We start from the raw sequence: 56,192 nt of genomic DNA, 5'->3' as shown, positions 1-56,192 counted from the left end.
TTGCGGGCGAGAGGTCGGCCCGTCGGTCACGGCGTGCGGTCGACCGGCACCAGCTCCACGTCCTCGAGCCGACCGCCCCGCACCACCGCGCGCATGAGCGTGCACACCGGCTGCCGTCGCCGGTCCGTGCAGGAGCCGGGGTTCAGCAGCCGCAGGCCCGGGTTCGCGGTCTCCGGCCCGGCCACGGTGTCCCACGGGATATGGCTGTGCCCGAAGACCAGCACGTCCGCGTCCGGGAACGCCGCGGCCATGCGGCGCTCGCGGCCGGCCGCCGGGCCCGTCTCGTGGACCATCGCGATCCGCACCCCGCCGATCTCCACGCGCGCCACCTCGGGCAGCCGCGCCCGCAGCCCCGGCCCGTCGTTGTTGCCCCACACGCCCACCAGCCGGGCGGCCCGTGCGTCGAGGTCGTCGAGCACGTCCTCGGCCACCCAGTCGCCGGCGTGGAGCACGACGTCGGCCCGCGCCACCCCGGCCCACACCTGCGCGGGCAGGGCGCGGGCACGCCGCGGGATGTGGGTGTCGGCGATCAGGAGCAGGCGGACGGCGACGTCGTCGGACACGGTCCGCCTCACCGCGCGGCGAACGCGCCGAGCCAGAGCGCCAGCGGCAGGCCGATGATGAACACGGCCACGAATCCGCGCACCAGCCACCGGCCCACCGGGGTGGCGAGGTTGACCGTCACGCCCACGCCGTAGCCGGGGCGTTTGGCGGGGAAGACGGCCGGATCGTCGGGGTCGCGCTTGAGCCCCAGGGGCGTCCACACCTCGTCCTCGGCGCGTTCCGCGGCCGTGGGCCGGTACCCGAGCTCCGCCGCGACGCGGTCCGACCAGCGCGTCCACCGCTGCGTGCCGGCCCGCATCGCCGGGAAGACGCCCACCATGAGCACGGTCAGCGTGAGGGGCAGGATCCACCACGGCATCGTCCACGCCCCGGCGGCGAGCACCTCGGCCGTCATCGGGGCCAGCACCAGCACGATGAGCACGCACGACCACCCGAGGCTTTCCTGGACCCCGCGGTGCACCCCCGCCTGGCGCACGCGCCGCCACGGGGACAGCGCCGGATCCGTGGGGACGAGGGCGGTGACCATCGCGGAGACCAGGGCCAGGAACCCCGTCACGCCGAGGCCGATCAGCGGCCCCACCGCCACCGTGCCGAACGAGGTGTCCTCCCACGCATCCGGTCGCCCGTCGACGCCCCAGTGCGTGGGCACCCGCTCCGGCAGGCCCGGCAGGGCGACGAGGGCCCACCCCAGCAGCGCCAGGCACAGTGCGGCCGCGAGCAGGAACGGCAGCCACGGACGCAGCCGGCCACGGCGCAGGGCGGCGCGCTCGGCGGCGGGGACGTCGTCGGGAGTGGGACGGGGCGGGTGGGGCATCGACCCAGGCTAGCCGCGGCCCCCGCCCGCCACACCCGGTGACCGGCTCGTCCAGACGGCGGCCGCGCACGCCGCGATCACCAGCAGCATCCCCGCCAGGTCCAGCGGGGTGAGCTCCTGCCCGCGCACGGCCCACGCGGTCAGCGCCGCTGCGATCGGCGAGAGGCACGTCAGCAGGGAGAACAGTGCGGTCGGCATGCGGCGCAGCACCTGCAGGTCGATCCCGTACGGCACCGCCGTGGACAGCAGCGCCACGGCCAGCCCCACGCCCAGCACCACGGGAGAGAGCAGGGCCGCCCCCGCCGTCGCGACGCCGACCGGCAGCGCCACGAGGGACCCGGCCGCCGTCGCCAGGGCCAGCCCCTGCACCCCCGGCAGATGGGTCCCCGCACGCTGCGAGAGCAGGATGTATGCCGCCCAGCACGCCGCCGCGGCCAGCGCGAGCGCCACCCCCACCGGGTCCAGTCCCGCCCCGCCGATCCCGCCGTCCGCGCTGAACCCCTCCCGGCCGAGCACCCCGATCCCGGCGAGCGCGAGGGCCGCCCACGCCGCCGACCGCCACGACGGCCTCGCCGCCACGGACAGCGCCAGCGGCCCGAGCACCTCGAACGTCACGGCCACGCCCTGCGGGATCCGCGCGAACGCCTCGTAGATGGCCAGGTTCATGCCGGTCATGGCCGCGCCCAGCCCGACGACGGCGGCCCACCCCCGGGGGCCCAGGCCGGCGAGGGCGGCGCGGCTCGGCCGGGTGACGAGCAGCAGCACGGCCGCGGAGAACACCACGCGCAGGGCGACCATGGCGGACGCGCCGACGTCGTCGAACAGCAGGCCCGCCACGGACGCGCCGAGCTGCTGGCTCAGCAGCGAGAGCAGGACGAGCAGGACGAGACGCACGCCCACAGCCTAGGGGCGCGCCGCGCCACCCCGGCCCCGGCCGGCGCGGGACCGCTGCTGCCGGAGGACCACCGGGGGGCCCGGTTCCGCTGACCCCGAGGCCGCGGAAAACATCACGCTGACGTGCGCTAATCCGCCTCGTCGTGGGAGAGTGGGGGACGCGTGCCCGCGCAGACCCCGCCCCCGACCCCAGGAGGCCCGCATGGCCCGGCCCCAGACCGTCCTCACCGTGCTGGCCGCCCGCCGGCTCACCCCGCACCTCGTGCGCCTGACCCTCGGCGGCGAGCAGTTCGACGCCGTCCACGCCCGCTGGGCGGAGAAGGGCGCCACGGACCAGTACGTGAAGCTGCTCTTCGCCGGCCCCGCGCTCGGCCTCGAGCCCCCGTACGACCTGGACGCCCTCCGCGAGCGCCTCGCCCCGGAGCAGCTGCCGGTCCGCCGCACCTACACGGTGCGCCGCATGGACGCGGCCGCCCGCACCATGGACGTCGACTTCGTGGTCCACGGCGCGTCCGACGACGGCGCCGCCCCCGGACGCGACGGCGGCCTGGCCGGGGCGTGGGCGGCGTCCGAGCCGGTGGGGCAGCAGGTCGCGTTCCTGGGCCCCGGCGGCGCCTACCGACCCGACCCCACCGCTGACTGACACCTGCTCGCCGGCGATGAGTCCGCGCTGCCGGCGATCGCCGCCGCCCTCGAGGACCTCGCCGCCACGGACGCCGCGGCGGCCGGTCTCGCGCTGATCGAGGTGACCGACGCCCGGGACGAGGTGCCCCTGACCGCGCCGGCCGGCGTCGAGGTGCGCTGGCTGCACCGCGGCGGCCCCTTCACCCCGGAGACGACGCGGTTCGCCGCCGCCGTCGAGGATGCGGCGTGGCGGGAGGGGCGGGTGCACGCGTTCGTGCACGGCGAGCGGGAGCAGGTCAAGCGCGTCCGGGCGTACCTCACGGACGTGCGCGGCGTGGACCGGCGGCAGCTGTCGGTGAGCGCGTACTGGGCCTACGGCCGCGCCGAGGACGTGTTCCAGGCGGAGAAGCAGACCCCGGCGGGGCAGATCTTCGAGGACGGCACCACCGGCGGCTGACCCGCACAGGGACGGCACATCCGCGGCTGCGCCTCCGGCCCGCCGCGAACGCCACCTTCACCGAGTGGAACGCGGTCGAGGCGCACGAGGCCCCCGCCTCGGAGGACGTCTTCGACCTGACCGAGCTGCAGGAGCTGGCCGGCTGACCCGCTGCGCGATCCGGGTGGGCCGGCGGGGCGCCACGGCATGATGTCCTGATGGACCGCACCGCTCCCACCCCGCCCGCGAACGTCCTCGCCCCGGACCTGCCGGAGGACATCGCACGGGAGGCGATCGCCTTCCGCCGGCGCCTCCACGGGCATCCGGAGCTGGACCTGCACCTGCCCCGCACCCAGGCCGCCGTCCTCGAGCGGCTCGAGGCCCTGCGCGCCGAGGCGGGGGAGGATGCCGCCACCGGCCGCCCCGCGCTGGAGACGAGCGTGGGCCGGGCGCTGAGCTCCGTCGTCGTGGTGCTGCGCGGCGGGGCCCCGCTGCCGGAGGGGACCCGGCGGCCGGTCGTGCTGCTGCGGGGGGACATGGACGCCCTGCCCGTCACGGAGGAGACCGGGCTGGAGTACGCCCCCTCCGTGCCGGGCACCATGCACGCCTGCGGCCACGACCTGCACACCGCCGGCCTCTACGGCGCGCTGGCCTGGCTGGTGCGCCGTCGCGGGGAGCTCGCCGCCGACGTGGTGGCCATGTTCCAGCCCGGGGAGGAGACCGGCGGCGGCGCCCTGCACATGATCCAGGAGGGACTGCTGGAGGCGGCCGGGCGACCGGTGGACGCCGCCTACGCGATCCATGTCTCCTCGGGCACGTACCCGCGCGGCGTCCTGCTCAGCCGCCCGGGGGCGATCCAGGCCGGCTGCGACGACCTGGTGGTGACGGTGCACGGTCGAGGCGGGCACGGCTCGGTGCCGCACCTGGCCCAGGATCCGGTGCCCGTGGCCGCCGAGATGGTGCTGGCGCTGCAGTCCGTGGTCACCCGGCAGTTCGACGCCTTCGACCCGGTGGTCGCGACCGTCGGGCACCTGAGCGCGGGCACGGCAGCCAACATCATCCCGGACAGCGCCACCCTCGCCCTCACCCTGCGGACCTTCTCCGCGCCCGCCCGCGCCCGGCTGCTCTCGGCCGTGGAGCGCATGGTGCACGGGATCGCCGCGGCGCACGGCATGAGCGCACAGGTCCGGACGGACTGCGCGTTCCCGGTGACGGCCAACGACGCGGACGCGGTGGCCTTCGTCCGCCGGACCGTGGAGGACCTCTACGGGTCCGACGCCTACCGGGAGCTGCCCGAGCCCGAGCCCGGCAGCGAGGACTTCTCCGAGGTCCTCCAGCGGGTGCCCGGCGCCTACATCCTGCTCGGGGCGGTCCCGGAGGGCGTGGACCCGGATGAGGCGCCGGTCAACCACTCCCCGCAGGCCGTGTTCGACGACGCCGTGGTGCCGCGGGCCGCTCAGGTGCTGGCCGAGCTGGCGCTGCGGACGGCGCCGGTGCCGGCGTCCTGAGCGCGGCGGCCGGCCCGGAGCACCTCGGCGATCTGCCCGACGCACGGCTCGTTCTGCAGGCTCGTGGTGTCCCCGAGCGCGGTGCCCTGGTGCAGCTGCGTCAGCAGCCGCCGCATGATCTTGCCCGAGCGGGTCTTGGGCACGTCGGGGACGAAGACCACCTCGGCGGGCTTGGCCACCGGCCCGATCACCCGCCCCACGTGCCGCCGCAGCTCCTCGGCGCGGTCGGCGGCGGAGGCGCCGGGGCCGTCATCGCCGGCCAGCCAGCTCTCGTGCGCCACCACGAAGGCGACGGCGGCGTGCCCGGTGGTCTCGTGCGGCACGGGGCACACCCCCGCCTCGATCACCTCCGGGTGCGCCACGAGGGCGGACTCGATCTCGATGGTGCTCAGCCGGTGCCCGGAGATGTTGATGACGTCGTCCACGCGCCCGAGGATCCAGACGTCGCCGTCCTCGTCCCGCTTGGCGCCGTCGCCGGCGAGGAACCAGCCCGCCTCGCCCTGGTCCGCGTAGTCCTCCCAGTACGAGTGGAAGTAGCGGGCCGGGTTCCGCCACACGGTCCGCGCCATCGCCGGCGAAGTGCGGGTGACCACGATCCGGCCCTGCAGGCCCTCGGGCGTGGGGGCGCCGTCGTCGTCGACCACGGCCACGTCCACCCCCGGTAGGGGCCGGGAGCCGCAGCCCGGCTTGAAGGCCGTGTCCGTGGGGCGGGGGGAGAGCACGGTGGCGCCCGTCTCGGACTGCCACCACGTGTCCACCATCGGCAGGTCCGGGGTGTCCCGGCCGATCTGGGTGCGGGCCCACGTCCAGGCCTCCGGGTTCACGGACTCGCCCACGGTCCCGATCAGACGGATCGAGGACAGGTCCGGACCGCCGTCCGCGTGCGCCGGGATCCCGTCCGGATGCCAGCCCTTGAGCGAGCGGATCAGGGTGGGCGCCGTGTAGTAGCTCGTCACCCGGTAGCGCTCGATCACCTCGAAGTGCCGGCCCGGGTGCGGGGCGTTCGGCACGCCCTCGTAGATCACCTGCGTGACCCCGTTCGAGAGCGGACCGTAGATCTCGTAGGTGTGCGCGGTGACCCAGGCCAGGTCCGCGGTGCACCAGTGGACGTCGTCGTCGCGCCGTGCCGGGTCCGGGTGGGAGAACAGGAAGTCGTGTGTCCACGAGGCCGCGGCGAGGTACCCGCCGGAGGTGTGCACGAGCCCCTTGGGCTGTCCCGTGGTGCCGGAGGTGTACATGATGAACAGCGGGTGCTCCGCGTCGAAGGCGCGCGGGGTGTGGGTGTCCGGCTGGCGGTCCACGACGTCGTGCCACCACAGGTCCCGGCCCTCGGTCCACGGGATGTCCCGGTGGCCCGTGCGGTCCAGGACGAGGACGTGCTCGATCGCGTTGTCCCCGGACACGGCCTCGTCCGCGTTGGCCTTCACGGGGACGGCGGTGCCGCGGCGGAACTGGCCGTCGGTGGTGACGAGCAGCTTGGCGCCCGTGTCCTCCACGCGGAACCGCAGCGCCTCCGCCGAGAACCCGCCGAACACGAGCGAGTGCACGGCGCCGATCCGCGCGCACGCCAGCGTGATGACGATCGTCTCGACGAGCACGGGCAGGTACACGACGACGCGGTCGCCCGCCTCGATGCCCAGCTCCTCGAGGGCGTTCGCGGCCTGGGCGACCTCGCGCTGCAGCTGTGCGTAGGTGACGGCGCGGCGGTCGCCGGGCTCGCCCTCGAAGTACAGGGCGACCTTCTCCCCGCGCCCCGCCGCCACGTGGCGGTCCACGCAGTTCACGGCCACGTTCAGGGTGCCGTCCTCGTACCAGCGGATCTCCGGGCCGCGCTCGGCGGCCGGGTCCGGGGCGGTGAGGGAGCGCGTCCGGGTGAAGGGTCGCTCCCAGCTCAGACGTCGGCCGGCCGCCTCCCAGAACGCGAGCCGGTCCGCCTCGGCCACCGGGCGGCCGTCGCCGCGCCCGCCGTGCAGCCGGTCCGCCGGGCGGCCGGGGTGGACGTCCGGGTCGGCGGCGTCGACGAGCGCCTGCGGGAGGGGGCCGGGCAGCGTGGCGAGGGCCGCGGCGGGCACGCCGTCGTTCGGTCCGCGGACGGCCCCGGAGGCGCCCTCCTCGGCCGGGTCGGGGCGGGCGGGGTCCTCGGTGGGCGTCATGGGCGGCGGTCCTCCTGGTCGGCGGGTCCGACCAGGCTAGGGACGACGACGACGGCGCCCCGCCCGCCGTCGTCACCGGCGGTCATGCTCGGCCCGCCGGACCCCCGCGGGCGCCCGGCGCGGGCCAGGGCGACGGCGGCCGGTGTGGATCCCGTCCCACGGCCGGGTCGCCCCGGCCGCCGGCCCGCCCGCGCGTGTCAGAGTAGGGCCATGACCACCTACGCCACCCTCGCCGCCCGGTACGCCGACGCCTTCGACTCCGTCGCCCACGGCGAGCGGGCCCGCGAGGCGGGCCGGCACCTGCCGTTCGTCGCCCTCGGGGAGCTGCAGGCCGCCGGGTTCGGCAAGGTCGGTGTCCCCGAGGACGCGGGCGGCGAGGGCGGCGGCAGCGAGACCGTGCTGCGCCTGCTCATGGACCTGGCCGCCCGGGACGTGAACACCGCGCACGTCTGGCGCTCCCACCTCGTGTTCATCGCCACGGCCATGGACCAGGCGCCCGCCCGTCGGGAGCGGTGGCTGCGGCACATCGTCGACGGGGACTGGGCCGGCTCCGCCCTGGCCGAACGCGCCGGCGGGGCCGCGCCGGGCCGTGCCGCCACCCTGGCCAGCCGGGACGAGGGCGGCACCTGGGTCGTGCGGGGGCAGAAGTACTACGCGACCGGCTCGGCCTTCGCCACGTGGACCGCCGCGACCGTGGGCATCGAGGGGGCGGACCTCGTCTCCCGCCGGAACTCCAAGCGGGCCGGGGGCGCGGTCCGCGAGCCGGACCGGGCCGTCGCCGTCGTGCGCGTGCGTCAGCCGCGCGTGGGCATCAAGGACGACTGGGACGGCTTCGGCCAGCGCCTGACCGCCACCGGGTCCGTGGTGCTCGACGACGCCGCGGCCGAGGAGCTGCTCGAGGTGCCGCGGCAGGACGGGCCCGTGCCCGTGCTCATGGAGGCGACCCTGCTGGCGCTGCAGGCCGGGATCGGCCGGGCGGCGCTCACGGAGGGCACGCAGCTGCTGCGGCAGCGGCGCCGCACCTTCAACACCGGCACGGCCGCGCTGCCCAAGGACGACCCCCAGCTCCTCGAGATCATGGGGCAGCTGGCCGGGCGGCAGGCCGCGGCCGAGCTGATGGTGCGCGAGATCGGGCGGCTGCTCGACGAGGGGCAGGACGGCGCCGACGGGGCCGGCCCGGCGGAGGCCGACGTCGTGGCGGCGTCCGCCGAGGCGATGGCGGCCGCGTACCGGGCCCAGGCCGTGGTGCCGGAGGCCGTCCTCGAGGTGTGCACCCGCATCTTCGACACGCTCGGCGCGTCGGCGACGTCGGCCACGCTGCGGCTCGACCGGCACTGGCGCAACGCCCGCACCCTCGCCACCCACGACCCGGCGGCGTTCAAGGTGCGCATGGCCGGCGACTGGCTCGTGAACGGCACCCCGCCGACCGCCTACACGTCGGCCGGCGAGGTCCCCGAGGGGGACTGACCCGACGACCGGGCGGCCGGACGTGCCGGGCTCAGGCCCAGCGGCGCAGGGCCCGGCGCTCCAGCAGGCCGAGCAGCCAGTCGGTGAGCTTGCCGAGCACGGCGAGCAGGATGATCGCCAGGATCAGGCGGTCCGTGCGTCCGTTGTTCTGCGAGTCGGTGAGCAGGAAGCCCAGGCCCATCGAGGAGGCGATCAGCTCCGCGGCCACCAGGAACAGCCAGGCCTGGGCCAGGGCCAGCCGCAGGCCGGAGAACACGGCCGGCACCACGGCGGGCAGCTGCACCGTCCGCAGCAGGGACAGCCCGTGGTAGCCGAAGGCCCGACCGGCCTCCACCAGGTGCGGGTCCACATGGCGCAGGGCGGCGTAGACGGTGGTGAACACCGGGAAGAACGCGCCGATCGCGATGAGGGTGACCTTGGACTCCTCGCCGATCTGCATCCACAGGATCAGCAGCGGCACCCAGGCCAGCGAGGGCACCGCGCGCAGCGCCCCGATCAGCGGGGCGAACAGCGCGTCCGCCCACCGGGACAGCCCGAGCGCGGACCCCACGGCCAGCCCGAGTGCGGCGCCGAGCAGGAAGCCCAGCAGCACGCGCTGGGTGGAGATCCCCACGTGCAGCCACAGGTCGCCCCGCTCCAGCAGGTTGACGCCGGCGCTCAGCACCGCGCCGGGGGAGGGCAGCTGCACCGCGGAGAGCAGCCCGGCGGCCGTCACCGCCCACCACAGCACCAGGAGGACAGCGGGCACGGCCAGGCCCACCACCGCCCGGGCGCCGAGCCGGTCCAGCACCCGGGGCCGCGGCCGTCGGCGTGCCCCTGTGTCGCCGTCGTCGTGACCTGACCGCTCGCGCGCCTCGAGGCCCGTCGTCGCGGCGGGGGTGGTCAGGGCGGTGCTCATCGGGTGGCCTCCTCGGCGAAACGGGTGTCCAGGATGCTCGCCAGCGCGGCGTCCACCTGGTGCTGGTAGTCGACGGACCCGGTGTCGACCAGGATCCGTCCGACCCCCGTCAGGGCGTCGAGCAGCTCCTGGCCCGGCACGGGGCTGACGTCCGCGTTGGTGCGTTCGAGGATCACGGTGCGGGCGACGTCGGGAGAGATCTTCGCGGCCTCGGCCAGGATCCCGATGGTCTCGTCCGGGTGCTCGAGCGCCCAGGCGCGGGCGCGTTCGTACGTGTCCAGGACGGTCTGGGCGGTCTCCGGGTCCTCCTCGAGGAAGGACTCCGTGGCGTTGAGGACGGAGAACGTGTTCAGGGCGAGGTCGCGGTACAGGAAGCGGGCGCCCTCGGCCTCGGCCTTCGCCATGATGGGGTCGAGCCCGGACCACGCGGCCACCGAACCGCCGGCGAGGGCGGCGCGGCCGTCGGCGTGCTGCAGGTTCTGGATCTCGACGTCGGCCGGGTCCACCCCGGCGGCCTCGAGCGCCTGCACGGCGAAGAAGTAGGGATCCGTCCCGCGCGTGGCGGCCACCGTGCGGCCCGCGAGCTGGGCGACGTCCGTGATGTCCGAGCCGGGCGGGACCATGAGCGCGGACCACTCCGGTCGGGAGGCGATGCCCACGATGCGTGTGGGCGCTCCGTTGGCCCGGTTCAGCAGCGCGGCCGAGCCGGCCGTCGACCCGATGTCCACGGAGTTCGAGCGCAGGAGCTCGTTGGCTTTGTTGGAACCGGCGGAGAACACCCAGTTCACCCGGACGCCGCGGGGCGCGAGCGTCTCCTCCAGCCATCCCTGGTGGCGGATCACGAGGGAGAGCGGGTTGTAGGTGGCGTAGTCGATGCTCAGCGTGTCCCGGTCATTCACCGGGCCGGCCCCCGCCTCACCCTGCAGGACACATCCGCTCAGGCCCAGGGGCAGGGACGCGGCCAGCAGGCCGAGCGCCGTGCGACGGGTCAGGCGTGTGGAGCCGGCGCCGCTCATCGGGCGTGGCTCTCGACGCCGAGGCCCTCGAGGAGCTCGGAGCGCAGCCGGGCCAGGCGGGTGTCCGCGCGGTCGCGGGGGCGGGCCCCCGGCACGTCCACGATCCGCCCCACGGTCGCTCCGGGGCGGGCCACGCCGTCGGGTACCGGGACGTCACGGGCGAGCAGCAGCACGCGGTCGGCGAGCTGCAGGGCTTCCTCCACGTCGTGGGTGATGAGCAGGACGGTGGTGCCGGTGGCGGCGTGCACGTCCAGCAGCAGGTCCTGCATCTTCAGACGGGTCAGGGCGTCGAGGGCGCCGAAGGGCTCATCGAGCAGCAGCACGCCGGGGCGGCGCGCCAGGGCGCGGGCGAGCGAGGCCCGCTGGGCCATGCCGCCGGAGACCTCCCGGGGGCGGTGCTCCGCGAAGGGCGCGAGGCCCACGAGCTCGAGCAGCTCCTGCACGCGGTCCCGGCCCGCGGCGCGGTCCAGCCCCCGCCCCCGGGGCAGGCCGAGTTCCACGTTGCGGCGCAGGGTGCGCCAGGGCAGCAGGCGCGGCTCCTGGAAGCCGACGGCGGTGCGTTCGTCATAGGGGCGCACGGGCGAGCCGTCGATCAGCAGCTCTCCGTCGAAGTCCGGGTCCAGGCCGGCCACGGCGCGCAGCAGCGTGGACTTGCCGCAGCCGGAGGCACCGATCACGGCGAGCACCTCGCCGGGCGCCACGGTCAGGTCCACGTCGCGCAGGACGACGCGTGGTCCGTCCGCGGTGGGGAACGTGCGCCCGACGCCGCGGAAGACGACGTCGAGGCTGTGACGGTCCTCGTCCCGGGCCGGGGTGGAGGCGGTGGCACGGGAAGGCGCGTGCACGCTCATGGAGGGCTCCCATCGTCGCTTCGTCGTCGGTGCCGGCGCCGGGCGGATGCGGATGCCAGCAAACCACCGCGGGCCCGGTCGGCTGCGAGTCTGCCCCGCTGTCGACGCCGGAGGGCCGCACGGGCGTCACACCGGCGGCGCCGAGGCCAGCGCCGAGCCAGACGTTTCGGTCGTCGCCGCAGGGTGGAGGCAGCAGATTTCTCTGGCTCAGCGCTGGGGTGCCGCTGGGCCGCAACGGGGCCGCCACCCGCGGGCGTGTCCTCCGTCACGGTCAGGGCATGTCACGAACCGGGCGCCGGACGCGTGGCCGAGCCCGGCGGGGCCGTCATGAACCCCTGGGCCGGACCGACTTCCACCGCCGGCCGCGTCGGCGTTGCATGGTGCGGAACCGTCGCCCGCCCGGTCGCGCCCCTGCGACCGGGCGGCCCTGGAAAGGAGACCCATGAGCACCGCCGAGAACGCCGGGGCCGGAGCACCCACCCGCCCGGACGAGCACCGCGAGATCCTCTTCAACGCATTCGACATGAACTGCGTCGCCCACCAGTCCCCGGGGCTCTGGCGTCACCCCGACGACCACGCCCGCGACTACAACACCCTGGGCTACTGGACGCACCTGGCGCAGACGCTGGAGAAGGGCCTGTTCGACGGCCTGTTCATCGCCGACGTCCTCGGCCCGTACTCCGTGTACGGCGGCACCTCCGAGGCCGCCATCAGGACCGGCGCGCAGACCCCCGTGAACGACCCGTTCCTGCTCGTCTCCGCGATGGCCGCGGTCACCGAGCACCTCGGCTTCGGCGTCACCGCCGGCACCGCCTACGAGCACCCCTACCCGTTCGCCCGCCGCCTCGCCACGCTCGACCACCTCACGGGCGGCCGCGTGGGCTGGAACGTGGTCACCGGCTACCTGCCCTCCGCCGCCCAGAACATGGGCCAGGACGACCAGATGGAGCACGACGAGCGCTACGAGCACGCCGACGAGTACCTCGACGTCGTCTACAAGCTCCTCGAGGGCTCGTGGGAGGACGACGCCGTCGTCTACGACAAGGAGTCCGGCGTGTTCGCGGACCCGGCCAAGGTCCACGACATCGCCCACGAGGGCAAGTGGTTCAAGGTCCCCGGCCACGCCGTCACCGAGCCGTCCGTGCAGCGCACCCCCGTGATCTACCAGGCCGGCGCCTCGACGCGCGGCCGCGCCTTCGCCGGCAAGCACGCCGAGGCCGTGTTCATCAACTCCCCCACGAAGGAGCTGGCGGCCGCCACCGTGAAGAAGATCCGCCAGGCCCTGGTGGACGCCGGCCGTGACCCGTACGACGTGAAGATCTTCGCGATGCAGACGATCGTCACCGGGGCCACCGACGAGGACGCGCGGGCCACGTACGACGACCTGGCGCAGTACGTGGACCCGCTGGGCGGCCTCGTGCTCATGTCCGGCTGGATGGGCATCGACCTGTCCCAGTACGACCTGGACGAGCCGATCGGGGACGTGAAGTCGAACGCCATCCAGTCCACCGTGGAGACCTTCCAGAAGGCCTCCGGCACGGACGAGGAGTGGACCGTGCGCAAGCTCGCCGAGTGGGTGGGCATCGGCGGCTTCGGCCCCGTGATCGTTGGCGGCGGCGAGTCCGCGGCCCGCCAGCTCGTCGAGTGGGCCGACGAGACCGACGTGGACGGCTTCAACCTCGCCTACCACATCACCCCGGGCACCTTCGAGGACGTCGTGGAGTTCGTGGTGCCGGAGCTGCAGAAGCTCGGTCGCTACAAGACCGCGTACACGGACGGCACGCTGCGCCACAAGCTCTTCGGCCGCGGCGACCACCTGCCGCAGAACCACCACGGCGCATCCTTCGCCCTGCGCCGCCGGTAGGGTGACGCCAGTGGCCGCGGCGCCCTGCCTCGGCCGGCAGCAGCCCCAGGAGGAGAACATGCAGCGCAGACGTGCCGTCCGCGCGGCCGGGCTCGGCGTCGTGGGCGCCCTGGCCTTGGCCGGGTGCGCATCCGAGCCGCAGTCGGCGGGGGAGGCCTGGCATCAGGCCCGCACCCAGTTGGACGAGGCCGAGACCGTCCGACTCGAGACCGCCTACACCACCGGCCGTCAGGGCCCGCACTCGGTCCGCTGGGACATCGCCGGCCGGCTCGACGGCGGCGACGCCGAGTCGAAGGGCGTCATGCAGGTCGGCCGGGACTCGCACATCACCATGGAGTCCCGCCAGGTCGGCGAGGACGTGTTCGTCCGGGTCGACGTGGACGGGTCCGACGTCCCGGACGACGTCCAGATGATGTACTCCGACCCGCAGTGGCGCCGTGTCCCGGCCGGTGAGGGGCAGGAGCCGCCCCTGAAGTCCCTCCTCGACCAGGTGGGCTTCCCCGCGGCGGACGCCCTCGACGGCGCCGAGGTGCGCGCCGAGGAGGTCGACTGGGACGGCGGCACGGCCTACCGCTACGCCGTGCCCGAGGAGGTCGCCGACGCGGCGATGGCCGACGGCGACGCCACCCGGGTGCACTCCTTCACGGTGGACGACGACGGCGAGCTGGTCGCGCTCACCGTCGACGACGGCCGGGCCACCCAGCAGTACGCCCTGAGCGACTGGAACCAGATCGAGCCGGCCGAGGCGCCGGAGGAGGTGGCCGAGTGAGGCAGCGCCAGACCCAGACCCGCCGCACCCGCCGCGGCCTGTCCCTCGCCGCCCTCGGGGCGGCCGCCCTGCTGCTGACCGGCTGCGCCTCGGGCGACGACGCCCCCGGCGCCTGGGACCGCGCCCGCACCCAGCTCGAGGAGGCCGACTCCGTCCGCATGGTCACCGAGCTGCGGTCCGAGGCCCCGAGCAACGGGCGCGCGGTCCCGGACTCGGTGGACATCTCCGGTCCCGTGGACGGCTCGTCCATGCGGTACGTGTCCGTGTACCAGGACGACGGCCTGATCACCCGGGACGAGTCCCGGATCGTGGACGGCACCGCGTACTCCCGGTTCACGGTGGAGCGCGCCGGCACGAGCGGTGAGGACCGCCCCGCCTATGTGGAGCGCTGGACCGCCACCCCGTACGAGAGCGATCCCAGCGCCACCGGCATGGGCGCGATGGTGAGCTCGCTGCTGGGCTCCCTGCCGGAGTCGGGCGGCCTGGACGACGTCGAGGCGGACGCGGACGGCATCCGCCGCAGCGGTCAGGATGCGATCCGCTACGTGCTGGACGAGCCCGTCTCGGGCCCGCAGGAGGGCGTGGAGCTGACCGCGTTCACGGTGTCCAAGGAGGACGGCCGCCTGCTCACCGTGGAGACCGAGTCCGCCGGCACGAAGGCCGTGGTGACCCTCTCCGAGATGGGCGGGGTGGATCCGGTGCAGGCCCCGCCGGCCGACGAGGTCCTGAAGCAGGACGGCTGACCCGGCCCACGGCGGCGGCCCGCCTCCCCTCGGGGAGGCGGGCCGCCGTGTCTGCGCGGGTCAGCGCGTCAGCGGACCCTCGTCACCCAGCGGGGTGGACGGGTCCGAGATGGTGTCCGGCTCGGCACCGTGGCGGGCCGCCGAGGTGATGTTGTCGTTGTTGGACTCGGTCACGCGGTCGTCGCGGACGTCGTTCTTCTTGTCGTTGCCCTGCATGGCATCCTCCACCTTCGTCGTGGCCTTCTGCACCGGATCGGACTTCTTCACCTCAGCGAACTTCTGCTGGGCGGTCTCCTGGACCTGGCCGACCTTCTCCTGGGTCTTGGGGTCGTTCCAGAGCTTCTGGGCGTTCTGGGTCATCTTCTCGAGGTTCTTGCGGCCCTCGGCGGAGCCGAGCAGGTAGCCGAGTGCGGCGCCGAGGCCCAGGGTGATGAGGCGCATGGGTGGTCTCCTTCATGTGTCGGGACCGCGCCGACCCTCTTGGACGGGCCGGGCGGCGCGCTGGCGCGCTGTCCTGGGATCACTCTGGTCATCGGAGCCCGCCGCGTCAACGACTGAGGCGCACGGCCACGACGATGGCGAGCACCACTCCCGTGCCCGCGACGACGGCCGAGCCCGAGAGCACGGCGTCTCCCGCGTGCGTCGGGACGGGGTCGTTCTCGCCGGTGAGGAGGGCCTCTTCCCGGTCGAGCCCCTCGACGGCGCCCAGGCCGCGGGGCGAGGAGGCTCGCGGGAGGGGTGTGTACACGATGAATCCACGGGGCGGGCCTGGGAGGCACATCCGCCCCAGGGGCGGACCTTCTTCAATTCTGACGAGCCCCCGAAACACGACGAGCCCCACTGCGCAGGGCGCGTGATCGGAGGGGGAGGAAAATCCTCTGCAACGGATCGGTCGCGGCGTCGGTAGTCCTGGTGTGAGCGCAGTCGGCGCCTCGCCCCGCAGGACCCTCGACGAACAGGAACGACACCATGCGCAAGTCCCTCCCGGCCGCCGTCACCACCGCCCTCGGCATCGCCGTCCTCGCCCCCCTGTCCGCCGCCGCCATGGACGCCCCGTCCGGCGCCGAGCTCTCCGTGCTGCACGCCGTGCCCGCGACCCCCGTGGACGTCTACGTCAACGGTGCCCTCACCCTGGACGACTTCGAGCCCGGCGACCTCGCCGGTCCCCTGGAGCTCGCCGCCGGCGACTACGAGGTCGCCATCACCGCCGCGGACGCCATGGATGACTCCGCCCCGATCCTCGGTCCCGTCACCCTCACCCTCGCCGACGGCGGCGACTACACCGCCGCCGCCCACCTCGACGCCGCCGGCACGCCCACGGTGACCGCGTTCGAGAACGACACGAGCGCCGTCGCCGCCGGCGAGGGCCGCCTCACCGTGCGTCACATCGCCGCCGCCCCGGCCGTGGACGTCTGGGCCGGCGAGGACGTCGTCGTGCCCGGCCTGGAGAACCCGGACGAGGCCTCCCTCGAGGTGCCCGCCGGCACCGTCTCCGCCGCCGTGTCCGTGGCCGGCACCACCGACCCCGTGATCGGCCCCGCCGACGTCGAGGTCAAGGACGGCGTCACCACGATCGCCTACGCCTGGGGCTCCGCCGCCGACGGCACCCTCGCGCTGGCCACCCAGGAGGTCGCCGCCGACCACAGCGCGCCGGGCTCCGTCCCCGCGGGCATCGACGTCGCCCCCGCCCAGGACTCCACCGGGATGCTGGCCGCCGTCGGCGCCGGTGCGGCCGCCCTGGTCGCCGGCGCCGTCCTCATGGCCCGCCGCCGGGCGGCCCGTGCGTGATGAGTCCTGCGGGCGGGGTCCGTCCCGCCCGGAGATGGGGACCGTCGGCCGTGTGCCGGCGGTCCTCGCCCTCGCCGCCGTCGTCCTCACCGGCTGCGCGCCGTCGGCGGCGGTCTCCTCCCTCCCGTCCGAGCAGGGGCGGGGCTCCGTCGTCGCGATGACGCCGGGCCCCGCGGCGGGGACGGGAACCCCACCGGCCGCAACCCCCTCCGCGGCTCCGGCCGCCCCCGGGCGGACGCCGCCGTCGGGGATCGCCGTCCGGCGCGCCACCCAGAGCCCATCGGACGACGCCAGGATCCCCGTGCGCGTGGACTATCCGGCCATCGGGGCCACGCTGAGCGTGGTCTCGGTCGGGGTCACGGAAGACGGGGCGATGGAGCTGCCCGACGACAGCTCCGTCGGCGGCTGGTACCGCCACGGCTCGGCCCCCGGGGATCCTGAGGGGACGGCGGTGATCGCCTCCCATTCGGGTTCACCGCGCAATCCCGTGGGGGCCCTCTACGGGCTGCGGCAGGCCGCGGTCGGCGACGAGGTCACCGTCACGGATGCGGCGGGGACCGCCCGGCGCTATCGGGTGGCCTCCACCCAGAGTCTGGGGAAGGGCGAGCTGGACCTGTCCCCGTACTTCCGCCGGGACGGCGCCGCCGAGCTCGTCCTCATCACCTGCGGCGGCGAATGGCTGCCGGACGAGCGGGACTACACGGAGAACATCGTGACCATCGCCACTCCCGTCGAGGGCTGACCGGTAGCCTGTCGGAAGGTCTGGCCTGAATCGGGCCGCGCCGCGCCGACGCAGCACACCGCGGGAGAGGAGTCCCATGTTTGAGGACGACGGGCTCGACCGCCGCTTCGCCGCGGGGGAGGCCGTCGCCGTGCGCGAGGCGTACGAGCGCCACGGTCGCCTGGTCTTCTCCCTGTGTCTCGCCGCGCTGCGCAGCCGGGAGGACGCCGAGGACGCCGCCCAGCAGGTGTTCACGCGGGCGTGGCGCTCGCGGGACACCTACGATCCCGCCCGGCCGCTCGGCGGGTGGCTGACGGGCATCACCCGTCGCGTCATCGCCGACATGTTCGCCGGCCGTGCTCGTGAGGCGCGGAAGATGGAGGCGGAGGTCGTCCACCTCCCCCGCGCCGAGGGCGCGGAGGACGCGGTCAGCGACACCGTGGTGGCCGCCGTCGTCGTGCATGACGCCCTCGCTCTGTTGGGTCCGCCCCAGGACGAGGTGCTGCGCCTCGCCTTCCTGGAGGACCTGGCGCACCAGCAGATCGCCGAGCGCCTCGACATGCCGCTCGGCACTGTCCGTTCCCACATCCACCGCGGCCTGGCCGCACTGAGAAGCCGTCTGGAGGCCGCCGATGCCCGAGCGTGAGCATCCCCGCGGCCGACAGCCCGCGGAGGAGATCTCCGACCTCGCCGTCCGGCTGCACGAGCGCGTGCGCGGCGACGGCGGCCCGCTCGCCGCGCCCGCCGACGTCGCGGCGTCGCTCCATCCGGAGGACGCGGCCGAGCTGGAGGCCATCCTGCGTGTGCTGGCCGCCCTCGACGGCCCCGCCCCGGACCTGGCCGACCCGCCGCCGCACCTGTGGGGGCGGATCGCCGCTGAGCTGGGACCCGAGACGGAGGCCGTGGCTCACGACGGGCCACTGCAGGGGGAGGCCACGGGCGAGGATGTCGCGCCCGACGGCGTCGCGCCCGTCCGTCCGATCGGCTCGGGTCCGTCCGCTGCCCGCGGCCGCTGGTGGCCGGTCGCCGCGGCGGCGGCCGCCGGGCTCGTCATCGGCGGCGGGGCCGTGGGTGCCGCCCTGGGCGGCGGCCCCTGGCAGGGCGGGGCCCCGGAGGCCGGGAAGCCCGCGACGACGTCGCCCGCGCCGCCGACGCGCGGGACGGACGCTCCCGGCCAGGGGGGTGAGCCGGGCGGCGGCGACGACCTCATCGGCACCGCCGTCATGGCGTCCGTGACCACCGACGGATCGCCGGCCCGCGCCGAGATGACGCGTGCCGCCGACGGGGAGATGCAACTGGCCGTGCATGTGCCCCAGGTGCCCGCCCCCGAGGACGGCTACCTGGAGGTCTGGATCCGCGACGATGCCGCCAGCCGCATGATCTCGCTGGGCACGGTGACCCGCCAGGACACGACGCTGACCGTCCCGGAGGGCGTCGACCTGGCGTCCTACCCCGTGCTGGACGTCTCGCATGAGCACTTCGACGGCGACCCGTCCCACTCGACGCTCTCCCTGTGGGTCGGTGAGATGCACCGGACCACCTGACGAGCCCTGAGATACGACGAGCCCTGCGCAGTGGGGCCTATCGGTACTGGATAGGCACCACTGCGCAGGGCTCGTCGCTTCTGTCCCAGGCTCAGCCGAAGTGCTTCGGCAGGGTGGCCTCCCAGGCCTCGCGCAGCTCCGCGATCGGCAGGGTGAAGGCGTCCTGGACCTCGAGGGCCGCGGAGTCGGCGTCCACCACGCCGATGCGCACGGCCGCGTAGCCGCGGGCCGTGGTCATGTCCGTGAACCGGACCTCCTCGGTGCGGGGCACGGCCACGACGGCGCGCGCCTGCGTCTCCGAGAACAGCGCGGTGAACAGGTCCACGCCGTCGCGGCGCAGCACCTCGTCCAGCACCACGCGGGCGCCCACGCCGAAGCGCAGCACCATCTCGGACAGGGTGGCCGCGAGGCCGCCGCCGGAGACGTCGTGGGCGGCGTCGATCATGCCGTCCCGGGACATGTTGACCAGCAGCTCGCCGAGCAGGCGCTCCTTCTTCAGGTCGACCTTCGGGGGCAGGCCGCCGAGGTGGCCGCGCAGGCGCGCGAACTCGGAGCCGTCCAGCTCGTCCCCGGTCTCGCCCAGCAGGTAGATCGCCTGGCCGTCCGCGTCCGGGGCGAAGCCGGACGGGGTGCGGCGCAGGACGTCGTCGAGCTGGCCGAGCACCGCCACCGTGGGGGTGGGGTGGATCGGGGTGCTGCCCGTCTGGTTGTACAGGGACACGTTGCCGCCGGTCACCGGGATGCCGAGGGTCTGGCAGCCGTCCGCCAGGCCGCGCACGGCCTCCGCGAACTGCCACATCACGTCCGGGTCCTCGGGGGAGCCGAAGTTCAGGCAGTCGGAGACGGCCAGGGGCACGGCCCCGGCGGTGGTGACGTTGCGGTACGCCTCCGCCAGGGAGGCCTGCGCGCCCGTGTACGGGTCCAGGTAGGTGAACCGGTCGTTGCAGTCCGTGGCCAGGGCCACGCCCATGCCGGTCTCCTCGTCCACGCGCACCACGCCCGCGTCGTCCGGGGCCGCCAGGGCGGTGTTGCCGCGGACGTAGCGGTCGTACTGGCGGGTGATCCAGGAGGTGTCCGCCAGGTTCGGGGAGCTCATCAGCTCCACGACGGCGGCGCGCAGCTCCTCGCCCGTGGCGGGCAGGTGCTGACCGGCCTCGGAGGAGCGGAACGTGTCCGCCTGGAGCTCGTCCTGCCAGGCCGGACGCGCGTACGGGCGCTCGTAGACCGGGCCGTCGTGGGCCACGGTGCGCGGGTCCACGTCGACGATGACCTCGCCGTCCCAGGTGATGATCAGGCGGCCGTCACCGGTGACCTCGCCCAGCCACGAGTACTCGACGTCCCACGTGGCCATGACGGCCTCGAACGCGGCGACGTTCTCCGGCGTCACCACGGCCATCATGCGCTCCTGCGACTCGGACATGAGGATCTCGCCCGGGGTCAGCGTGGAGTCGCGCAGCAGCACGTCCGTCAGCTCCACGCGCATGCCGCCCTCGCCGTTGGACGCGAGCTCGGAGGTGGCGCAGGAGATGCCGGCGGCGCCGAGGTCCTGGATGCCCTCGACGAGGGAGTCGCGGAACAGCTCGAGGCAGCACTCGATGAGCACCTTCTCGGAGAAGGGGTCACCGACCTGCACCGAGGGGCGCTTGGCGGGCTTGCCGTCGCCGTCGAAGGACTCGGAGGCCAGCACGGAGGCGCCGCCGATGCCGTCACCGCCGGTGCGGGCACCGAACAGGACCACCTTGTTGCCCACGCCGGAGGCGTTGGCCAGGCGCAGGTCCTCGTGCTTGAGCACGCCCACGGCGAGGGCGTTGACGAGCGGGTTGCCCTGGTAGATCGGGTCGAAGCGGGTCTCGCCGCCGATGTTCGGCAGGCCCAGGGAGTTGCCGTAGCCGCCGATGCCGGCCACCACGCCGTGGAACACGCGGGCGGTGTCCGGGTGGTCAATCGCGCCGAAGCGCAGCGGGTCCATCACGGCCACCGGGCGGGCGCCCATGGAGATGATGTCGCGCACGATGCCGCCGATGCCCGTGGCCGCGCCCTGATAGGGCTCCACGTAGGAGGGCGAGTTGTGGGACTCGACCTTGAACGTCACGGCCCAGCCGTCACCGAGGTCGGTCACACCGGCGTTCTCGCCGATGCCCACCATCATGTGCTGCTTCATCTCATCGGTGAGCTTCTCGCCGAACTGGCGCAGGTGCACCTTCGAGGACTTGTACGAGCAGTGCTCGGACCACATGACCGAGTACATGGCCAGCTCGGCCGCGGTGGGGCGGCGGCCGAGGATCTTCTTGATCTCGGCGTACTCGTTCTCCTTCAGGCCCAGCTCGGCCCAGGGCTGCTCGACGTCCGGCGTCGCCTGGGCGTCCGCGACCGTCTCGATGTTGAACTGCTGGCTCATGCATGGCCTCCACGGCTGGCGAGGGTGGTCAGGACGGAGGTGAAGAAGCCGAGGCCGTCCACGCCGGAGCGGGGGCCGGCGGCGGTGTCCGGGCCGAAGCCCGGCTCCACGGCGTGCTCCGGGTGCGGCATCAGGCCGACGACGTTGCCGGCCGGGTTCGCGATGCCCGCGATGTCCCGGCGCGAGCCGTTCGGGTTCCAGCCCTGATAGCGGAACACCACGCGGCCCTCGGCCTCGAGGGCGTCGAGGGTCGTCTCGTCCGCCACGTACTGGCCGTCCTGGTTCTTCAGGGGCACGGTGATGGTCTGGCCCTGCTCGAAGTCGCGGGTCCACACGGTGTCCGCGCTCTCCACGACCAGCTCCTGGTCGCGGCAGATGAAGTGCAGGTGGTCGTTCTTGATCATCGAGCCCGGCAGCAGGTGTGACTCGGTGAGGATCTGGAAGCCGTTGCAGATGCCGAGCACCGGCAGGCCGTCCGCCTCGCCCTCGGGGCCGCCGGCCGCCGTCGCCACCGCGTCCATCATGGGGGCGAAGCGCGCGATCGCGCCGGCGCGCAGGTAGTCGCCGTAGGAGAAGCCGCCCGGGATCACGACGGCGTCCACGCCGGCGAGCGTCCGCTGCGGGTCCGCGTCGGCGTGCCACAGGGAGACGGGCTCGGCGCCGGCGAGGCGGACGGCGCGCAGCGCGTCCACGTCGTCCAGGGTGCCGGGGAAGGTGATGACGCCGATGCGCGCGCCGCTGAGCGGCGTCGCCGGCGTCGAGTAGTCGCCGATGAGGGGGAGCTCGGTCATCGGGCGCCCTCGGCCTCGTCCAGGACGGCCACGTTCACGACGTCCTCGATGACGGGGTTGGACAGCATCTCCTCGGCGGCCGTGCGCGCCTGGGCGAGGATCTCGTCGGTGACCTCGCCCTCCACGGTGAGCTCGAAGCGCTTGCCCTGGCGGACCTGGCTGAACTCGGTGAAGCCGAGGCGGGGCAGGGCCCCGTTGATCGCCTTGCCCTGCGGATCGAGGATCTCGGGCTTGGGCATGACGTCGACGACGATGATGGGCATGAACACGCTCCTGGGTGCGGGACGATGCCGCGGAGCAGGACGGTGTAGATGCCGTCTCACGCCCGGCCCGGGGCGCTCCGCGTGCTTGCCCGTCCAGTCTACTCGGCCGCCTGGACGCGGGATCGTGGGTGTGATGGGGGCGGCACGCGGCAGCCGGCCCGGCGTAGCCTGGCGGCATGAGACCTCAGCAGACCCGTGTGTCCCCGCTCGGTCGACGTCGGCCGATCAGCCCGCTCGGCCCCGCGCTGCTCGCCGCGGCGGCCGGCGTCGTGCTGACGGGAGTGCGCCGCATCAAGGCCCGGTCCGCCCGGCGTCGCGCGACCGGACGCCCGCGCCGGTGACCCGCCCCGAGCCCTGCCCCTGCGGGTCCGGAGCCGGGCTCGCGGCGTGCTGCGGTCGCCTGCACGCGCGTTTCGCCCAGGACGGCGCCCTGACCGCGCCCACCGCCGAGGCGCTCATGCGCTCCCGGTACACGGCGTTCGCGCGGCTGGGCGAGGCCGGGCCGGCAGAGGCGCAGGCGATGGCCGACTACCTCGCCGCGACCTGGGCTCCCGAGCACCGGCCCACCGCGGCCGAGCTGCTGCCGGCCGCGGGGGAACAGGCGCCGCGGTTCACCCGCCTGGCGGTGCTGGACGTGCGGGACGGCGGGCCGTTCCAGGACGCCGGGACCGTGGAGTTCGTGGCCGTCGGCACGGGGGCCGAGGGGCGGTTCCGACTCCATGAGGTCAGCCGGTTCCGCCGTGAGGACGGGATCTGGCGCTACGTGGACGGCGACGTGCGCTGAGGCCGGGGCCGCGCGTCGGACGGCGGCCGGCGGTGCCGCGTCAGAAGGCGGAGAAGATCCCGGCGCCCACGCTGAGGACCAGGCCCAGGATGGCGATCCACGCCACCAGGGTGACGATCGGGCGGGGTCGACGCGGGGCGTCGTCGTGCCATTCCACGCCCTCCAGCTCCGGAGGGGTGTGCAGCTCTCGATCCATGACCCCAGCCTCTCACGCCCCACGCCGCCCCGGGCCCAACGCGGGTTGACTTGTCACGGGTGCTGGGCGCCTGGACCCGCGACAACTCAACCCGCGTTGCCGTCCGGGGTGAACAGGTCCTCGATCCGCCGCCCGAACACGGCCGCGAGGCGGAAGGCGAGCGGGAGCGAGGGGTCGTAGCGGCCCTTCTCGAGAGAGATGACGGTCTGCCGGGAGACGCCGAGCTCGTCGGCGAGCCGCTGCTGCGACCAGCCGAGGCGGGCACGCTCGTCGGGGATGGTGTTCTCCACGGCTCAGCCCCGGCGCTTCTGGAGCGCGTAGCGGACGGCCACCGAGGCGCCCGCGAAGAGGAGCAGCCCGGCGCCCACGAGGGGGAGGCTGGGCTGCCACCCCGCCAGGGCGACGACGAACGTGCCCAGGCCCAGCACCACGAGCAGGTCGCCGAACGCGCCGGACTGCGCCTTCTCGAGCCACCGGCCTTCGATGGTCTCCTCGGTGTCCCGGACGGCGCCGCGCAGGGTGGTGCGGTCCACGAGGAACAGCCAGGCGAGGGCTGCGCCGACCGGGAGCGCCGACGCCGCCATGACCGCGCCCGTGACCGCCGGGAAGCGGGGACCGGCGTCGCCCTGGCTCGAGGCCAGACCGTAGGACGCGGCCCCGATCAGCAGGGCGATGACGACGCCGGCCACGAGGCTGACGAGGATCAGTCGCCCGGACCCGCCGCCCAGACGGGCGGAGCGGCCCCAGCGGGGGCGGCGGTCGCGGGCGAGGTCGGTGGTGGTGTGCGGCGTGGTGGCCATGGCGGTCCCTCCGGGGCGGGGCCGGGGTTTGTCCCCGTCGTGTGAAGCAAGCTTGACAGTAAAGAGAGTTTGACGTCAAGTCTGCTTGACGGTGGCCCGACAGGGCGGCGGCGGAGCTGGGCCTCGCCGTGGACGCCTCCACCGCCGCCCACGATGCTGGCCGCATGGCCTTCGAGGTGCACCCGCTCACCGCCGACCGCTTCGACGACTTCGCGCACGTCGTCAACCCGAACCGCCGCGCCACGCACTGCTGGTGCCTGTCCCCCCGGCTCTCAGCGCCGCAGAGGCACGCGCCCGGCGACCCCCGCGAGGACACCATGCGGGCGCTCGCTGCGGGGGAGCCTGCGCCCGGCGTCGTCGGTACTCGGACGGCGAGCCCGTCGCGTGGTGCAGCATCAGCCCGCGCAGCGCGATCCCGCGGCTCGTGATGCGACACATCCGCGGGTGACCCGGCCCTCCGCCGTCCGTCCGCCCGTCCGGCCAACGCGGGTTGACTTGTCGCGGGTCTGGGCGGTGAATACCCGTGACAAGTCAACCCGCCTTGCCCGGGGTGCCGCGCCCTTGGCTCGCGTGGAGTCGTCCCCGCCCGCCCCGGCCCGTTCCTGAGGAGCCGCCATGTCCCTCCGTCTCTCTCACACCACGTGGGACGCGCTGGACCCCCACGCCATCGCCGAGTTCTGGCGCGCGCTGCTCGGCTGGGAGGTCGACGAGCCTCACCTCTACCGCCCGGGGTCGGACGAGTGCTCACTCGTCGGCCCTGACGGGCAGGTCGTCCTCTTCTTCCGCGTCCCGGACGCCAAGCGCGTGAAGAACCGCGCCCACATGGACCTGCGCGCGGCCGCCGGCTCGACGCGCGACGCCGAGATCGAGCGGGCGCTCGCCCTCGGCGCCGCGATGGTCGACGACCGCCGCGTCGACCTCGGCTGGGCCGTCCTCGCCGACCCCGAGGGCAACGAGTTCTGCATCCTCGACGGCTGAGCCGACCCCACGACGGCCCGGCGTCTCCGCGGGGGAGTCGCCGGGCCGTCGGGGCGGACCGGGTACCGGGTGCCCGGGCCGTCCGCGGCGGCGGTGGTGTGGCGGGAGTGGTTAGTGGTCATGGGGCCCTCCTGTGGTCGATGCCCTGGGCCGGTGGCCCGGCCCGCCTCGGAGGCTCTGTGGGGGCCGTCCGACCGGACGTTGTGAAGCAAGCTTGACAGTCAAGTGACCTTGTCGTCAAGGGAGCTTGACGCCGGGGCCCGCGCGAACTCCTCCCACGTCGTGGGCGGGGTCAGCCCGAGCCAGGCAGGCTCGAGACGGAACCCGAGGGCCGCGTTCATCCGCAGGGACGCCGCGTTGGACTCGGCGCCGCCGGTTCCCCACTCGCGCCCACCGCGGGCATGGGTCGCCAGGACGGTCGCCGCCTTGACGGCCTTCGCCACGCCACGGTTCTCGTGCTCGGCCGCGACCGCGGTGCGGTCGACCTCCCACCGGGCAGGGGAGCGGAACGTCAGGGTGAATCCGATGAGCACGCCTCCCTCGAAGGCCCCCACGGCGAGCCCCTCTGGGGTGGACAGTCGGGCCTCGAGGTCGTCCGGCAGCGGCTCGTGACGGGAGCCGTCGGTGTGCGGGAATCGGGGAGCCGCTTCCTCGTCGAGGGCGCGCAGGGCAGGCAGGTCGACGGCGGTCAGTCTCCGCACCTCGATTCCCCGCGCTTCGGCCGCCGCGATGTGGCCACGGTAGGGCGCCAGGTCGGCGTCGTCGTCGAGGTGGAGGCGCGCGCCCCAGGAGCGGGATCGCACGCTCCACCCGGCGTCGAGCAGCGCAGCGGCCTCGGCCGAGTCTTCGCGGTGCACGCGGGCGTCCGCCCGTGGGTCGGTCACGGGGGTGAGCATCGAGCACGGGATGTGCCCGGAGGCGGCCCCGCCCGGATAGACGTGCGGGAACTCGGCCGAGTGGGGATCGGAGGGGTCTCCCGGCTCGCGCCGCACCCGCAGGCCGGCCCCCGCCAGTTCGTCCTCGTCCAGGCCGACGACGAACGCGTCGGGCCGGTCCGGGTAGATCGCCGCGCCGACGACTCCTACCTGGGCGGCGTCGTCGGAGGCGTGGAGGAAGCCGACGTCGTCGATCGAGGCGCCGCGCGTCGACGCCGTGTAGCGGCCGGTGCGACGCGCGGCGGCCCAGTCCTCCGGGAGGGTGATGTGCAGGATCATGGCGCGAGGCTATCGGCCTCGGCGTCGACGCCACCCCTCCGGCTGCCCATCGCGGGTTGAGTTATCGGGGGTGTGGGGCGGCGGCACCCGCGACAACCCAACCAGCGTTGCAGGGCCTCCCCGGGCATGACGACGGCCCGGCGTCTCCGCGGGGGAGTCGCCGGGCCGTGGGGGCGGACCGGGTACCGGGTGACCGGGTCGTCAGTCCTCCAGGAAGGCCTCGACGTCCGGGGTCACCGCGCGGGAGTCGATCAGCTGACGCTCGATCGCGTCGTGGGTGATCCGGTTGGCCTCGCGCACGGCGTCGGTGCGCATCGAGATCTTGATGTCGCCCTTGTGCGTCGGGGTCCCGGCCACCTGGACCGGCTGGGTCTCGAGCGGCAGCGGGACGGCGTCGCACAGCGACTTCTCGGCCGGCTGGGCGCCGGTCAGGAAGTAGTCACGGATGGGCGCGTCCACGCACTCGGTGCGGTACGGGAACAGGCCGTGGGTGCCCTCGTTGTCCACGGAGATCAGGGACGTGTTGCGCAGCACGCCGGCGGCGCGGTGGCCGCCCTCGTACGGGGTCGCCGCGTCCAGCTCGGACTGCACGATCACGGTGTTCGGGGCGCCCTTGCCACCGGGCTGGGCGGGCATGGAGGTCTGGGCGGGCCAGTACATGCACTCCGACGGGCCCATCAGCACACCGATCCACGGGGCCTTGCGGCCGAGGTCGTCCACCCACGAGGTCCAGTATCCCTGCGAGGTGTTCCACTGGCCGTCCTGGCAGCGGATCGCCGAGAACGCGCCCTCGAAGGTGACGGCGTCACCGGCCTGGGTGGCGGCGACGAGCTGCTCGCGCTCGCCCACGGTCTCCAGGCCGCGGGCGGCGAAGCGGTCGAAGGAGTCGCGCTCCTCGGCCGGCAGCGACGCACGGGCCTCGGCCAGGATGCGCTCGATCTGGGTGCGCTGCCCCGCGGGGTCCGTGGCCGCGGCCTCGGACTCCATGATGCGGATGTAGGCGGCGATGACGGACCCGGCGTCGAGGTACTGGGACGTGTCGTACATGGCCGGCAGCAGGAACGAGCCGGCGACGATCATGCCGAGCTGGGTGCGGGTGCCGCCCACGTCCTCCCAGCGCTGCCGGATCTGCATCGGGTTGTCCCCGAGGCCGAAGATCTCGTCGTGCCGGGCCACGTAGGGGAGCATCGCGTCCTGGAACTGGCGGTCGCGGGAGCGCGGCTGCAGGTCCCAGGTGGTCTGGAGCCCGTCGCGGGAGATGTCGACGGCGGAGTCCAGCAGGAACCGGTGCGTGTGCTGGGGGAAGACGCGCTGGTACCAGCTGCCCAGCCAGGTGCCGTACGAGTAGCCGATGTAGGAGGTCTTCTCCTCGCCCAGGACGGCGCGGATGAAGTCCATGTCGTACACGGTCTGCTCGGTGGTGATGTAGGGGGTGAGCTCGTTCTCGAGGCACGCGTCGACCTGGGCCTTCGTGTCCTGCCACACGTCGTGCTCGGGGTTCGGCGTGTAGGTGCACTCCAGGGCGGTGGACTGGCCCACGCCGCGGGGGTCGAAGCCGATGAAGTCGTACTGCTCGGCGAGCTCCGGGGCGCGCTCGGCCATGGCGGGGCCCCAGGGCAGGCCGGAGCCGCCCGGGCCGCCGGGGTTCACCAGTGCGATGCCCTGGCGCTCCGGGTTGCCCTTCGAGGTCTCGGTCTTGGCCACGCGCAGGGTGATGGTGTGGCCGTCCTCGGGGTTCTTCCAGTCCCGCGGCACCGTGACGTCGGCGCACGCGGTGCCGGGGATCGCGTTGAACCGGGCGTTGAGGCGCTCGCTGCCGAAGTCGCAGGCCTCCCAGTCCAGCGTCTGGCCCACGAGGTGCGGCGCGAGCGCGGCGGCGTCGTTGACCTTGTTGCCGCGCGTGGCGGAGAGGTCGTTGGAGCGGGCCTGACCCTGCGATGCGGACCCGTTGCCGTTGCCGTTGCCGTTGCCGTTGCCGGGCGCGGAGAGCGCGGGGGCGGCGGCCGTGACGGCGAGCGAGACGGCCGCGACGGCGGCGGCGAGCGTGGTGCGGCGGCGAGCTGGAACGGTTCTGGTCACGTCAGGTCCTCGAGTCGTTCGGTGCGGAGAGGGCCGGGGCGGTCACCGGATGACGCGAGTGATGCGCCTCACAGCCTGTGTGGAAGCCATCGTAATCATGGACGCGCGCTGGACGTCCACTCCGTGTCCGGCCGGGCCCCGGGGGCCGCCCCCGCGGCCGCGTCCAGCACCGCCAGCAGCCGCACCCGCAGCGACTGGCCCCGCGCGGCGAACTCGCGCTGTCGCCGCGCGTACTCGGCACGCCCGGCCGGCTCCTCGATCCGCACGGCCGCGTAGCCGCCGCGCCCGTCGGAGAGGTCGTCCACTCCGGTCAGGTCGTACGGCGAGGCCTCCATGTCCAGCCGGCGGATGTCCCACGCGAGGTCGAAGCAGTCCGCGAGCAGGTCCGAGTCGACCACCGGCACCAGCTTGTACGACCACTTGTACAGGTCCATCCCCGCGTGCAGGCAGCCGGGCTGCTCCATCTCCCGCATCCCGGCGCGCGTGGGCAGGACGCCGTCGTCGCCCTCGTTGCGGTCGCGGGCCTCGGGCGCGAAGAACCGGAACGCGTCGAAGTGCGTGCACCGGATCCGCGAGCCCTCCACCACCGCGTCCGTCCCCTCGGCCCCGAGCCGCAGCGGCAGCTGGGAGTGCCGCACCCCGTGCACGTCCGAGCGGTACGCCATCGCCCACTCGTGCAGCCCGAAGCAGCCCAGGCGCGGCGCCCGCTCCGCCGTGCGCGCGAGCAGTTCCCGCGTGAACGCCACCCCTGACGCGCGGTCGGCGAGCACCGCCGCCACGTCCACCAGCCAGCCGCCCACCGGGCGGCCGTCGACGACGGCGCCCGCCACCTCAGCGGCCTCGACGCGCCGGTAGTGCTTCCACTCGCCCCGTGGGGTCGCGCCCAGCTCGGCCGCCTCGGCGCGGGCCGCGGCGCCGTCGTCGTCCGCGAGGAGGACCCCGGGCCCGGGGTGCCAGCGCTGCAGTGCGGCGGGGGAGTGCGTGTAGTAGCCGAAGAGGAAGTCCTGCACCGGGTGCTTCTCGCCCCGCATCCGCAGGGCCACCAGCGGGTCCGTGCGTCGGGCGATGCGCTCGCGGTGCGCCCGCGCGTGGGCCCGCCACACGTCGGCGGGCAGGGCGACGACGGCGGTCGGCGGGGTCTCGGCGGGCGTGGGGGCGGTGCGTGGCTCGGGCATGGCCCCACCATCCTCCCCCGTGGCGCTCCTCGGGAGCGAACGGGTCCGCGACGCCGACGCGGGGAGTGTGCTCCGGCGGTCCTTATTCGACGGTCCTGGACGTTGCCTGGCAAAGATCTGGTCAAACGCCCTACCGGACGGTAGATTGCACATGTCTCGCTGTGGTGCCCATCACATGGGCGCCGATCTCCCCGTCCCCCGGCGTCATCCCCGCCGGCGTGCCACGGGTGAGAGCTGGGCGGACCTTGATGAGAAAGGCGGAGGCAATGCCTCAGAACCCCACCCCTGCCCGACGCCGTCGGGCCCTGGCCGCGGCCGTCGCCGGCGCGAGCCTCGTGGCCGCTCCCGCGTTCGCGGTGTCGGCCACCGCCGTCGAACTGCCCGACGGCAGCACCGTCTCCAGCCCGCAGGGCGAGGTGCAGGTCCAGCAGCAGTTCGAGGACGGCCGCTACTTCGTGGTCCTGAAGGACCAGCCGTCGGTGACCGCCCCCGAGGCCGGCGCCGTTCCGGGCGCCGCCCCGAAGGCGAAGTTCGACCCCTCGCACCCGCGCGTGAAGAACTACGAGGCCAAGCTCCAGCGCCAGCAGGCGAAGGTCGCGAAGGCCCACGGCGCCAAGGCCGAGATCTCCTTCCAGCGCGCCGTGAACGCGTTCGTCGCCGAGCTGACCGCCGAGGAGGCCCAGGCGATCGCGAAGGACCCGGCCGTGCTCGGCGTCGCACCGGACGAGCAGGTGGCCCCGGACTACAGCTCCACCGAGTTCCTCGGCCTGCCCGGCAAGAAGGGCACCTGGAAGTCCGTGTACGGCAAGGCCGAGAACGCGGGCAAGGGCGTGGTGGTCGGCGTCATCGACTCCGGCATCCACCCGGACAACCCGTTCATCGACGGTCAGCCCGTCCAGCCGCTCAAGGGCAAGGCCAAGGTCGGCGTGCCGTACCGCACCGCGGACGGCCAGATCGCCGTGCTCAAGGCGGACGGCACCACCGCCACGGCCGAGTGCGAGACCGGCCCGGACTTCCCGGCGTCGTCGTGCGACTCCAAGCTGATCGGCGCCTACGCCTTCTCGGAGGACTTCGAGCGCTTCGTCCCGGTGGACGAGCGGGCCCCGGAGGAGCGCATCTCCCCGCTGGGCGTGTTCTCCCACGGCACCCACGTGGCCACCACCATCCTCGGCAACACCGGGGTGGAGCAGACCATCGACGACGACTCCTTCGGCGAGGGCGCGGGCGTGGCCCCGGCCGCCCACCTGATCTCCTACAAGATCTGCTGGGAGGACACCGACCCGGACACCGGCGGCTGCTACACCTCCGCCTCCGTGGCCGCCGTCGAGCAGGCCATCGAGAACAACGTGGACGTGCTGAACTACTCGATCTCCGGCTCCAACACCTCGATCGTGGACCCGGTGGCCATGGCCTTCAAGTCCGCCGCCGAGGCCGGCATCTTCGTGGCCGCCTCCGGCGGCAACTCCGGCCCCGGCCCGAACACCGTGAACCACGGCTCCCCGTGGCTGACCACCGTGGCCGCGGAGACGTTCTCCAACGAGCTCACCGCCACCGTGCAGTTCTCCGACGGCACGCAGCTCCGGGGCGCCTCCTCGGCCCGCACCGGCGTGGGCCCGGCCGAGGTCATCCACGCGTCCGAGGTCGCCGCCGGCGACGCCGAGGCCGCGCGTCTCTGCCTGCCCGGCGGACTCACCGAGGAGGCCGCCGACAAGATCGTGCTCTGCGAGCGCGGCGGGAACGCCCGCACCGAGAAGTCGCAGGTGGTGGAGGAGGCCGGCGGCGTCGGCATGATCCTCGTGAACACCCCGTCCGGCTCGCTGGACGCGGACATCCACGCGGTGCCGACCGTGCACATGAACGACAACGGCGTGATCGAGAAGGTGAAGTCCTCCGACCTCACCGCCACGGTCGTCCCGGGCGACACCACCGGCCTGCCGGAGGACCCGCTGCCCCAGATCGCCGGCTTCTCCTCCCGCGGCCCGGCCAACGCCGTGAACCAGGAGCTCCTGAAGCCCGACCTCGCCGCCCCCGGTGTGAACGTGATCGCCGGCGTCTCCCCGCTGGACCCCGACTACCACGGCAACACGTTCGGCCTGATGTCCGGCACGTCCATGGCCTCGCCGAACCTGGCCGGCATGGCCACGCTGCTGATCGGCAAGTACCCGGCCTGGTCCCCGATGGCCGTGAAGTCCGCCCTCATGACCACCGCCGGCGACGTGTACAACGCCGACGGCACCGTGAACACGGACAACTTCGCCACGGGTGCCGGCTCCGCCGATCCGGCCGCCGCCGCCCGTCCGGGCCTGGTCTACGACTCCGGCAAGGAGCAGTGGGACGCGCTGCTGCGCGGCGACATCGCCGGCCGTGACGTGAACGTCCCGTCCCTGGCGATCCCCGACGTCGTCGGCTCGGCCACCGTGACCCGCACCGTGACCGCCCTGGAGAACGGCCGCTGGCGGTTCTCTGCGAACGTGCCCGGCTTCGAGGTGACCGCCTCCCCGGCCGTGCTGGACCTGAAGGCCGGCCAGTCCGCCGACGTCGAGCTGACCGTCACCCGCACCGACGCCGCGGTGAACACCTGGACCCACGGCTCCATGTCCTGGACCACCGCCAAGGGCAAGGCCGTCCCGGAGGTGACCTCCCCGGTCACCGTCAAGGCGAAGTCCGCGACCGTCACCTCCGCCGTCGAGGGCTCCGGCGCCACCGGCTCCGCCGACGTGGAGATCACCCCCGGCGTGACCGGTGAGCTGACCCCGCAGGTCCTGGGCCTGGGCAAGGTGGACTCCACCGTGGCCGCCGCCATCGCGAGCAACTCGCTCGAGTCCAGCGCACTGGCCGTGTCCACGGTGACCGTGGAGGAGGGCACCAAGTCCCTGGTGGCCTCGATCAACGCGGGCGCCGCCGGCGCCGACTGGGACCTGTACGTGATCACCCCCGAGGGCAAGCAGCTCTCCCGGGCGACCGCGGACGAGTCCGAGACGCTGACGATCGCGAACCCCGTCCCGGGCGCCTACACCGTGGTCGGCCACCTGTACGCGGCCAACGGCGGCAAGGACACCGGCACCCTCGAGACGCTGAAGCTGCGCGAGGACGCCGGCAACCTCACCGTCTCCCCGAACCCGGTCCCCGTGACCTCGGGCAAGGCCACCGAGGCGACCCTCTCCTGGTCCGGCCTGACCTCGGGCACTTGGAAGGGACTCGTCACCTGGGACGCGGGCATCACGACCGACGTGACCGTCCAGGTCCCGTGACCGCCCACCCCCTCCGTCCTCGCTGACGGAACGGGAGGGACCCCCGCACGACGCCGGCCCCGCACCTTCACGCTGAAGGTGCGGGGCCGGCGTCGTGGTGGGCGGGGGAGGGTGGAAGCGCCCCGCCCCCTCGCTTTCGAACGTGGGATAGGCCCTATCTCACGTTCGAAAGCGTCCATTCGCCCCATTTCACGTTCAAAAGTCGCCCGGGCGGTGGGGCAGCGGCGGGTGCGGCGTCAGCGGCCGGTGCCGCCGTAGACCGTGGCCTCCTCCTCGGCGTCGAGGCCGAAGGCGGCGTGCACGGCGCGGACGGCGTCGTCGAGCTTGCTCTCGGCGGTGACCACGGAGATGCGGATCTCCGAGGTGGAGATGAGGTCCACGTTCACGCCGGCGTCGGCGAGGGCCTTGAAGAAGGTGGCGGAGACGCCCGGGTTGGAGCGCATGCCCGCGCCGATCAGCGAGAGCTTGCCGATCTCCGGGTCCGAGACGATGTCCTGGAAGCCGATCCGGTCCTGGGCGGCGCGCAGGGCGGCCATGGCGTCCTTGCCCTCCACGATCGGCAGGGTGAAGGAGATGTCCGTGCGACCCGAGCCCTCGCGGGAGATGTTCTGCACGATCATGTCGATGTTCACGTTGGACACGGCGATCACGCGGAAGATCTCGGCGGCCTTGCCGGGCACGTCGGGGACGCCGACGATCGTGACCTTGCCCTCGGAGCGGTCGTGGGCGACGCCGGAGACGATGGGCTGTTCCATGGGAGCGCCTTCCTGAAGGGTGATGGTGTCGTTCGGGTCGGGCATGATCCAGGTGCCCTCATGGTCGGAGAAGGAGGAGCGCACGTGCAGCGGCACGCCGAAGCGGCGCGCGTACTCCACGGAGCGCAGGTGCAGCACCTTGGATCCGGAGGCCGCCATCTCGAGGGTCTCCTCGGAGGAGAGCTCGGTGAGCTTGCGGGCGGTCGGTACGACGCGCGGGTCCGCCGAGTAGACGCCGTCCACGTCCGTGTAGATCTCGCACACGTCCGCGCCGAGCGCGGCGGCGAGGGCGACGGCGGTGGTGTCCGAGCCGCCGCGGCCCATGGTGGTGATGTCCTTGGACTCGGGGCTCATGCCCTGGAACCCGGCCACGATGGCCACGCGGCCGGCGTCGAGGGCCTCCTGCACGCGGTGGGGGTTGACCTTGACGATCCGGGCCCGGCCGTACGAGGTGTCCGTCAGCATGCCGGCCTGGGAGCCGGTGTAGGAGCGGGCCTCGACGCCCTCGGCGTGGATCGCCATCGCCAGCAGGGACATGGAGATGCGCTCGCCGGCCGAGAGCAGGATGTCCATCTCGCGCGCGGGCGCGTCCTGCGTGAGCTCGGCGGCGAGGTCGAGCAGCTCGTCCGTGGTGTCGCCCATGGCCGAGACCACGACGCACACGCGGTTCCCGGCCCGTACCGTGTCCGCGATGCGGCGGGCCACGCGCTGGATGCCGGCGGCGTCGGCCACGGAGGAGCCGCCGAACTTCTGGACGATGAGACTCATGGGTCGCTCCGGACAGGGTCGAGGGTCGGTTCGGGCCAAGTCTAGGGGCGCGCACCCGCGCGGGTCCGCCAGGTGAACCCCTGTTCCGGATGCTGGACCCGGCGCCCGCCGCAGGCCGGGACGACGGCGCCCGCGGCCTCGCCTGCGACCCCGGTCGGGCCGGGATCGGCGCCGGGATCATCCCCCGGGTGGATCCGCGTCCGTGCACGGCGCGGCAAGGATGGGGCCATGACCGCTCCAGCACCCCCGCCCGCCTCACCCGTCCTGGGGGTGGCCGCCCACGACGGGATCGTGGCCCACGGCCTCGCCCGCTCGTTCGGCGCCGTCCATGCGGTGCGGGACGTCTCCCTCACCGTGCCTGCCGGCTCCGTGACGGCCCTCGTCGGCCCGAACGGCTCGGGCAAGACCACGCTCCTGCTGATCCTGGCCACCCTGCTGCGCCCGGACGCCGGCGCCGTGTCCGTGGCCGGGGTGGACGCGGTGCGCGAGCCCGTCGAGGCCCGGCGGCGGCTCGGCTGGATGCCCGACACCCTGGGCGTGTGGGAAGAGCTGACCTGCCACGACATCCTCGCCAGCCTGGGACGGCTCTACGGCATGGGGAAGGCGGAGGCGTCGGCGCGCGCGGACGAGCAGCTCGCGTGGGTCGAGCTCACGGAGTTCGCCCACCGGCCCGCCCGCGTGCTCTCCCGCGGCCAGCAGCAGCGCCTGTCCCTGGCTCGGGCCACCGTGCACCGGCCCTCCGTCCTGCTCCTGGACGAACCCGCCAACGGCCTCGACCCGGCCGCCCGCATCCGGCTGCGGGATGACCTGCGCGCCATGGCCGCAGCCGGCACCGCCGTGCTCGTCTCCTCCCACGTGCTCGCCGAGCTCGAGGAGATGTCCGACCGCGCCGTGTTCCTCCGTGAGGGCGCCACGGTGGCCACCCAGGAGTTCCGCGCCGCCGACGACCTCGCCCGCCCCTACCGGATCGCCGGACCCGACCCGACGGCCCGGGACACCCTCATCCGCGCCCTCGAGACCCGCGGCCTGACCGTCACCGCGGCCACCGGCGCCGGCGCGGGCCAGCGCCGGGACGGCGTCGTGGTGCAGCTGCGGGGTGAGGCCGCCGCGGCCGCGCTGCTCGCGGACCTCGTGCGCGAGGGTGTGCTCGTCAGCCACTTCGCCCCGGAGGGCTCCCGCCTCGAGAACGCCTACCTGGGCCTCCATCTGGAGGGCCCCCGCACCGAAGGAGACCGGCCGTGAGCACCGCCGTCGCGACCTCGATCCACGACCGCCGCCCGCCGCAGCCGCAGCCGGGGGGACGCCTCGGCGCGGCCCAGGCCGTGGCCACCGTGGTGGGCATGGAACTGCGTCAGCGGCTGCGCTCGCGTGGCTGGTACGTGCTGTTGGGCGTCTTCTTCGTGGTGGTGGGGGCGGTGACCCTCGGCGCCCTCGGGCTGCGCGGCCTGGGCGTGGCGGAGATGGAGGCGTCCGGCCTGGAGCCGGAGCTGGCGGAGCAGCAGATGCGCGCCCTGGGGCGGACGCTCTTCGACGGCGTCCTGCTCTTCGTCCTCACCCTCTCGCTGCTGGTCTCGCCCGCCCTGGCGGCCAACGCGATCTCGGGCGACCGTGCCGGCGGCACCCTGGCCATCACCCAGGTCACCCTGCTGCGGACCGGGCACCTGATGGCGGGCAAGTGGCTGGCCGCGTGGATCGCCTCCGCCGCGTTCCCCGCGGCGGCGCTGCCGTGGCTGGCGGTCGCAGCCGTGGTGGGGCGCGTGTCCCCGTGGGCCGTGCTGGTGGGGCTCGTGATGATCCTCGTGGAGTTCGGCATGATCGCGGGGATCGGCGTGGCCGTCTCGGCGATCGCCGGGCGCACGCTGTTCGCCGTCGTGGTGACGTACCTGATCGTGGCGGCGCTGACGATCGGCACCCTGGTGGCCTTCGGGCTGTCCCTGCAGTTCCTGCAGACCGAGGTGCGGGCCAACGAGGCCGACTACGGCTCCACGACGGCGGAGCCGTTCACCGAGGCGGAGCTCGAGAAGATGACCCCGGAGGAGGCCGAGCAGGCCTGGGCCGAGTGGGAGGCGGCACACCCGGAGCTGTACGACGGGATCGCCGACCGGTGCGTCGGCCCGGTGACCACCCGGACGATCCCCGACCCGCGGCGCAGCGGATGGCTGCTCGCGGCGAACCCGTACGCCGTGCTCGCGGATGCCTCCCCCTGGGAGGGCGGGCTCCTCGAGGACGGGACCCGGGCGGAACCCGGGCCGCTCAACCTGCTGTCCGTGGGCCTGCGCTGGACCCAGCGCGACCCCGTCCGGGACGTCGAGTGCCTCGACGGCGAGCTGCGCGGTCTCGACCAGAGCGGCGTGCCGGACCGGCAGGGCACCTGGCCGGTGTGGCCGCTCGGTCTGGCGATGCAGGGTGTGCTGGTGGCCGGGCTGGGCTGGTGGGGCCACCGTCGCCTGGACACCCCGGCCGGGCGGCTGCCCGCCGGCACGCGCGTGGCCTGAGCCGGGCCGGCGTCGGGCGGGACCTGTTCGACGCCGGCCGGTGTCAGCCGCTGATCAGGCGGCGTCCCTCGAAGGCACGGCCGAGGGTGACCTCGTCCGCGTACTCGAGGTCCCCGCCGACGGGCAGACCGGAGGCCAGGCGCGTGACGCGGATGCCCGTGGCGCCGAGGAGTCGGCCGAGGTAGGTGGCCGTGGCCTCGCCCTCGAGGTTGGGATCCGTGGCGAGGATGACCTCCTGCACGGCCTCGTCCTGCAGCCGGGTGAGCAGCTCGCGGACGTGCAGCTGCTCGGGGCCGATGCCGGCGATCGGATTGATGGCCCCGCCGAGCACGTGGTAGCGGCCCTGGAAGGCGCGGGTGCGTTCCATGGCCATGACGTCCTGCGACTCCTCGACCACGCAGATCTGGGAGCGGTCCCGGCGCTCATCCCGGCAGAGCGAGCACACCTCGTCCTCGGAGACGTTGAAGCAGACCGAGCACAGCCGCACCCTGTCCTTGACCGTGCGGATGGCGTCCGCGAGCCGCAGCATGTCCTCCCGGTCCGCCTCCAGCATGTGGAAGGCGATGCGCTGGGCGGACTTCGGCCCGATGCCCGGCAGGCGGCCGAGCTCGTCGATCAGGTCCTGCACCGCGCCCTGGTACATCCGTCTCCCTCGTCCGATGGTGCGTCTCGTGGGGCGTGCGCCCCGACGCGGCGCCGTGGTCCGGCGCCGCGTCCATCATGCCCGCGGCCCCGGACCGCGTACGGGCGCGTTCGCCTCAGGCGTCGTTGGGGCGTTCCTCGAGCAGACGGCCGCCGAGCACCCGTTCGACGACGGCCCGGCCCACGAGGCCCGAGTCCTCGAGCGGGACGTCGTCGTCGCTGGCGACCTCGTCCTCCCACCCCACCCCGGACGTCGCCGGGGCGGCGGGGCCGGTGTCGGCGGGCCGGGTCGGGCCGCGGCCCTGGGCGGCCTCGCGGGCGGCGTGGATGGCCGCGGCCCGCGCGTCGAACGACGGCGGCGCCGAGGCTCCCCCGGCGGGCTCGACGTCGGCGGGGCGCGCCCCGAGCGAGGCCGCGCTCGGCCGGCCCCCGGCGGGGGAGCCCGGCGAGGCGTCCGGGTCGGGGCCACCGGGAGCGCCGGGGCCGCCGCCCGTCCCGCCGCCGCCGCTCGAGCCCGCGTTCACCGGAGGCTCGAGGGGCCCTCCGGCCCGCAGCCGCTCCATGAGCCGCGGGTACATGCTCGCCGGATGGCCCGAGCCCGGGAAGTCCGAACCAGTCGGGCCGGCAGCCGTGCGCGGCGTGGCGTCCGCGTCGTCGGCGGGCACGCCCGGATCGGGGGTCGCGTCGGCCGTGGGCGCGCCCGTGGGGCGCCGCTGCTCGTCCGAGGACGGGCCGGCGCCCGAGGCGGCCGGGTGGGGATCGCGTCGCTCCGTGGCCGCTGCGTCGTCGTCCGGGGCGGGCGACGGCGTGGCAGGCCGGGCGGAGTCACCGTCCGCGGCCGCGCCCGCGCCGTCGTCGAAGCCGGCGGGACGGGTCGCGCCGAAGCGCTTCGCGAACTCCGCGCGCAGCTCCGCCTCCGGACGGGCGAACACGGGGATCGAGTGCTCCTCCTCGCGGACCAGCGGCCCCGGGTCGTAGGCCCGACGGACCTCCTCGGCGCTCGGCTCGCTCTCGCCGGGGGTCGGGGCGTCGGGCTGGACCGGGGAGTCCTGGCCGGCGTCCGGCGCGGCGCCGCCGGGGGCCGGTGCGGCCTGCGGCGGCGCGCCCCAGTCCTCGACCGACGGCACGGGGCCGTCCCAGCCCGCGGCGCCGACGGGCCGCTCCTCGGCGTCGCGGGCCGGCGGGGTCCAGCCCTCGGGGCCGTCCGAGTCGTCCTGCTCCGCGTCCGGGTCGAACGCGGGCAGCGAGTCCCACGGGTCCTCCTCGGGCGGGGGAGCGTCGTCCCAGGCGGGCGGCTCCTCATCCGGGCCGCCCCAGCCGTCCGCCGGCGGGGCGGGGGCGGGCGTCGTCGACGACGTCGGCGTCGGCCCCCAGGAGGTGGCGGGAGCCGCGGGCGTCCAGGCGGGGGACGGCTCCGGCGTCTGACGCTGCTGTGTGGCCCGGGGCGGAGCCGCCGGCGGCGCCGGGTCGTCCTCCGCGGTGGAGGGTGCGGCGGAGCGCGGCGGGGTGGGGCGGGAGGACTCCGGCTCGCGCGGGGCCTGCCCCGGTGCCGGAGCGGGCCGGTTCGGCTGCGCCGTCGGTCGGTCGGGCCGGCCCTGCTGCGGGGCCGGACGCTCAGGCCGGTCCGTCCGCGCCGGGCCGGCCGGGCGAGCGCCGGACTGTGCGCGGGCGTCCCCGGTCGGCGCGTCCCCACCGAGGATCAGGTCGAGCCGCGGGCGGATGCCGAGCACCTGGTGGACGGCCTCGCCGAGCACGCGGTCGCCGCCCCGGCCGAGCAGCGACTGGCGGGGCCCGTCCTGCTGGAAGCCGATCGTCAGCAACGAGCCGTCGTAGCCCGCGACGCTCGCGTTGTCCTTCACCAGCATCCACACCAGGCGTGAGGCGTCCTCGAGGGCCGTGAGGATGTCCGGCCAGGCCCGGCGGATCATCTCCACCTGGCTCGCCGCCGGGGCGGGAGCGGGGCTCGACGGCGCGGCACCGGTGCGGTCCTGAGCCTGGGGCCGGCCCTCAGGCTCGGGCCGGCCCTCAGGCTCGGGGCGGCTCCCGGCCTCCGGGCGGCGCGTGTCCCCGGAAGGGGCCCCGACCTCAGCCGGTTCGGGCCGCTTGGGCTGCGGCGCCTGCTGCGGACGCTCGGACCCCGTGGCCCCGGCGGCGGCGTCCCCCTCCGGCGCCTCTGCCACGGACTGCGGGGCAGGCGGCGTCCAGCGCTCCGGCGGGGCGGTGGACGCGGTCGGCGCGGGCTCCTCCGGCCGCCGCATGGCGGCCCGGGCGAGCGCGGCACCGGTCAGAGTGCCGGAGCCCTCCGCGTTCTCGGCCGATCCGCCGCCGTCCGCGGCGGGCGTGCCGGACCGGGCCGGCGTCGTCGTGCCCTCGGAGGCGCCGTCCTCGATGGGCGCGGCGCCACCGAGCTCGAGGCGCCGTTCGAGGGCCTCGAGGCGGGCGGCCAGGCCGCGGTGCGTCTCGTCCGAGGCAGGCAGCAGCAGGCGCGCCATGAGCAGCTCGAGGTGCAGGCGGGGACTGGTGGCCCCCACCATGTCCGTCAGCGCGAGGTTGGTGATGTCCGCGAGGCGGGAGAGCTCCGCGCGGGAGAGCTGCGCGGCCTGCGCCGACAGACGCCGCACCTGGTCCTCCGGCATGCCGTGCAGGATCGCCCCGGCCTCCTCCGGCAGGGCACGGGCGATCACGAGGTCGCGGAAGCGGTCCAGCAGGTCCTCGACGAAGCGGCGCGGGTCCTGGCCGGACTGCACCACGCGGTCCACCACGCGGAACACGGTGGGGGTGTCGTCCGCGGCGACGGCGTCGATCACGTCGTCCAGCAGGGCTTCCGGGGTGAAGCCGAGCAGGCTCACCGCGAGCTCGTACGAGACCTGGCCCTCCTGGGCGCCCGCGATCAGCTGGTCCAGCACGGAGAGCGTGTCACGCACCGAGCCCGTGCCGGCGCGCACCACGAGCGGCAGCACGCCCTTCTCCACGGACACGCCCTCCTCCGCGCACAGCTGCTCGAGGTAGGCGATGAGCGGCTCCGGCGGCACGAGCCGGAACGGGTAGTGGTGGGTGCGGGAGCGGATGGTCCCGATGACCTTCTCCGGCTCCGTGGTGGCGAAGATGAACTTCAGGTGCTCCGGCGGCTCCTCCACGATCTTGAGCAGCGCGTTGAACCCCGCCGCGGTGACCATGTGCGCCTCGTCGATGATGAGGATCTTGTAGCGGTCCCGGACCGGGGCGAACGTGGCCCGCTCGCGCAGGCCGCGGGCGTCCTCCACACCGCCGTGCGAGGCCGCGTCGATCTCCAGCACGTCCAGCGAGCCCGGCCCGCCGGTGGCCAGGTCCCGGCACGAGTCGCACTCGCCGCACGGCGTGGGCGTGGGGCCCTGGGCGCAGTTCAGGCAGCGCGCGAGGATGCGGGCGGACGTGGTCTTGCCGCAGCCTCGCGGGCCGGAGAAGAGGTAGGCGTGGTTCACGCGGTCCTTCGCCAGTGCGGTGCGCAGCGGGACCGTGACATGGTCCTGCCCGATCACGTCCTCGAAACGGTCCGGGCGGTAGCGGCGATACAGGGCGGTGCTCACCCTCGAAAGCCTATCCGGCGGGCGGACGGGCTAAGGGAGCCGGGGAATGCGCACGCCCGCCGGCCCGTTCCCTGGCCCATGACCACCACGCACATGCACACCGACGCCGAGGACACGATCCACCCCACGCAGCCGGCCCCGGACGCGGGACCGCTGAGTCAGGCCGAGATCGACCGCCTCTTCGCGGACCGCCACACGACGCAGCTCTTCTCGGACGAGCCCGTCGACCTCGCGCTGATCGAGCGGGCCTACGCGGACCTCCGCTGGGCGCCGACCGCCATGAACAACCAGCCGCTGCGGCTCGACGTCGTGGACAGCCCCGAGGCCCGCGCCCGCCTGGCTCCGCTGATGATCGAGTTCAACCGGGAGAAGACGGAGCGCGCCCCGCTCACGCTGATCGCCTCCTACGACCTCGACTGGCACCGCCACATGGGCCACCTCGCCCCGTTCCGGGAGGGCTTCGAGGAGGATGCCGAGGGCAAGCCGGGCATGCGCGAGGGGATGGGCCGCACGAACGCGCTCATCCAGGTGGGCTACCTGCTCGTGGCCTTGCGCGCCCACGGGCTCGAGGTCGGCCCCATGGCCGGGTTCGACGCCGCCGCCGTGGACGCCGAGTTCCATGCGGACCGTGCCTGGAAGTCCCTCCTGGTGATCAACGTGGGCCACGCCGCCGCAGACGACGAGAAGGCGCAGCAGCCCCGCCAGGGCCGCCTCGACTTCGACCAGGCCGCCCAGGTCCTCTGACCGGGGCCGGGCCTGCGGCGGACCAGGGCGCCGGCCCGCTCAGAGCCCGGTGAACACCCACGGATCACGCGGCAGGGCGGCCGGGTCGAACGCGGGCACGGCGGCCGCCAGCGGTCCCGCGGGCAGGCCGAGGGACTCCAGCAGCCGGTCCCGCACCCGCTCGGGGGTCCACGCCGGGTCCTGCGCGGAGAGGTCCTCGAGGGTCACGGCGCCGTCCCGCTTGGCCAGCCGCCGCCCCTCCGCGTTCAGCACGAGCGGCACGTGCAGGTACTCCACCGCGGGCGTCGGCTCCCCGCGCGCGGCGCACAGCGCCTCGGCCAGCCAGCGCTGGCGCGGGGCCGAGTCGAGCAGGTCGTCGCCGCGGACCACCTGGTCCACGCCCTGCGCCAGGTCGTCCACGACGACGGCCAGGTTGTACGCGTACGCCCCGTCGTTCCGGCGCAGCACCAGGTCGTCGACCAGGCCCGTGACCTCGCCGTGCAGCACGTCCACGGCGGTGGCGCGCGGGGTCTCGCCCGCCGGCAGGCCCGCGACCTTCGCCGCATCGATCCGCAGGGCGGCGGGGCGCACCCGCCGTCGCTCGGCCCGCTCGGCCTCGGTCAGGCCGCGGCAGGTGCCCGGATAGAAGCCGGGCGGACGCAGCGGCACGGTGCCGCCGGAGGCGGGGGCACCGTCGTCGGGCCTCGGGTGCGGGGCCGACGTCGCCTCGGCGATGTCCTTGCGGGAGCAGAAGCACTCGTAGACCGCGTCCGTGCCGTGCGCGGCGCGCAGGGCGGCCACGGCGGCGTCGTACAGGGCGGTGCGCTCGGACTGGCGCACCGGCTCGGCGTCCCAGTCCAGCCCGACGGCGGCCAGGTCCGCCCGCTGGTCAGCCTCGGCCCCGGAGCGGACGCGGTCCAGGTCCTCGACCCGCAGCAGGAAGGCACGGTCCGTGGCGCGCGCCGCGAGCCACGCGACGAGCGCGGTGCGCAGGTTGCCCAGGTGCAGGCTTCCCGTGGGGGAGGGGGCGTAGCGTCCGGCGGGCATGGGATCTCCTGGGGAAAGTGAAGACCCCTCACGCACCTGCCAGAGCCCACCTACCCTTGCTACCTTCCGGTCCTGGGGGAGTTCAGCGAGATGACACCACGTGAGGGGCCGTCGAAGAGTCTAGCAGGGTGGCGGCGGGCGCGGCGATTCGGGCCGCGGGGAGGCTCGGGCCGAGCTCGCGCCTCCCGCGGAGGATTGGCGCGGCCCAGGACGATCTGGTTATGATGGAACCTGCCCTCGCGCGGTCCGCCGCATGGGGGCGCACCAAGGAGGATTCGCCTAGCGGCCTATGGCGCACGCCTGGAACGCGTGTTGGGTTAACAGCCCTCGGGGGTTCAAATCCCCCATCCTCCGCGGGCAAGCCCCGGGACCCCAGTGGTTCCGGGGCTTTTCGCATGTCCGGGGCCGCTGTCGTCGCGGGCCGCGCGCCCGGACTCCCGATCCGCCACGCTGGATGCGAGACGCGGGTCACATTTGCGCGTATCCTTCTCCCCAGTCGTCCGGGACCGCCGGCGGCCGCCGCTCGGAGCTCGCACCGCACCGGCCATCCCCACCCCGATCTGGAGACCCCATGTCCTTCGCAGATCTCATCACCGCCGTGAACGACGTCATCTGGTCCCCGGCCCTGATCTGGCTCTGCCTGATCGTCGGCCTCTACTTCACCATCCGGACCATGTTCCTGCAGTTCGTGAACATCCCGGACATGGTGAAGCAGCTCCGCGAGGGCCAGGACTCCGCGGACGGCACCTCGTCCCTCCAGTCCCTCATGATGTCGCTCGCCGGCCGCGTCGGCATGGGCAACATCGGCGGCGTCGCCACAGCCATCGCGTTCGGCGGCCCCGGTGCCGTGTTCTGGATGTGGGTCATGGCCCTGCTCGGCGCCGCCACGTCCTTCATCGAGTCCACGCTCGGCCAGATCTACAAGGAGCGCGACCCGGACACCGGCGAGTACCGCGGCGGCCCGGCGTACTACTTCGAGAAGGCCTACAAGCACACGGCCGCCGCCCCCGCGTTCAAGGTGTACGCCATCCTGTTCGCCGTCGTCACCGTCTTCGCCACCAGCTACTTCCTGCCGGGCGTGCAGGCCAACGGCGTGGCCGCGGCCGTGGGCGAGGCGTGGGCCGTGCCCGCCTGGGTCGTGGCCCTGGCCATGGTCATCCTGCTGGCCTTCATCGTCCTGGGCGGCGTGAAGCGCATCGCGACGTTCGCCGTCTACGTGGTGCCCGTGATGGCCGTGCTGTACATCATCCTCGCGCTGATCGTGCTGTTCCTGAACTTCGACCAGATCCCCGAGGTCTTCGGATCCATCTTCGCCAGCGCGTTCGGCGTGCACGCCGTGTTCGGCGCGATCCTCGGCCTCGCCATCCAGTGGGGCGTGAAGCGCGGCGTCTACTCCAACGAGGCCGGCCAGGGCACGGGCCCGCACGCCGCCGCGGCCGCCGAGGTCTCGCACCCGGCAAAGCAGGGCTTCGTGCAGGCGTTCGCCGTGTACATCGACACGCTCTTCGTCTGCTCGGCCACCGCGTTCATCATCATCTCCACGGGCGCCTACCGGGTGTACTCGGACGGGTCCGGCTCCGGCCTGCTGTTCGAGGGCATCGTCTCGCCGACGGCCTCCGAGGGCCCGGCCTTCGTCCAGACCGGCTTCGACGCCGTGTTCTCCGGCTTCGGCCCCACGTTCGTGGCCGTGGCGCTGGCGTTCTTCGCCTTCACCACGATCGTGGCGTACTACTACATGGCCGAGGTCAACATCGTGTTCCTCACGCGCAACCTGCGCAACGGCATGGTCCGCCGCGTCGCGCTGCGCTTCCTGCAGGCCCTGATCCTCGTGTCGGTGGCCTACGGCGCCGTCGCCACCACGGGTGCGGCCTGGGGCCTCGGCGACATCGGCGTGGGCTCCATGGCCTGGCTGAACATCCTCGGCATCCTGGTGCTGCAGGGCCCGGCCCTCAAGGCCCTCAAGGACTACCGCGCACAGAAGCGCCAGGGTCTCGACCCGCAGTTCGACCCGCGCCCGCTCGGCATCCGCAACGCGGACTTCTGGGAGCACCGCGCCGACGGCCTGATCACCCAGGGCGTCGCCGGCACGGCCGAGCACCCGATCGTCGCCGAGGGCGGCGCCCACCGCGCCTGACCTACCGGCGGGGCTGGGCTCTCCCCGCCCCACCACGACGACGGCCCGGACGCCGCCAGCGTCCGGGCCGTCGTCGTGCGCGGCAGGTCAGAAGAGCTGGCGCAGGTTCGCCTTCGCGAGGTCGAGCAGCTTGGTGCCCTTGCCGTCCAGGACGGTGCGCATGGCGTAGAGCGCGAAGCCCTTGGCTTGCTCGAACTCGATGCTCGGCGGGATCGTCAGCTCCTGACGCTCGGTCTTGACCACCAGCAGCGCCGGCCCGTCGTGGGCGAGGAACTCGCGCATCACCGCGGGCAGGTCCGTCGTGTGGTCCGCGCGGAAGCCCTTGATGCCGATCGCCTCCGCGATCGCCGCGAAGTCCGGGTTCTCCAGGCTCGTCCCGTAGGGGACGAACCCGGCGGCCATCATCTCGAGCTCCACGAAGTTCAGCGAGTCGTTGTCGAACACGAGCGTCTTCACGGGCAGGCCGTTCTGCACGAACGACATCAGCTCGCCGAGCATCATGGCCAGCCCGCCGTCGCCGGCCATCGCCACCACCTGGCGGGTGGGGTCGACCGCCTGGGCGCCGACCGCCTGGGTGACCGCGTTGGCCATGGAGCCGTGGGACAGGGAGCCGATGATCCGGCGGCGCCCGTTCATCGTCAGGTACCGGGAAGCCCAGATCACGGGGGAGCCGACGTCGGGCAGGAACACCACGTCGTCGTCGGCCAGCTCGTCGAGGAGGCGGGCCACGTACTGCGGATGCACGCGTCCGCGTCCCGGGGAGGCCAGCTGGTCGAGGTCCTTGCGGGTCTTGGCGTAGTGCTTGAGCGCCTTGTCCAGGAACGCCGACGACGAGTTCCCGCGCAGCAGCGGCAGCAGGGCCTGGGCCGTCTCCTTCACGCCGCCCACGAGCGGCACGTCCACGGCCACCCGTCGGCCGATCTGCTCGCCGCGCACGTCCACCTGGATGACCGTGGCGTCCTCGGGGTAGAACTGCCGGTACGGCAGGGAGGAGCCGAGGATCAGCAGCGTCTCGGCCTCCTTGAGCGCGTGGTAGCCGGAGGCGAAGCCGAGCAGGCCGGTCAAGCCGACGTCATACGGGTTGTCGTACTCGATCCGGTCCTTGCCGCGCAGCGCGTGGACGATCGGGGCCTGCAGGCGCTCCGCCAGGGCCACGACCTCGTCGTGGGCGCCGGCCGCACCCGCGCCGGCCAGGATGGTGATCCGCTTGGACGAGTCCAGGGCCTCGGCGGCCTCGCGCAGCACGGAGTCCGCCGGGATGACGCGGGACGGCGTGTGACGGATCACCTCGGGCTTCGCGGAGAGCTCGGTGAGGGCCACGTCGCCCGGGATCACGAGCACGGCCACGCCCCGCTGCTCGACGGCGGCCCGCATCGCGGTGCGCAGCATGCGGGGCATCTGGTCCGCCGAGGAGACGTGCTCCACGTAGACGGAGCACTCGCGGAACAGGTCCTGCGGATGGGTCTCCTGGAAGTAGCCCGAGCCGATCTCCTCCGACGGGATGTGCGCGGCGATCGCGAGCACCGGAGTGCGGGAGCGCTGGGCGTCGAACAGGCCGTTGATCAGGTGGAGGTTGCCCGGACCGCACGAGCCCACGCAGACCGCGAGCTCATCCGTGAGCTGGGACTCGGCGGAGGCCGCGAAGGCCGCGGTCTCCTCGTGCCGGGTGTGCACCCACTGGATGCCGCCGTGGGAGCGCAGGGCCTCGGTCAGCCCGTTGAGGGAGTCCCCGGGCACGCCGTACATGCGGCGCACGCCCGAGGCGTGGAGGGTCTCGACGATGTTCTGGGCGACGGTGGCCACGGTGGAACCTCTCTCTGGTCGGGAGGCGCCCGGGCCGGTTTCGGCAGGGGCGCGGCATTGCCTTCCACGCTAGGGGTCGAGGTCCAGGCCCGGGGAGGGTCGGCCGTCCGCAGAGGGGGCGTCCGGCCTGGTCAGCGCAGCAGGTCGCGCTCCACCCAGCGCAGCAGGGACTCGCCCGCCCGCTCGTGGACGTCGTCGGCGTCGCCGATGCCGCGTTCGGCGAGGATCGCCGCCGTCACCACGCCGTAGGGCTTCTCGGGGACGCCGTCGGCGGGCCGCACGTCCATGTGCTCCACGGCGAGTCCGCGCTCGTGCAGCCGGTCGGCCATGGCGTAGTCGCTGCGCGAGTCGCCCGCGGTGAGCCAGCGTTCGGGCACCGGGGTGCCCGCCTCCGCCAGCAGGTCGAAGCAGCGCTCGACGCCCAGGTCCTTGCCGGAGGAGCGGTGCTCGACGTCCACCGAGATCACCGAGGGCGCCACGCGCACCTCCTCGGCGAGTCCGCGCTCGGCGAGCAGATCCTCGACGCCCGCGGCGACGTCGTCGCGCACCCGCTCGTACTCCGTCTGGTCGGCGCCGACCGTCTTCTCGAGGGAGACCATGGCCAGCTTGGTGCGGTCGGTGAACTGCAGGTCCCCGGCGCGCTCATCGTTGAGGGCCCAGATCGCGTCACGGGTGTCCGCGTCGATGGCCATGTCCGGGTCGGTGCGGAGCCAGTCCGGGGCGGTGCCGTCCACGGTGACGTCGGGCAGGTCCCCGGAGGGCACCGCGGAGAACGGGAACCACACGGCGCCCTTCTCGCAGATCGCGTGGAAGGGAGCGTCGTCCGGGAGGCCCGCGTCGCGCAGCGGGGCGATCAGGTTGTGCAGGAGGAAGTCCGTGGAGCGGCCCGTGTTGAAGCCGACCGGCACCCCGCGCCTCGCGAGACGGACGAGCACGTCGATGATCCCCTCCGGCACGGTCCGGGTCTCGGTGGAGGCCACGGGGGCGTCCACGTCCAGCAGGAGTCCTATCGGGGAGGAAGTGCGCATGCCCCCACCCTAGGCCGCGGTGGCCCGTGCCCGCGATGGGCCCGGCGGCTACGCTGACCCTGAGACCCGCCCCGCCCGGGGCACACCCCCGACGATCACCCCACGGGAGCACCCATGAGCACCGCCACCGACCTCGGCCCGTCCCGCAGCCCCTTCGGCCCCGACGCCGCGGCGCGCGTCCCCAGCTCGGGGACGGGGCTGTCCTCGACGGGCGGCCGGGTGGCCATGCTCGTGGTCGTGATCCTCGCGGTCGTGGCCGCGTTCCTGGGCTCCGGCGTCGTCGGCGGCCTGACCCCCGTGGCCGAGGCCGCGGGCGGCTGGCTCGGCCCGGACGCCACCTGGGTCTCCCCGGCGACCCCCGCGTTCGGCATCTGGTCCGTGATCTACGCGGGGCTGCTGGCGTACGCCGTGTGGCAGTTCCTCGCCTCGGCCCAGTCCGCCCGTCACGACCGCCTGCGACCGTGGATCCTGGTCTCGGTGCTGCTCAACGCCGCGTGGATCTGGACGGTGCAGGCCGGGCTGCTGGGGCTGAGCGTCGTGGTGATCGCGCTGCTGCTGACGTGCCTGGCGTGGATCCTGGTGCTCCTCGAATCCGTCCGCGCGCACAGCTGGGGGGAGCGGATCCTCCTGGACGGGGTGCAGGGCCTGCATCTGGGCTGGGTCTCGATCGCCGCCGTGGCGAACCTGGCCGCGTGGCTGGCCTCGACCGGCGTCGTCGGCGATCCGGGGCAGTCGTCCCTCTGGGCGAAGGTGATGCTCGTGGTGGCCGTGCTGATCGGCGCGTTCACGGCCGTGTACAACGGCGGCCGCCCGGCTCCGGCGTTCGCGCTCGCGTGGGGTCTGGTGTGGATCGGCGTCGGCCGCGCGGACGGCACGGGGCTGCTCTCGGGCAGCCTCGCCCTCCTGGCGTGGGGCGGCGCGGCGATCGTCCTGCTGTGCTGGCTGGCCGCGCTGCTGCTCTCCCGCCGGTCCGCGACGGGCGAGGCCCGCGACCTCGTCCTCGACGCACTCGACGGCGGCGGCGACCCCATCGACGGCCGTCGCTGACCCCCGTCGTCATTGACGGAACGGGGACCGATGCTGTCGTGACGTGCGGCAACACCTGTGCCTCCCACATGCGATGATGTGGTGATCCGAAGGCCCCGCCTCACGGCGGGGCCTTCGTCATGTCCCCGTCCCTTCCCCTCCAGGATCCTCGTGCCCCTTGCCCGTCTGCGCGCGGCGCTCCCCGCGGCCGCACTGTCCCTGCTCCTGCTCACCGGCTGCACCGCCACCGACGACGGCGTCACCCCGGCGAGCGATGCCGACACCTCCGCGTCGGTCAGCACGATGCCGACGACGCCCACCCCGTCCGTCGACGCGGCCGCGACGAGCCGTGCCGCTGCGTCGTCGCTGGCCGCTTCCTCCTCCGCCGCGCAGAGCTCGCGCGCCGCAGCGTCGTCCTCGAGCGGGGCCGCCGAGTCGCGTGCCGCACGTGCCGCGGAGGAGTCGCGTACTGCTGAAGGCTCCCGCAGTGCCGAGCCGGCGGCGCCCGCCGCCCCGGCCGACGTCGAGGGAGACGTGGTCACGGTCGAGTCGATCTCGGACGGCGACACGCTCCGCGTGACCCTCGGCGAGGTGTCCACGCGGGTGCGCCTGCTCAACATCGACACCCCCGAGACCCGTCACCCCTCGAAGCCGGTCGAGTGCATGGGCCCGGAGGCGACGGCGGCGCTGAAGTCGATGATCAGCCCCGGCGACACGGTGGTGCTGCGGTACGACCGCCGGCTCTACGACCGCTATGACCGCCTCCTCGCCGGCGTGTACGCCGACGGCGTCCTGGTCAACGCCGAGATGGCCCGCCTGGGCTATGGCGAGCCGGCGGTCTTCGACGGCAACGACCGTTTCCTGCCCGAGGTCGAGGCGGCGTGGGAGCAGGCCCGGGCGAACGGCGTCGGCAGGTTCTCCGGGGAGTGCGGCACCGCGGCCGAGCCCATCCCGGAGGCGGCCCCGGCCCCCGCCCCGGAGGCGGCCCCCGCGGCCGGCGACGCGGGGCCGGTGCGCGGAGCCGACTCCGTGTGCCCGGACTCCCACCCGGTCAAGGCCAACGACAACTCGGGCATCTACCACATGCCCGGTCAGCAGCACTACGGCAAGACCAACGCGCGCAACTGCTACGCCTCCGCCGCCGCGGCCCAGGCGGACGGCTACCGGGCGGCCCGGCGCTGAGGGCGCCGCATCGGGTGCGGTCAGCGGCCCTCGTGGACCGCCCGCAGCTCGTAGCCGCGCTCCTCCACGGCCGTCTGCTTCTCGGCGCGCTTCTCCACCCCGGCCACGTCCTTCGGGGGCAGCTGCACCCGAGCCTCGGCGGGCAGGCCGGCTTCGAGCTGGCGGGCACGCTCCACCTCGGCGTCGACCTCCAGGCCGAGCAGCAGCACGATGTTGAAGATCCACAGGGCGAACAGCAGCGCCATGATCGTGCCGATCGCGCCGTACGCCGAGTAGCCGGCGAACTGCGTGAAGTACACGGACAGGGCCACCGCGGCCAGCACCATGCCCACCAGCGCCACGATGTTGCCGGGGCCGAAGAGGTGGAAGCGCGGCTTCTGGACGTTCGGGGTGGTGTAGTACAGGGTCGCGATCAGCACCAGCAGGATCAGGACGACGACGGGCCACTTCACCCACGCCCACACCGGCAGGAACGTGTCCGAGAGGAAGTTCACCACGCCGGTCATGCCGAGCGGCCCGGCGATCGGCTGGAGGAAGCCGTCCACGAGTGAGCGGTTCAGCGCCAGCGAGATCAGCACGACCACGATGCCCACGATCAGGATGAGCGTGGTGAGCAGGTTGGTCAGCGTCAGCTTCACCAGGCCGCGGCCCTCCTCGTAGCCGTACACCGTGTTGGCCGAGCGATTGAACGCCTTCACGTACGCGGAGGCGGACCACAGGGCGGTCGCGATGCCGATGACGAGGGCGATGATCCCGCCGCCTGAGGCGGCCGAGTCGCTCATGGTGGTCACCAGGTTCGTGACGAGCGCCTGGTAGTCGCTCGGGACCAGACCGGTCAGCTGCCCCAGCAGATCGTCGATGGCTCCGCGGTTGGAGGCGAGCACGAGGGACAGGATGGAGAACACGGCCAGCAGCGAGGGGGCCAGCGAGAGCACCAGGTAGTAGGTGAGCTTCGCGGCCAGGTCGGTGCCGCCGTCGTTGCCGAACTCCTTGAGCGCGCGCGTGAGCGCGTACTTCCAGCCGGCGCCGTCGAGCTTCACCCCCTTGAGCCGCTCGGCACGCTGGTCGGGATCGATCTTCGCGGCCTCCAGGGTCGCGTCCACAGGATGAATGGCCACGTCGGTCCTCTCGCGCTCGGGGGGCAGGGTGCGGATCGGGCCCCACGCTAGCGGACGGGTGCCCCGTCCGTCCCGACCGGAGCGGCGCTGGGCCGCGGACCCGGGCGATCAGCACTCGATGACGTTCACGGCCAGGCCGCCGCGCGAGGTCTCCTTGTACTTGGACTTCATGTCCGCGCCGGTGTCGCGCATGGTCTTGATGGCCTGGTCCAGGGTCACCCGGTGCGAGCCGTCCCCGAGCAGCGCCAGCCGGGCCGCGTTGATGGCCTTCACCGACGCGATCGCGTTGCGTTCGATGCACGGCACCTGGACCAGGCCGCCCACGGGGTCGCACGTCAGCCCGAGGTTGTGCTCGATCCCGATCTCGGCCGCGTTCTCCACCTGGTCCACGGTGCCGCCGAGCACGGCGCACAGCGCGCCCGCCGCCATGGAGCAGGCCGAGCCGACCTCGCCCTGGCAGCCGACCTCGGCGCCGGAGATGGAGGCGTTGCGCTTGTACAGGATGCCGATCGCCGCCGCGGTGAGCAGGAACTCGACCACCTTGTCGTCCCGCTCCTGCTGCGTGGCGCCCTCGGGGAGCACGAAGCGCATGTAGTAGAGCATGACGGCCGGGATGATGCCCGCGGCGCCGTTCGTGGGCGCGGTGACGATGCGCCCGCCCGAGGCGTTCTCCTCGTTCACCGCGAGCGCGAAGAGGTTGACCCACTCCATGGCCCACATGGGGTCGGTGCGGTCGGTGGTCTGGAGCAGGTGCTCCCGCAGCGCGGGGGCCCGACGGCGGACCTTCAGTCCGCCGGGCAGGATCGGCTCGGTGCGGGACACGCCGTTGTGGACGCATTCCTCCATGACGGCCCAGATGGCCAGCAGCTGGGTGCGCAGCTCGTCGAGGTCGTGGCGGGTGGCCTCGTTGGCGAGCATGAGCTCCGCGATGCTCAGGCCCGCCTCGTGGCAGCGGGCGGCGAGCTCGGCGCCCGTGGAGAAGGGGTACGGTTCGCCGGTGTCGCCGTCGTCGGCGCGGTTGACGTCCTTGGTGGCGTCCAGCTCGGCCTCGAGCTCGTCCGAGGTGACCACGAAGCCGCCGCCCACCGAGTAGTAGTCGCGGGTGTGAAGCTGTTCGCCGGCGTCGTCGTAGGCGGTCAGACGCATGCCGTTCGGATGCCCGGGCAGGGACTCGCGCATGTGCAGCGTCAGGTCGCCCTGCCGGTCGAAGGCGATCTCGTGGCGCCCGTCCAGGGGCAGCCGGCCGCCCGTGACGATCTCCTCCACGAGCCCGGTGCAGGCGTCCGGGTCGATGGTCTCAGGGTCCTGGCCGGCCAGGCCGAGCAGCACCGCGGTGTCCGAGCCGTGGCCCACGCCGGTGGCCGCCAGCGAGCCGAACAGCTCGGCGTGCACGCGGGCCGTGCGCTCGAGGACGCCGTGCTGGCCCATGCTGTCCGTGAAGCGGCGGGCGGCGCGCATGGGTCCCACGGTGTGGGACGAGGACGGGCCGATGCCGATCGAGAACAGGTCGAGGACGCTGAGCGCCATGCAGTGCTCCTAGGGTGCGAGCGGGACGCGCGGTGGCCGGGGGTGGGGGCCGGACGCGCGGAGCCGGGAGATCCAGTGCAGACCAGACTAGGGGCACGGGGCCCTGCAGGCCATGGGGTCGCGGCTCGCGGTCCGCGCTGCTCTCCGGCCCGTCACCCACCGCACGGCCCGGAGCCGGGAGCGCTCAGAGGATGTTGTCCTTGGACTCCTCCACCTGCGCGGCCGCGCGGAACGCCGTCAGGTCACGCAGATACTCGTCCGCGTGGGGGAACACGGGCCCCTGCCCGGCCACGAGCATGACCCCCTCGAGGGGCTCGAACCGGGAGCGGCCCGCGTGGATGTCCTCGCCGGCGTCGACCAGGGTGCGCAGCTGCCACCATGTGGGGGCCATCAGGTTGACCTTGCCGGCCCGGAAGCGGCGCAGCAGCTCGGCGGGGGACGCCCAGCCGTGGCTGGCCGCCTCGGAGGACATCCGCTCGGGGGACTGACCCTGCGGCAGGTGGACGGCGAAGAAGAACGTGTCGTAGCGGCGCGGGCCCCCGTGCGGGGTGATCCACCGGGACCACGGCACGAGCGCGCCGGCGTCGGGGCGCAGCCCCTCGCGGTCGAGCAGCTCCCCGAAGTCCACCTCGTGGCGCTCGACGGCGTCGCGCAGCTCGTCGGGGAACGCGGCCACCCGGGCCGGGTCCACGGGAGTGCCGGTGACGGCGTCCCGGGCCAGGAGCACTCCGGTCTCCTCGAACGTCTCGCGGACGGCGGCGGCCAGCACGCGACCGGCGCCCTCGGCGGGGTCGAGCTCCGTGAGGGTGCCGTGGGCGTCCACGGGCTCGTGCGGCAGCCCCAGGCGCCGGCCCCACTCGGCCAGATCCGTGCCCTCCCACAGCCGGTCCGGCAGGTCGTCCGCGGGGTCCACGCGGCCGCCGGGGAAGGCCGTGGCGTGGGCGCTGAAGGCCATGGTCCCGGCGCGGCGGACGGTGAACACCGAGATCTCGCCGCCGGCCCCGGGTCTGACCAGCACGAGGGAGGAGGCGGGCACCGCCGGGACCCGGGGCCGGTCCTCGGCGGCCGACGGCTCGGCGGGCGGGGCGGCGGGGCTCACGGTGCCTCCTCGGTTCGGGCGATCATGGTCCGGACGCACGGACCGACGACGGCGGCCCCGGCCGCTCCCGCGCGCGGGTCATGCGGCCCGGATGTGCGCGGACCCGTAGTCTGTAGCGTAAGTCACCGTGCTCGGGGCGGAGGCCCCGGGGCGAGACCGCGACCCAAGGAGGAGAGGCCGTGAAGATCCTGGTGCTGGCCAAGCAGGTGCCGGACACGTGGCAGGAGCGTGAGCTGAGCCTGGAGACCGGCTGGGTGGTGCGCGACGGCGCGGCCGAGCCCGTGCCGGACGAGATCAGCGAGCGGGTCATGGAAGTCGCCCTGGGCTGGCGGGACGCCGGCGCGGACATCGAGGTCGTGGCCCTGACGGTGGGCCCCGAGGACTCCTCGAAGACCCTACGCAAGATGCTGGCCATGGGCGCGGACTCCGCCGTGCAGATCACCGACGACGCACTCGTCGGCTCGGACGCCGTGCAGACGGCTCGCGTGATCGCCGCGGCCGTCGAGAAGGAGGGCGCCGACCTCGTGCTCGCCGGCACGGTGTCCACGGACGGCGGCACCGGCGTGGTGCCGGCCATGGTCGCCGAGCTCCTGGAGCGGCCCTACCTGCCGCACGCCGAGGCCCCCGAGCTGGCCGACGGCGAGCTGATCGGCACCGTGGCGACCTCGGACGCGGACGTGCGCGCCGCCGTCGCCCTGCCCGCCGTGGCGAGCCTGACGGAGAAGACCGCCGAGCCGCGGTTCCCGAACTTCAAGAACATCATGGCGGCCAAGAAGAAGCCGCTCACCGTGCTGTCCCTGGCCGACCTCGGCATCGCCGCGGGCCCGGCCGAGGCCGCCTACCGCTCCGTGATGGTCTCGGCGGACACGCGTCCCGAGCGCGCCGCGGGCGAGAAGATCACCGACGACGGCACCGCCGCCGAGCGGCTGGTGGAGTTCCTCGCGGGTCGGGGGCTCGTGTGAGCGCGAACGTGGAGGAGACCGAGATGACGACGCAGACCGACGCCGCGAACAGCGGCCAGACCGTGCTGGTGCACGCCGAGATCGGCGCGGACGGCGCGCTCCGCCCGGTCGTGGCCGAGCTGCTCGGCGCGGCCGCCTCCGTGGGCGTGCCCGAGGCCGTCCTCGTGACCGATGCGGAGGGCAGGGACGCCGCCGTCGCCCGGCTGGGGGAGTACGGCGCCACGCGCGTCCACGTCCTCGTGGCCGACGACGCCGCCACCACCCTCGGCGACGCCGCCGTGCAGGCCCTCGCCGCCGCGGCCGCCCGCACCGCGCCCGTGGCCGTGCTGCTCTCCGGCAGTCCTGAGTCCCGCGCGGTGGCCGGCCGCCTGTCCGTCCGCGCCCGCGGCCCCGTCTGCGCGGATGCCGTGGGGCTGCGCTGGGCCGACGACGAGGTCATCGCCCGCCACTCCGTGTTCGGAGGCGACTACCTCAGCGAGTCCACCGGCGAGGGCGGCCCCCGGATCATCACCATGCGCCCCGGCGCCGTCGCGGACCGGGCCCCGGCCGTCGAGGCGCCCGAGGTCGTGGAGCTGGCCGCCGCCGAGCTGGGCCCGGTGACCGCCGGCGCCCGGGTGCTCGAGGTGAACGCCCGCACGCAGAACTCCGCCCGTCCGCCGTTGCGCGGCGCCAAGACCGTCGTCGCCGGCGGACGCGGCGTGGGCTCCGAGGAGGGCTTCGCGATCGTCGAGCAGCTCGCCGACGAGCTCGGCGCCGCCGTGGGCGCCTCGCGTGCCGCCGTCGACTCCGGCTACACCGCGGCCGAGCGCCAGGTGGGCCAGACCGGCGTGATCGTGTCCCCGAACCTGTACATCGCCCTCGGCATCTCCGGCGCCATCCAGCACCTGGCCGGCATGAAGACCGCCAAGACCATCGTGGCGATCGACAAGAACGAGGACGCCGAGATCTTCGAGCACGCCGACTTCGGCGTGGTCGGGGACATCTTCCAGGTGGTCCCGCAGGTCATCGAGCAGCTGCGCACCCGCCGCGGCTGAACCGGTGCGGGCGCGGTCCGCTGCGGACCGCGCCCCTCGGACGAGGAGAAGCATGCCCAAGCAGCGAATGGCCGGCTACGTCCCCCTGAAGGGCGCCCCGGCCGAGACCGAGCCCGCCCCCGCCCCGGCGCAGGACACCACGACGGCGGCCCCCGCCCCGGTGGTCGCGCCCGCCGCCCCGGTGGCGCCGACCGCGTCGGCGTCGGCCCTGACGCCCCTGTCCGCGCGACGCCGCATGGCCGGGTACGTCCCGTTCGCCCGCGAGGCCGAGTGGCTCGGCGGTGCCCCCACTCCGGCCGCGGGATCGACCCCGGCCGCCGCCCCCGAGCCGATCGCCGCCTCGGCGTCCCCGACGCGGGCCCCCGCACCCGCGGAGACCGAGCCCGTCGTGCCGGACGTGGCGGCCGCCGTCGCCGCCGCCGCGACCGGTGCGCCCGCCGCGCCCGTGGAGTCCGACCTCGTGCCGCTCGCGGAGCGGCGACGCATGGCCGGGTACGTGCCGTTCGCCCGGGAGGGGGAGTGGTTCACCGAGCTGGCCGCCGTGGGCGCCCCCACCGCGCCGGAGACGGTGGCGCAGGAGGTCGTCGCACCGGAGCCGGCCACCGCCGAGTCCGCGGCCGAGCCCGCCGCCGCGGCGCCGGCCCGGCCGGTCGTCGCCGAGCCGGCCGATGCGGCACCGGCCGTCGCCGCCCCCGTGGCC

At 74.2% G+C, this 56,192-nt stretch carries 48 protein-coding genes, 1 tRNA gene, 1 other RNA gene and 2 pseudogenes; 24 read left to right on the top strand and 28 right to left on the bottom strand.

Features of this window, described 5'->3' with window-relative positions; all coding sequences use genetic code 11:
* Positions 1 to 26 precede the first annotated feature (26 nt).
* From MF605_RS05280 to MF605_RS05270, 3 genes are read right to left on the bottom strand one after another with little or no spacing between them, the layout of a single operon-like run.
* A complete protein-coding gene (locus MF605_RS05280; RefSeq protein WP_134416794.1) occupies positions 27 to 563 on the bottom strand; it encodes a metallophosphoesterase family protein in 537 nt (178 codons plus the stop codon).
* 8 nt (positions 564 to 571) lie between these two features.
* Positions 572 to 1,378: a DUF1648 domain-containing protein gene (locus tag MF605_RS05275; protein WP_095695244.1), complete on the bottom strand. Its 807-nt coding sequence runs from the start codon at positions 1,376 to 1,378 to the stop codon at positions 572 to 574.
* Between the two features lie 9 nt (positions 1,379 to 1,387).
* Positions 1,388 to 2,272 carry an EamA family transporter gene (locus tag MF605_RS05270; protein WP_095695245.1) on the bottom strand — a complete coding sequence of 295 codons (885 nt, stop codon included), beginning with the start codon at positions 2,270 to 2,272 and terminating at the stop codon, positions 1,388 to 1,390.
* Between the two features lie 202 nt (positions 2,273 to 2,474).
* Here MF605_RS05270 and MF605_RS05265 point away from each other — a divergent pair.
* A pseudogene (locus MF605_RS05265) lies at positions 2,475 to 3,353 on the top strand (siderophore-interacting protein).
* Between the two features lie 197 nt (positions 3,354 to 3,550).
* On the top strand, positions 3,551 to 4,840 hold the full coding sequence (locus MF605_RS05260; RefSeq protein WP_134416792.1) for a M20 metallopeptidase family protein: 1,290 nt from the start codon (positions 3,551 to 3,553) through the stop codon (positions 4,838 to 4,840).
* Here the strand turns inward: MF605_RS05260 and acs are convergent.
* On the bottom strand, positions 4,789 to 6,993 hold the full coding sequence (acs, locus tag MF605_RS05255) for an acetate--CoA ligase (protein WP_134416790.1): 2,205 nt from the start codon (positions 6,991 to 6,993) through the stop codon (positions 4,789 to 4,791). The two genes, MF605_RS05260 and acs, sit on opposite strands and share 52 nt — an antisense overlap.
* A 210-nt stretch (positions 6,994 to 7,203) precedes the next feature.
* Between acs and MF605_RS05250 the strand changes: the two genes are divergently transcribed.
* Complete coding sequence (locus MF605_RS05250) at positions 7,204 to 8,460, top strand: acyl-CoA dehydrogenase family protein (protein WP_134416788.1); 1,257 nt, start codon at positions 7,204 to 7,206, stop codon at positions 8,458 to 8,460.
* A gap of 31 nt (positions 8,461 to 8,491) precedes the next feature.
* On the opposite strand, the gene MF605_RS05245 is transcribed toward MF605_RS05250, so the two are convergent.
* Genes MF605_RS05245 through MF605_RS05235 form a run of 3 tightly spaced genes read right to left on the bottom strand, consistent with a single transcriptional unit; the run spans position 8,492 to position 11,225 of the window.
* Positions 8,492 to 9,358, bottom strand: coding sequence for an ABC transporter permease (locus MF605_RS05245; protein WP_134416786.1), 867 nt, complete (start codon positions 9,356 to 9,358; stop codon positions 8,492 to 8,494).
* The gene (locus tag MF605_RS05240) at positions 9,355 to 10,374 is read right to left on the bottom strand and encodes an aliphatic sulfonate ABC transporter substrate-binding protein (RefSeq protein ID WP_134416784.1); all 1,020 of its coding nucleotides are present in this window, start codon (positions 10,372 to 10,374) and stop codon (positions 9,355 to 9,357) included. The genes MF605_RS05245 and MF605_RS05240 overlap by 4 nt, the downstream gene beginning before the upstream one ends.
* The gene (locus MF605_RS05235) at positions 10,371 to 11,225 is read right to left on the bottom strand and encodes an ABC transporter ATP-binding protein (RefSeq protein ID WP_134416782.1); all 855 of its coding nucleotides are present in this window, start codon (positions 11,223 to 11,225) and stop codon (positions 10,371 to 10,373) included. Before MF605_RS05235 ends, MF605_RS05240 begins: the two co-directional genes overlap by 4 nt.
* 442 nt (positions 11,226 to 11,667) lie before the next feature.
* Here MF605_RS05235 and MF605_RS05230 point away from each other — a divergent pair, with 442 nt between their 5' ends.
* The 3 genes from MF605_RS05230 to MF605_RS05220 are packed head-to-tail and all read left to right on the top strand — an operon-like array spanning position 11,668 to position 14,601.
* The gene (locus MF605_RS05230; protein ID WP_095695251.1) at positions 11,668 to 13,089 is read left to right on the top strand and encodes an LLM class flavin-dependent oxidoreductase; all 1,422 of its coding nucleotides are present in this window, start codon (positions 11,668 to 11,670) and stop codon (positions 13,087 to 13,089) included.
* Between the two features lie 58 nt (positions 13,090 to 13,147).
* Positions 13,148 to 13,858, top strand: a complete 711-nt coding sequence (locus MF605_RS05225; protein ID WP_241253049.1) for a Tat (twin-arginine translocation) pathway signal sequence — start codon at positions 13,148 to 13,150, stop codon at positions 13,856 to 13,858.
* Positions 13,855 to 14,601 carry a hypothetical protein gene (locus MF605_RS05220; protein WP_049147412.1) on the top strand — a complete coding sequence of 249 codons (747 nt, stop codon included), beginning with the start codon at positions 13,855 to 13,857 and terminating at the stop codon, positions 14,599 to 14,601. The genes MF605_RS05225 and MF605_RS05220 overlap by 4 nt, the downstream gene beginning before the upstream one ends.
* Positions 14,602 to 14,661: 60 nt before the next feature.
* Here MF605_RS05220 and MF605_RS05215 read toward each other — a convergent pair whose 3' ends face one another.
* The gene (locus tag MF605_RS05215) at positions 14,662 to 15,042 is read right to left on the bottom strand and encodes a YtxH domain-containing protein (RefSeq protein ID WP_134416779.1); all 381 of its coding nucleotides are present in this window, start codon (positions 15,040 to 15,042) and stop codon (positions 14,662 to 14,664) included.
* 106 nt (positions 15,043 to 15,148) lie between these two features.
* A complete protein-coding gene (locus MF605_RS05210) occupies positions 15,149 to 15,349 on the bottom strand; it encodes a P-type ATPase actuator domain-containing protein (protein ID WP_242821244.1) in 201 nt (66 codons plus the stop codon).
* Positions 15,350 to 15,570: 221 nt separating this feature from the next.
* Here MF605_RS05210 and MF605_RS05205 point away from each other — a divergent pair, with 221 nt between their 5' ends.
* From MF605_RS05205 to MF605_RS05190, 4 genes are all read left to right on the top strand, one after another.
* Positions 15,571 to 16,389 carry a DUF4397 domain-containing protein gene (locus MF605_RS05205; protein WP_049148008.1) on the top strand — a complete coding sequence of 273 codons (819 nt, stop codon included), beginning with the start codon at positions 15,571 to 15,573 and terminating at the stop codon, positions 16,387 to 16,389.
* Positions 16,390 to 16,696: 307 nt separating this feature from the next.
* Complete coding sequence (locus tag MF605_RS05200) at positions 16,697 to 17,131, top strand: class F sortase (protein ID WP_158604212.1); 435 nt, start codon at positions 16,697 to 16,699, stop codon at positions 17,129 to 17,131.
* Between the two features lie 76 nt (positions 17,132 to 17,207).
* Positions 17,208 to 17,756, top strand: coding sequence for an RNA polymerase sigma factor (locus MF605_RS05195; protein ID WP_049148010.1), 549 nt, complete (start codon positions 17,208 to 17,210; stop codon positions 17,754 to 17,756).
* Positions 17,743 to 18,654 carry an anti-sigma factor domain-containing protein gene (locus tag MF605_RS05190; protein ID WP_134416775.1) on the top strand — a complete coding sequence of 304 codons (912 nt, stop codon included), beginning with the start codon at positions 17,743 to 17,745 and terminating at the stop codon, positions 18,652 to 18,654. Before MF605_RS05195 ends, MF605_RS05190 begins: the two co-directional genes overlap by 14 nt.
* A gap of 91 nt (positions 18,655 to 18,745) precedes the next feature.
* On the opposite strand, the gene purL is transcribed toward MF605_RS05190, so the two are convergent.
* The 3 genes from purL to purS are packed head-to-tail and all read right to left on the bottom strand — an operon-like array spanning position 18,746 to position 22,106.
* Positions 18,746 to 21,052, bottom strand: coding sequence for a phosphoribosylformylglycinamidine synthase subunit PurL (gene purL, locus MF605_RS05185; protein ID WP_134416773.1), 2,307 nt, complete (start codon positions 21,050 to 21,052; stop codon positions 18,746 to 18,748).
* Positions 21,049 to 21,843 carry a phosphoribosylformylglycinamidine synthase subunit PurQ gene (gene purQ / locus MF605_RS05180; protein WP_134416771.1) on the bottom strand — a complete coding sequence of 265 codons (795 nt, stop codon included), beginning with the start codon at positions 21,841 to 21,843 and terminating at the stop codon, positions 21,049 to 21,051. Before purQ ends, purL begins: the two co-directional genes overlap by 4 nt.
* The gene (purS, locus tag MF605_RS05175; RefSeq protein ID WP_002856633.1) at positions 21,840 to 22,106 is read right to left on the bottom strand and encodes a phosphoribosylformylglycinamidine synthase subunit PurS; all 267 of its coding nucleotides are present in this window, start codon (positions 22,104 to 22,106) and stop codon (positions 21,840 to 21,842) included. The genes purQ and purS overlap by 4 nt, the downstream gene beginning before the upstream one ends.
* Positions 22,107 to 22,282: 176 nt before the next feature.
* Between purS and MF605_RS05170 the strand changes: the two genes are divergently transcribed.
* Together MF605_RS05170 and MF605_RS05165 are read left to right on the top strand one after the other, a co-directional pair.
* The gene (locus MF605_RS05170; RefSeq protein ID WP_155395521.1) at positions 22,283 to 22,447 is read left to right on the top strand and encodes a hypothetical protein; all 165 of its coding nucleotides are present in this window, start codon (positions 22,283 to 22,285) and stop codon (positions 22,445 to 22,447) included.
* Complete coding sequence (locus MF605_RS05165) at positions 22,444 to 22,890, top strand: YchJ family protein (protein ID WP_115165468.1); 447 nt, start codon at positions 22,444 to 22,446, stop codon at positions 22,888 to 22,890. Before MF605_RS05170 ends, MF605_RS05165 begins: the two co-directional genes overlap by 4 nt.
* A gap of 40 nt (positions 22,891 to 22,930) precedes the next feature.
* On the opposite strand, the gene MF605_RS05160 is transcribed toward MF605_RS05165, so the two are convergent.
* The 3 genes from MF605_RS05160 to MF605_RS05150 all read right to left on the bottom strand — a co-directional run bounded on the left by MF605_RS05160 (position 22,931) and on the right by MF605_RS05150 (position 23,886).
* The gene (locus MF605_RS05160) at positions 22,931 to 23,086 is read right to left on the bottom strand and encodes a hypothetical protein (protein WP_166795264.1); all 156 of its coding nucleotides are present in this window, start codon (positions 23,084 to 23,086) and stop codon (positions 22,931 to 22,933) included.
* An 86-nt stretch (positions 23,087 to 23,172) separates the two neighbouring features.
* Positions 23,173 to 23,376, bottom strand: a complete 204-nt coding sequence (locus tag MF605_RS05155; RefSeq protein WP_002856639.1) for a helix-turn-helix transcriptional regulator — start codon at positions 23,374 to 23,376, stop codon at positions 23,173 to 23,175.
* Between the two features lie 3 nt (positions 23,377 to 23,379).
* On the bottom strand, positions 23,380 to 23,886 hold the full coding sequence (locus MF605_RS05150) for a hypothetical protein (RefSeq protein WP_020621444.1): 507 nt from the start codon (positions 23,884 to 23,886) through the stop codon (positions 23,380 to 23,382).
* Between the two features lie 615 nt (positions 23,887 to 24,501).
* Here MF605_RS05150 and MF605_RS05145 point away from each other — a divergent pair.
* Entirely contained in the window at positions 24,502 to 24,864 is a 363-nt protein-coding gene (locus MF605_RS05145) for a VOC family protein (protein ID WP_020621445.1), read from the top strand.
* A gap of 221 nt (positions 24,865 to 25,085) precedes the next feature.
* Here MF605_RS05145 and MF605_RS05140 read toward each other — a convergent pair whose 3' ends face one another.
* The 3 genes from MF605_RS05140 to MF605_RS05130 form a co-directional block, all read right to left on the bottom strand.
* Positions 25,086 to 26,078, bottom strand: coding sequence for a GNAT family N-acetyltransferase (locus tag MF605_RS05140; RefSeq protein WP_134416769.1), 993 nt, complete (start codon positions 26,076 to 26,078; stop codon positions 25,086 to 25,088).
* Positions 26,079 to 26,279: 201 nt separating this feature from the next.
* The gene (locus tag MF605_RS05135) at positions 26,280 to 28,157 is read right to left on the bottom strand and encodes an alpha/beta hydrolase (protein ID WP_078025403.1); all 1,878 of its coding nucleotides are present in this window, start codon (positions 28,155 to 28,157) and stop codon (positions 26,280 to 26,282) included.
* 95 nt (positions 28,158 to 28,252) lie between these two features.
* Positions 28,253 to 29,332, bottom strand: coding sequence for a 3-methyladenine DNA glycosylase (locus tag MF605_RS05130; protein WP_134416767.1), 1,080 nt, complete (start codon positions 29,330 to 29,332; stop codon positions 28,253 to 28,255).
* A 266-nt stretch (positions 29,333 to 29,598) separates the two neighbouring features.
* Here MF605_RS05130 and MF605_RS05125 point away from each other — a divergent pair, with 266 nt between their 5' ends.
* Positions 29,599 to 32,583 carry a S8 family serine peptidase gene (locus MF605_RS05125; RefSeq protein WP_134416765.1) on the top strand — a complete coding sequence of 995 codons (2,985 nt, stop codon included), beginning with the start codon at positions 29,599 to 29,601 and terminating at the stop codon, positions 32,581 to 32,583.
* A gap of 236 nt (positions 32,584 to 32,819) precedes the next feature.
* Here MF605_RS05125 and MF605_RS05120 read toward each other — a convergent pair whose 3' ends face one another.
* Positions 32,820 to 34,106: an aspartate kinase gene (locus tag MF605_RS05120; protein WP_078025400.1), complete on the bottom strand. Its 1,287-nt coding sequence runs from the start codon at positions 34,104 to 34,106 to the stop codon at positions 32,820 to 32,822.
* A gap of 228 nt (positions 34,107 to 34,334) precedes the next feature.
* Between MF605_RS05120 and MF605_RS05115 the strand changes: the two genes are divergently transcribed.
* Together MF605_RS05115 and MF605_RS05110 are read left to right on the top strand one after the other, a co-directional pair.
* The gene (locus tag MF605_RS05115; RefSeq protein ID WP_078025399.1) at positions 34,335 to 35,348 is read left to right on the top strand and encodes an ABC transporter ATP-binding protein; all 1,014 of its coding nucleotides are present in this window, start codon (positions 34,335 to 34,337) and stop codon (positions 35,346 to 35,348) included.
* Positions 35,345 to 36,601 carry an ABC transporter permease gene (locus tag MF605_RS05110; protein WP_078025398.1) on the top strand — a complete coding sequence of 419 codons (1,257 nt, stop codon included), beginning with the start codon at positions 35,345 to 35,347 and terminating at the stop codon, positions 36,599 to 36,601. Before MF605_RS05115 ends, MF605_RS05110 begins: the two co-directional genes overlap by 4 nt.
* Positions 36,602 to 36,644: 43 nt before the next feature.
* Here MF605_RS05110 and recR read toward each other — a convergent pair whose 3' ends face one another.
* On the bottom strand, positions 36,645 to 37,244 hold the full coding sequence (gene recR / locus MF605_RS05105) for a recombination mediator RecR (RefSeq protein ID WP_002856659.1): 600 nt from the start codon (positions 37,242 to 37,244) through the stop codon (positions 36,645 to 36,647).
* Between the two features lie 115 nt (positions 37,245 to 37,359).
* A complete protein-coding gene (locus MF605_RS05100) occupies positions 37,360 to 40,809 on the bottom strand; it encodes a DNA polymerase III subunit gamma and tau (protein ID WP_134416763.1) in 3,450 nt (1,149 codons plus the stop codon).
* A gap of 78 nt (positions 40,810 to 40,887) precedes the next feature.
* Here MF605_RS05100 and MF605_RS05095 point away from each other — a divergent pair, with 78 nt between their 5' ends.
* The gene (locus tag MF605_RS05095; protein WP_049146682.1) at positions 40,888 to 41,553 is read left to right on the top strand and encodes a malonic semialdehyde reductase; all 666 of its coding nucleotides are present in this window, start codon (positions 40,888 to 40,890) and stop codon (positions 41,551 to 41,553) included.
* Between the two features lie 39 nt (positions 41,554 to 41,592).
* Here MF605_RS05095 and gluQRS read toward each other — a convergent pair whose 3' ends face one another.
* Both gluQRS and ffs read right to left on the bottom strand, forming a co-directional pair.
* Complete coding sequence (gluQRS, locus tag MF605_RS05090; RefSeq protein WP_061867553.1) at positions 41,593 to 42,579, bottom strand: tRNA glutamyl-Q(34) synthetase GluQRS; 987 nt, start codon at positions 42,577 to 42,579, stop codon at positions 41,593 to 41,595.
* A gap of 16 nt (positions 42,580 to 42,595) precedes the next feature.
* Positions 42,596 to 42,692: signal recognition particle sRNA small type (gene ffs / locus MF605_RS05085), an RNA gene on the bottom strand.
* A 155-nt stretch (positions 42,693 to 42,847) separates the two neighbouring features.
* On the opposite strand from ffs, the gene MF605_RS05080 reads away from it, so the two are divergent.
* Positions 42,848 to 42,933, top strand: a tRNA-Ser gene (locus tag MF605_RS05080).
* Positions 42,934 to 43,150: 217 nt separating this feature from the next.
* A complete protein-coding gene (locus MF605_RS05075; RefSeq protein WP_044658695.1) occupies positions 43,151 to 44,713 on the top strand; it encodes an alanine/glycine:cation symporter family protein in 1,563 nt (520 codons plus the stop codon).
* Between the two features lie 87 nt (positions 44,714 to 44,800).
* Here the strand turns inward: MF605_RS05075 and poxB are convergent, their stop codons facing one another.
* Together poxB and MF605_RS05065 are read right to left on the bottom strand one after the other, a co-directional pair.
* Positions 44,801 to 46,516 carry a ubiquinone-dependent pyruvate dehydrogenase gene (poxB, locus tag MF605_RS05070; protein WP_078025394.1) on the bottom strand — a complete coding sequence of 572 codons (1,716 nt, stop codon included), beginning with the start codon at positions 46,514 to 46,516 and terminating at the stop codon, positions 44,801 to 44,803.
* Positions 46,517 to 46,647: 131 nt separating this feature from the next.
* The gene (locus tag MF605_RS05065; RefSeq protein ID WP_049146689.1) at positions 46,648 to 47,544 is read right to left on the bottom strand and encodes an HAD family hydrolase; all 897 of its coding nucleotides are present in this window, start codon (positions 47,542 to 47,544) and stop codon (positions 46,648 to 46,650) included.
* Positions 47,545 to 47,658: 114 nt separating this feature from the next.
* Between MF605_RS05065 and MF605_RS05060 the strand changes: the two genes are divergently transcribed.
* Both MF605_RS05060 and MF605_RS05055 read left to right on the top strand, forming a co-directional pair.
* Positions 47,659 to 48,591: a TspO/MBR family protein gene (locus MF605_RS05060; protein ID WP_041102773.1), complete on the top strand. Its 933-nt coding sequence runs from the start codon at positions 47,659 to 47,661 to the stop codon at positions 48,589 to 48,591.
* A gap of 150 nt (positions 48,592 to 48,741) precedes the next feature.
* Entirely contained in the window at positions 48,742 to 49,752 is a 1,011-nt protein-coding gene (locus tag MF605_RS05055) for a thermonuclease family protein (protein WP_134416761.1), read from the top strand.
* Positions 49,753 to 49,772: 20 nt separating this feature from the next.
* On the opposite strand, the gene MF605_RS05050 is transcribed toward MF605_RS05055, so the two are convergent.
* The 3 genes from MF605_RS05050 to MF605_RS05040 all read right to left on the bottom strand — a co-directional run bounded on the left by MF605_RS05050 (position 49,773) and on the right by MF605_RS05040 (position 53,496).
* Positions 49,773 to 50,870, bottom strand: a complete 1,098-nt coding sequence (locus MF605_RS05050) for a YihY/virulence factor BrkB family protein (RefSeq protein WP_225348892.1) — start codon at positions 50,868 to 50,870, stop codon at positions 49,773 to 49,775.
* A 108-nt stretch (positions 50,871 to 50,978) separates the two neighbouring features.
* On the bottom strand, positions 50,979 to 52,397 hold the full coding sequence (locus MF605_RS05045) for an L-serine ammonia-lyase (protein ID WP_134416759.1): 1,419 nt from the start codon (positions 52,395 to 52,397) through the stop codon (positions 50,979 to 50,981).
* A 184-nt stretch (positions 52,398 to 52,581) separates the two neighbouring features.
* On the bottom strand, positions 52,582 to 53,496 hold the full coding sequence (locus MF605_RS05040) for an NUDIX hydrolase (protein WP_063189073.1): 915 nt from the start codon (positions 53,494 to 53,496) through the stop codon (positions 52,582 to 52,584).
* Between the two features lie 179 nt (positions 53,497 to 53,675).
* Here MF605_RS05040 and MF605_RS05035 point away from each other — a divergent pair, with 179 nt between their 5' ends.
* The 3 genes and pseudogenes from MF605_RS05035 to MF605_RS05025 all read left to right on the top strand — a co-directional run.
* Complete coding sequence (locus MF605_RS05035; protein WP_061867548.1) at positions 53,676 to 54,458, top strand: electron transfer flavoprotein subunit beta/FixA family protein; 783 nt, start codon at positions 53,676 to 53,678, stop codon at positions 54,456 to 54,458.
* Complete coding sequence (locus MF605_RS05030) at positions 54,455 to 55,492, top strand: electron transfer flavoprotein subunit alpha/FixB family protein (RefSeq protein ID WP_061873250.1); 1,038 nt, start codon at positions 54,455 to 54,457, stop codon at positions 55,490 to 55,492. Before MF605_RS05035 ends, MF605_RS05030 begins: the two co-directional genes overlap by 4 nt.
* 52 nt (positions 55,493 to 55,544) lie before the next feature.
* Positions 55,545 to 56,192, top strand: a pseudogene (locus MF605_RS05025) (cytochrome b/b6 domain-containing protein); the annotation flags it as partial.

Source organism: Micrococcus luteus (assembly GCF_022664405.1).
Taxonomy (GTDB): Bacteria; Actinomycetota; Actinomycetes; order Actinomycetales; family Micrococcaceae; genus Micrococcus; species Micrococcus luteus.
Note: the sequence above shows the minus strand (reverse complement) of the source record. Positions and strands in the feature narration are given on the sequence as shown.

Bases quoted from the DNA above. Each gene is read 5' to 3' on its own strand.
- MF605_RS05275 (WP_095695244.1), bottom strand. From the start codon at position 1,378: ATGCCCCACCCGCCCCGTCCCACTCCCGACGACGTCCCCGCCGCCGAG.
- MF605_RS05260 (WP_134416792.1), top strand. From the start codon at position 3,551: ATGGACCGCACCGCTCCCACCCCGCCCGCGAACGTCCTCGCCCCGGAC.
- acs (WP_134416790.1), bottom strand. From the start codon at position 6,993: ATGACGCCCACCGAGGACCCCGCCCGCCCCGACCCGGCCGAGGAGGGC.
- MF605_RS05250 (WP_134416788.1), top strand. From the start codon at position 7,204: ATGACCACCTACGCCACCCTCGCCGCCCGGTACGCCGACGCCTTCGAC.
- MF605_RS05245 (WP_134416786.1), bottom strand. From the start codon at position 9,358: ATGAGCACCGCCCTGACCACCCCCGCCGCGACGACGGGCCTCGAGGCG.
- MF605_RS05240 (WP_134416784.1), bottom strand. From the start codon at position 10,374: ATGAGCGGCGCCGGCTCCACACGCCTGACCCGTCGCACGGCGCTCGGC.
- MF605_RS05235 (WP_134416782.1), bottom strand. From the start codon at position 11,225: ATGAGCGTGCACGCGCCTTCCCGTGCCACCGCCTCCACCCCGGCCCGG.
- MF605_RS05230 (WP_095695251.1), top strand. From the start codon at position 11,668: ATGAGCACCGCCGAGAACGCCGGGGCCGGAGCACCCACCCGCCCGGAC.
- MF605_RS05225 (WP_241253049.1), top strand. From the start codon at position 13,148: ATGCAGCGCAGACGTGCCGTCCGCGCGGCCGGGCTCGGCGTCGTGGGC.
- MF605_RS05215 (WP_134416779.1), bottom strand. From the start codon at position 15,042: ATGCGCCTCATCACCCTGGGCCTCGGCGCCGCACTCGGCTACCTGCTC.
- MF605_RS05205 (WP_049148008.1), top strand. From the start codon at position 15,571: ATGCGCAAGTCCCTCCCGGCCGCCGTCACCACCGCCCTCGGCATCGCC.
- MF605_RS05195 (WP_049148010.1), top strand. From the start codon at position 17,208: ATGTTTGAGGACGACGGGCTCGACCGCCGCTTCGCCGCGGGGGAGGCC.
- MF605_RS05190 (WP_134416775.1), top strand. From the start codon at position 17,743: ATGCCCGAGCGTGAGCATCCCCGCGGCCGACAGCCCGCGGAGGAGATC.
- purL (WP_134416773.1), bottom strand. From the start codon at position 21,052: ATGAGCCAGCAGTTCAACATCGAGACGGTCGCGGACGCCCAGGCGACG.
- purQ (WP_134416771.1), bottom strand. From the start codon at position 21,843: ATGACCGAGCTCCCCCTCATCGGCGACTACTCGACGCCGGCGACGCCG.
- purS (WP_002856633.1), bottom strand. From the start codon at position 22,106: ATGCCCATCATCGTCGTCGACGTCATGCCCAAGCCCGAGATCCTCGAT.
- MF605_RS05170 (WP_155395521.1), top strand. From the start codon at position 22,283: ATGAGACCTCAGCAGACCCGTGTGTCCCCGCTCGGTCGACGTCGGCCG.
- MF605_RS05160 (WP_166795264.1), bottom strand. From the start codon at position 23,086: ATGGATCGAGAGCTGCACACCCCTCCGGAGCTGGAGGGCGTGGAATGG.
- MF605_RS05150 (WP_020621444.1), bottom strand. From the start codon at position 23,886: ATGGCCACCACGCCGCACACCACCACCGACCTCGCCCGCGACCGCCGC.
- MF605_RS05145 (WP_020621445.1), top strand. From the start codon at position 24,502: ATGTCCCTCCGTCTCTCTCACACCACGTGGGACGCGCTGGACCCCCAC.
- MF605_RS05140 (WP_134416769.1), bottom strand. From the start codon at position 26,078: ATGATCCTGCACATCACCCTCCCGGAGGACTGGGCCGCCGCGCGTCGC.
- MF605_RS05130 (WP_134416767.1), bottom strand. From the start codon at position 29,332: ATGCCCGAGCCACGCACCGCCCCCACGCCCGCCGAGACCCCGCCGACC.
- MF605_RS05125 (WP_134416765.1), top strand. From the start codon at position 29,599: ATGCCTCAGAACCCCACCCCTGCCCGACGCCGTCGGGCCCTGGCCGCG.
- MF605_RS05120 (WP_078025400.1), bottom strand. From the start codon at position 34,106: ATGAGTCTCATCGTCCAGAAGTTCGGCGGCTCCTCCGTGGCCGACGCC.
- MF605_RS05115 (WP_078025399.1), top strand. From the start codon at position 34,335: ATGACCGCTCCAGCACCCCCGCCCGCCTCACCCGTCCTGGGGGTGGCC.
- recR (WP_002856659.1), bottom strand. From the start codon at position 37,244: ATGTACCAGGGCGCGGTGCAGGACCTGATCGACGAGCTCGGCCGCCTG.
- MF605_RS05095 (WP_049146682.1), top strand. From the start codon at position 40,888: ATGACCACCACGCACATGCACACCGACGCCGAGGACACGATCCACCCC.
- gluQRS (WP_061867553.1), bottom strand. From the start codon at position 42,579: ATGCCCGCCGGACGCTACGCCCCCTCCCCCACGGGAAGCCTGCACCTG.
- MF605_RS05075 (WP_044658695.1), top strand. From the start codon at position 43,151: ATGTCCTTCGCAGATCTCATCACCGCCGTGAACGACGTCATCTGGTCC.
- MF605_RS05065 (WP_049146689.1), bottom strand. From the start codon at position 47,544: ATGCGCACTTCCTCCCCGATAGGACTCCTGCTGGACGTGGACGCCCCC.
- MF605_RS05060 (WP_041102773.1), top strand. From the start codon at position 47,659: ATGAGCACCGCCACCGACCTCGGCCCGTCCCGCAGCCCCTTCGGCCCC.
- MF605_RS05045 (WP_134416759.1), bottom strand. From the start codon at position 52,397: ATGGCGCTCAGCGTCCTCGACCTGTTCTCGATCGGCATCGGCCCGTCC.